Origin of the sequence: Xanthomonas sp. 3793 (assembly GCF_024806835.1) — a bacterium.
GTDB classification, from domain to species: domain Bacteria; phylum Pseudomonadota; class Gammaproteobacteria; order Xanthomonadales; family Xanthomonadaceae; genus Xanthomonas; species Xanthomonas arboricola_F.
Map to the genome: position 1 here is coordinate 515966 of NZ_JANTYU010000003.1, position 57671 is coordinate 573636.

Below are 57671 nucleotides of genomic sequence, written 5' to 3' on the forward strand. Positions count from 1 at the left end.
AGTGTTGAAGCATCGACGCCAGTCGATCGCCACTGGGTGCCGTGTCGCAACGCCATCGCATCCGCCTCCCCCCACCAACGCCGCGCCTGTGAGCGCGACACCATCAGGAATCGCACCATCATGGCTGCACACACCAATACCCAAGTTCGTCGCGACACGCGCCTACGCGCCGTGCAGGTGATCCGTTGCGAGTCGATCACTCCGCAGATGCGCCGCATCGTCTTCGGCGGCAGCGAGCTGGCCGGCTTTCAAAGCGAAGCGCCGGACGATCACGTCAAACTGTTCTTCCCCAATGCCGATGGCGCCTTCGTGCTGCCGACCATGACCGCGGAAGGGCCGCGCTATGCCGAAGGCGCACTGCCCTCGCCCGGGCGCGACTACACGCCGCGCGCCTTCGATCCACAGAGCGGCGAGCTGAGCATCGATTTCGTGCTGCATGGCGATGGCGTGGCATCCAGTTGGGCCGCACACGCCCGACCCGGCGACGCGCTGACGATCGGCGGCCCGCGCGGCTCGTTCCTGGTGGCCGACGACTACGACCATTACGTGCTGATCGGCGACGAGACCGCGCTGCCGGCAATCGGCCGCTGGCTGGAATCGATGCCGGCCGACCTGCACGCAGACGTCTTTATCGAAGTGGCCGATGCCGACGAGCGGCAGGAGCTGATCAGCGCCGCCGATGTGGACGTGTACTGGCTGGAGCGTAATGGCTTCGATGCCGCCAGCAGCACCTTGCTGGAAGACAGCCTGCGCGACTACGAGCCACACGACGGCGACACCTTTTACTGGATCGGCGCCGAATCGATGCGTGCGCGGGCAATGCGCAAGTTCGTGGAAGAGCACCTGGGCGTGGACAAGGAATCGATCCGCGCAAAGGGGTACTGGAAAGCGCATCTGGCTGCGGAGTGAGGTCAAGCACTCCTGCCTCTGCCGATCAGTGGAGAGTGGCGAACAAACTACGTCGCATCTGACGAACGCCCAACCTTCGGAGTCGGAAACCTCGACCTGTAAGACCACTGGGCTGGCTTGCGAGACGGTCTGTGCTGTTACTTCTGCCGTACCAGCGCGTTCAAAGCGCGGTAAGGCGCATGCACATCAGTGATGACTGGAAACGGTCCTGCACCTGGGTTTGCTGCATCACCTCGAGCCGAACGCATCGTCAATAAGAAGCGCGTACCTACGACACAGCCCGCGCCGCAATACTTTCCAGATCAATTGGCTATCTCGTTTGAAATCGATGCAACCAAGCATCAGGAGGCATCCATTGCGAAGATAAATTCGATTATAAGGTGTCCCAGATGCTCATTAACATGAGCCGAGCACCCAACAACAAACACTGTAGGCTTGAAGCGATGCTTGACGAGCCAGACGCCTGAGCTTCATGAAAGAGACACCGACGGTATCGATCGTCTGATCTAAAGTTAACTGCAGAGGTCAGCCCGGACTTGCTATGCGCTCATGCAACACGGATGACACCTCGCACGCTGCATACTATTCCTCGGCGACAGGTCGCAATATCGATAATGCATCGATACGCAGTCGTCACCGGCTCAGGCTGTTCCAAAGGATCCGGCCATGAAGTGAGGGCTTGATACGTACGAACACGCATAGAAAGTGGCATGAGGTACAACGAACGCCGGATGACCCGATCATCATCAGTGCAGACTTACGTTCGGATGACGACGTTGAACAAGCGAACACAGCAACTATTGACACCCATAAATTCGCTTGTTAGAACGCAAACTCAAGGATTTCTAAATCTTTATCTGATCGGTGCACTATCACCCGATGGACCTGCTCAATCGAGAGGCTTCCCATGAAAGATATGAAGACAGATGAACGTCGCCGTTTTTTGATGGGAGCAGTTGCCATCGCGCTTTTGGCAGCCTCGCCTATCGCTGCTTACTCGGCTCAGCGAGCAAACACCACCGCCCTTCAACAGGCAACGCCGAGGAAACAGATATTAGAAGTGAAGGTTCGAGGTGATCTGAGCGGAAGGGAAATCGACCTTCAGCTAAGCCCAGGCGAAATCTCGCCAGTCCTGATTCTACCCGACAATAGAAAATACCGCGTCAAAGCCTCCATCATCCGTACGGACCACCTATTTGGTGACATCTACGCACTGGTGCTGGCAGATGCAAATGGAAGGACGCTTGCAGAAATGAATATTGCGGGAAACACGACCGCGACCTTCAGCGATCACCGCGTTCAGATATATCTACTTCCAATCGAGCAAGCCGCCTGATCAGGGATGATGCTCTCAAGGGTTTAGCTGCTTGAAATTTTCTCGAAAAAGTTAGGGCCCGCCAATGGCGGGCCCTAATGTGAGCCATTGCTTGATTACTTCGCAGCAGCGTCGCCGGCCTTGGCCTGCAGGGCCTCGGTGGTGATGCGGATCTTGACCTCGTCGCTGACGTTCGGGGCGTACTGGCCGACGCCGAAGTCGCTGCGCTTGATTGTGGTGGTGGCATCGAAACCGGCCGCCGGCACCTTCTTCATCGGGTGCTCGCCGGCACCGTTGAGGGTGACGTCCAGCACGACAGGCTTGGTCTGATCCTTGATGGTCAGGTCACCGGTGACGGTCAGCTTGTTGGTGCCAGCCGCTTCGACCTTGGTGCTCTTGAAGGTGGCGGTCGGGAACTTGGCCGCATCGAAGAAGTCGCCGCTCTTCAGGTGCTCGTCGAACTTGGCGGTGAAGCTGTTCAAGCCGGACAGCGGCAGGGTGACCTGCACGGTGGACTTGGTCACGTCGGCCGCGTCGTACACCAGGGTGCCGTCGACATTGCCGAAATGCGCGCTCGGGTTGGAGAAGCCGAAGTGGCTCCACTGCGCGATCACGTCGGTGTGGCTCGGATCCAGGGTGTAGGTGCCGGAGGCCACTTCCACGGCCGGAGCGGTCGAGGCGGCAGGCGTCGCAGCCGGGGCCGGGGTGGTGGCAGCGGCATCGGCCGGCGCAGTGGCGGCCGGGGTTTCGGCGGCCGGCGTGGCGGCGTTATCGGCCGGCTTGGAGCAGGCGGCGATGGCCAGGGTCAGGGCGAGCGGCAGCAGCAGTTTGTGGGTGGTCTTCATTGAAACTCCTTGAGATGAGGGACCGCATTGGATCAACGCGGATGGAACGGACGCAGACGGACGAGGACTGCAGGAAACTGTAGAACGGCAAACCTATCTTGCACGGCAGTGGTCAGAAGGCGAAGGACGGCTGGCCCGGAATGCGCAGTGGACACATGGCATCGGCCGCCTCCTGGCATCGGCCGCGCTCACTGATGGGTGGGCGCAATCGCTTGATCGACGACACACAGCAATACAGCACTACATGGAGCGATCGGTATTGGGCGGCAACCATGACGACGTGCCATGAGCGCAGGCAGACACGCCGAGGCAGTGATGTCGCAGCGGAGACGCCACACGCGGCGCTACTCACTGCAGAGCATTACTCAAAGCGCGCCGCTTCATCGAAGCTCAGGCGCGGCGAGCGCGGGAACAGCCCGGCCGGGTCGCCGTAGCCAAGATTGATCAGGAAGTTGGACTTGATCGGCGTGCCGGCGAAGAACGCTTCATCCACCTTGGCATTGTCGAAACCCGACATCGGGCCGGCATCCAGGCCCAGCGCGCGCGCGGCCAGGATCAGATAGGCGCCCTGCAGCGAGCCGTTACGAAATGCGCCACTCACGCGCATCTCGCGCGCACCGTCGAACCAGCTCTTGGCATCGGCATGCGGGAACAGGTACGGCAGCTTTTCGTGGAAGTCTTCGTCGTGCGCCACGATCACCGTGACCGGCGCGGCCAGCGTCTTGGCCGCATTGCCTTCGGACAGCGCCGGCTTGAGCTTCTGCTTGCCCTGCGCCGTGGTCACGAACACGAACCGCCCCGGCGAACCGTTGGCCGCCGTCGGGCCCCACTTCAACAGGTCGTAAAGCTCGCGCAACTGCGCCTGGCTGACCGGCTTGTCGAGAAAGGCGTTTTGGGTGCGGGCGGTACGGAACAGCTGATCCAGTGCGGCAGTGTTGAGCGAATCGGACATGAGCACTCCAGAAGAAGGGATGGCGCGACGGTAAGCTGTGGCGCCGGCACCAGTGTGAAGACCCGCAGTGTAGAGTGGCGCGATTGCCGCCACACGCGTTCAATCTGAAACAAATCTATGTCGGATCTGAAACGATGGCGGTAACCTGGGCGCTGAGCGACGGCCGCGCCGGCAATGCACGCCAGGCCGAGGCACTGGCGCGGGCATTGCGCCCGGGGGTCTTCCAGCCAATCCATCTGCACCCGCAGCCGCCCTGGCGTTGGGCGGCGCCGCGTGTGCTGCCCGGCGCGCAGGCTGCTTTCGGTGCCGCATTCGCCCGGCAACTGCAGCAGCCGCCCGCCCTGGCCATCGGTTGCGGCCGCCAGGCGGCGCTGGCCACCCGGCTGCTGCGCGCCCGCGGCAGCCGTAGCGTGCAGATCCTGGACCCACGCCTGGATGCCCGCCACTGGGACCTGCTGATCGTGCCGGAGCACGATGCGTTGCGGGGCGAGAACGTGCTCACCCTGCTCGGCAGCCTGCACCCGGTGGACGATGCCTGGCTGGCGGACGGGCGTGCCGCGTTCCCGGCTCTGGGCCGCCTGCCCGGCCCACGGCTGGCGCTGCTGGTCGGCGGACCCACCATGCAGGTGCCATGGACAGCGCAGGATCTGGCCGCGCTGTGCACGCCGTTGCGCGCGCAACTGCGCGCGCTCGGCGGCAGCCTGCTGGTCACCGTCTCGCGGCGCACGCCAGCGGACGCAATCGCCCCACTGCGGACGGCCTGCAACGGCGTGCCACACCTGCTGTGGTGCGACGAACGCGACGGCCCCAATCCCTACGCCGGCCTGCTGGGGTGGGCCGATGCCATCGTGGCGACCGCCGACTCGGTCAACCTGTTGTCGGAGGCCTGCGCCACGCGCGTGCCGGTGACGGCCGCATTCGGCGACCGCGCCAGCGGGCGCGTCGGCCGCCATGTGCAGGCGCTGCGGCACCGTCAGCGGCTGCGTGCAGGCGATGAAGTTTTAGGTGCCGCGGCCGATATCCTGCCGGTGCGCGAAACCGAGCGCATCGCCCTGCAGGTGCGCGCGCGCCTGTCGCCGTGAATCACGCGCCCGACGATGGCGCCCGACACAAGGATGCTGCGATCGATGAAGCCACCAAGGAGCAAACACGCCATCGGACGGGCGGTCACGCTGGCACTGCTGGCCGCCTTGCCGTTGGCCGCAGCCGCAACGCCTGCGTGCGTGCCGCGCTACCCCACGCCGCAGGCCACCGCTGCGATGTTCGACATGGCCAGCGACACCGCGCAGGCGCTGGATGCATTGCCCGATGCGCAGGTCGTACTGTTGGCGCGCGGCGGCCAGGACCTGAGCCGTTATGGCCTGAAACATAGCCACCTGGCATTTGCGCTGCGCGACGAGGATGGTCTGTGGCGCGTGCGGCACCTGCTCAATCGCTGCAAGAGCGACGCGTCCCAGCTGTATGTGGAAGGCCTGAGCAATTTTGTCGGCGAAAGCGCATTGAGCAGCGACCTGCGCGTAGGCATCCCGACCCGCGCAGTGCAGCAACGGCTGCACGATCTGCTGAGCGGTAGCGGCAACATCGCCCACCGGCTGCATGAAACGCGCTACAGCATCGTGGCGTATCCGTTCTCCACCGAATACCAGAATTCCAACCAATGGGTGCTGGAAGTGCTGGCGGTCGCGTTGGCGGCGCAAGCGCAACCGCCGGAGCTGATTGACGACCGCCGCAAGGCGCAAGCCTGGTTGCGTGCCGCGCGCTACCACCCCAGCATCCTGCATCTGGATCTGCGCCAGCGCCTGGGCGCGCGCTTCGTCGCCGCCAATGCCGCAACCTCGGACCACCCCGCCGGTGAGCGGGTGTCCGGCGATTATTCGGTGGTCACGGTCGAATCAATCTTCGACTTCCTGCATCAACGCGACGCCGTCCTGCAGGAACTGTCCATCGCTCGCGTCGTCGACACAGCTGGAGAAACGCCATGATGCACGCCCGTTCCTGTCTCGCTGCGGGGGCATGCCTGTTCGCTGCCCTGGCCGTGCCCTGCGCGCACGCCGGCGAAGCGACCACACCCGGTGAAAAATCCGAGTTCTATTCTGCGCTGGCGTTGGCCACGCCGGTGCTGGCCGCGTCCGCTGTGGTGGGATCGGTCTTTGCCCCACCGGTTGCAGCATATAACGCATTGGCCGAGTCACGTCGCGAGACACGCGCGCACAAGCTGCCGGCAATGCGCGTGGAGGCCGTCGATACCCTGCCCGAAGGCGCACGCCAGGTGCGCCTGCAGGATCCGCAACAGGCCGAAACCACTGCGGTACTGCAATGGCCGGCACGCCAGGACGACCCCGCCGCAGGCTTCCACGTCGGCGAGGTGGTGACGTTCCAGCCCAGCCCCGCCGGCAGTGGCTGGACCGTGCATGCGCCGCAGGGCCAGGCCCTGGCCTTCCTGCCGACCGGCGATGCAGTGGTCAACAGCAGCAGTCGCGTCTGGTGAGTTCAGTGAGCCGCCGGGGCGGCGCGACCAAGGCACCGTAACGCCGCCCTGGTCGCAGCATCACGATTGCGGCCGATCGCGCCATCGACCTGCGGCGACGGGCAAACCACGCCATCGCACCGGGCCCGCTTGTGCGCTTGCCCCAACCACTGCACCTCCAGCGCTCGCATCCATCTATCGCGCTCGTACACTAGCGACCTGCGCGCGTTGCCGATCGCCAGCGACACCCGCGCCCTCCGTTCTGTTTGCACCGTATCGCTGCCATGTCCTCCGCGCCCCCTGCCCCGTTTGCTCCACTTACCGCCCGCGCACTGAGCTGGGCGGTGTTGGCGATGGGCGCGGTGGTGCTGCTGTCCAACATCCTGGTGCAGTACCCGATCAACGACTGGCTGACCTGGGGCGCGTTCTCGTATCCATTGGCGTTTTTGGTCAGCAACCTGATCAATCGCCGCTTTGGCCCGCGTGCGGCGCGCACGGTGGCCTGGTGCGGGTTCGCACTGGCGGTGGTGTTGTCGATCTGGCTGGCGACGCCGCGCATTGCGGCGGCCTCGTGCACGGCCTTCATCGCGGCGCAGCTGCTGGATATCACCGTGTTCGACCGGCTGCGCAACGGCAGCTGGTGGCGCGCGCCCATCGTGGCCACCACCTGCAGCGCCACGCTGGATACCGCGCTTTTCTGGAGCATCGCCTTTGCCGGTGCATCGCTGCCGTGGCTGAGCTGGGCTGCAGGCGATCTGGCGGTGAAGCTGGGCATGGGCGTGTTCCTGCTCGGGCCGTTCCGCGCGTTGCTGTGGCGTAGCGCACCTCGGGCGAACAGCTGAATCACCGTTGGGTCATCGCAGCGTTGCACACACAGGTCTGTGCGCTGCAGACGATCGGTCGGCGCCATCGGCACGCCGTCGGCGCACACCGCCTGCATGGCGGCCAGGCCGCGTCACGTCGCGGTGTGCGCGGCACCTCACACGACTCATGAAACACCCGCATGAAGGCATGCGCGTGGCAGTAATGCTCTGGCGCAGCGCCTGACCTACATTGGGCCACCGCAAGGCGCACCACCGCGGCAGCAACGCCCACCGACTGCAGCAGGTGGGTACGCAAAACGCGCAGTAGACAACCAGTGGCGTGACCATGCAGACATCGCGGCGGACCGCTTGCACACGGTGATGCAGCGCGGTCGTCGGCGACATCGCAATGGCCAATGCCGCAGCGCTGCCGGTGCCCGCACCGCGTCGCCCGTTCGCCGCACACCTCATCCCTTCATCCACCGGCAAATGCAACCGCAACGGCACACAGGTGCGGGCGGCGTGCACCTTCATGAGAGCCACACCATGCAACTGCGCATCCTCCTTTTGCTGCTCTTGCTCGTTTCATTCCCAACGCCAGGAGCAGACATGTCCAGCGGTGCCGATAACTTCTACACCAGCGATGCGGTGACCATGCAAAAGGTCACTTTCAAGAATCAGTACCGGATGACCGTGGCCGGCAACCTGTTCGTGCCCAAGGGTCTGGACACCAGCAAGCGGCATCCGGCCATTGTGGTCGGGCATCCGATGGGGGCGGTCAAGGAACAAAGCGCCAATCTCTACGCCACCAAACTTGCCGAGCAGGGCTTTGTGACGCTGTCGCTGGACCTGTCGTTCTGGGGCGAAAGCGAGGGGCAGCCGCGCAATGCGGTGTCGCCGGACATCTATGCGGAAGACTTCAGCGCGGCGGTGGATTTCCTGGAAACGCAGGCGTTTGTCGATCGCGAGCAGATCGGCGCGCTGGGTATCTGCGGCAGCGGCAGCTTCGTGATCAGCGCGGCCAAGATCGACCCGCGCATGCGCGCGATCGCAACGGTGAGCATGTACGACATGGGCGCGGCCAACCGCAATGGCCTGCGTCACGGGCTCAGCCTGGCGCAGCGCAAGCAGATCATCGCTGCGGCCGCCAAACAACGCACTGCCGAATTCAGCGGCGGGCCGGTGGAGTACGCCGGCGGCACGGTCCTGGCGCTGACGCCGCAGTCCACGCCGATCGAGCGCGAGTTCTACGATTTCTATCGGACACCGCGCGGACGGTACACGCCCAAGGGGCAGTCGCCCGAACACACCACCCGCCCGATGCTGACCAGCAACGTCAAGTTCATGAACTTCTACCCGTTCAACGACATCGAGAGCATTTCGCCGCGCGCGATGCTGTTCATTACCGGCGAGAAAGCGCATTCGCGCGAGTTCAGCGAAGAGGCCTACCGTCTGGCCGGCCAACCCAGGCAACTGGTGATCGTGCCGGGTGCAGGACATGTGGACCTGTACGACCGCGTGGATCTGATTCCATTCGACGCGCTCACCGCGTTCTTCCGCGACCACCTGCAGTAATCCACGAGGACAGCGCCGATGCCGATCCTTCGCTCCAGCGCCTGTCTGCGCACCCTGGTGCTGGGGTGCGCCGTCCTGGTCGCCGCCTGCCCGGCTGCAACGCCACCGGCGGCGACCGCCCCACCGACACCGGAGCGTACGATGCGTATCGCCCTCACCATCGGCAACGAAGTCGTCGAAGCCGAACTGGTCGATCACTCGGCCACGCGCGACCTGCTGGCGCGGCTGCCGATGACCGTGTCTTTCGAAGACTTCCATGCCAGCGAGAAGATCAGCTACCTGCCGAATAAACTCGACCTGAGCGCCGTTGGCCCTGCCGGCCCGGCGCAGGTGGGCGACCTGATGTATTACGTGCCGTGGGGCAACCTGGCGGTGTTCTACCGCGGCTATACGCCATCGCGCGATCTGGTGCGCCTGGGGCGGATCGTGTCCAACCCGCAGGCGCTGACACGCTCGGCCGGCTTCACCGCGACCATCGCGCGTGCGCAGCCTGCGGCTGCGGCATCGCCACCGCACTGACGCGGCCGATCACAACCGGCTCGCCGCTGCGCTGCGCATGGCGTGCTGCCATCACCTGCACACATCATGCAATGCCTCACGCACGCGGTTCGTCCCTGCCGCGCGGGAACGCCAGGCCTTGCGCCTGCGCGATCGCGAAGATGCTGCCGGTGGCCTGCTGGATGGCGGCGGTAGGCGTGATCAGGCGCGGGCGCCGGTCCAGCGTGCAGGCCAGCCCGGCCTCCACCAGCGTGGCATGTGCGTCGTGCAGTGTTTGCGCGGCAGTGCCGGGCAGCCACTGCGCCTGCACCAGTGCATCGATCAAGGCTGGTGTGTCGCAGACCTGTAGCAGCGGCGGATGCTGCGCCGCCTGGCCCAGCACACCGGCCTGCAGCAGGAATTCCAGATCCACCAGGCCGCCGGCGCCCTGCTTGAGATCCAGCCGGCCGGCATCGCTGCGATCGAGTTCGGCGCGCATGCGTGCGCGCATCTTGCGCACGTCTTCGTGCAGCAGCGCAGTGTCGCGCACGCGCGCCAGCGTCTGGCGACGCACCTGTGTAAAGGCCTCGCACAACGACGCGTCGCCCGCGACCGCGCGTGCGCGCACCAGCGCCTGATGCTCCCAGGTCCACGCGCGCTCGCGCTGATACTCGCGGTAGCTGGCCAGCGACGACACCAGCGCCCCCTTGCCGCCATCCGGGCGCAGCCGCACATCGATGTCGTACAGGCGGCCGGCGCCGGTTTCGGCCGCGAGCAACGCCATCACCTTCTGCGCAAAGCGTGCGAACCAGCGCCCGGCCTCCAACGGCCGTTTGCCGTCCGAGCTTTCCACCGCGCGCGGATGATCGTAGAGAAACACCAGGTCCAGATCCGAGCCGAAGCCCAGTTCCAACCCACCCAGGCTGCCGTAGCCGATGATGGCGAATGTGCCGCCGGGCACCTGCCCGTGCGCGGCAACCAGCTCCACGCGCGCCAGCTGCAGGACGGTCTGCACCACCGCCTCGGCAAGCCAGGCCAGTTGCCGGGTGCTGTCCACCGCAAGCTGGCGGCCGTCGAGCGTGGCCAGCGCGATGCGGAAGCTCAGCGCCAGCCGGCGCTCGTTGAGTTCGCGCAGTGCCGCTTCGGTATCGTCGATCTGCAGCGTGTCGGCACACGCCGCCTGCAGGGCCGCGCGATCCGGCAATGGCCCGCTGATGCGGGTGTCGAGCAGCTCGTCCAGCAGCAGCGGGTACGCGGCCAGGCGCTCGGCCAGCAGCGCGCTGCGCGAAAGCACATCGACCAGGCGCGCGAGCGCGCTGGGTTGTTCGTCCAGCAGCGCCAGATAGCTGGTGCGACGCAAGGTGGCCTGCAACAGGCCCAGCATGCGTCGCACGGCCGCATCGGGCTGGCTGGCGCGCGTGGCCGCGTGCAGCAGCGCCGGCATCACCCGATCCAGCCGCGCACGCGCGGTGTCGGACAGCGCACGCACGCCGGACGACTGCGCAAAATCGCTCAGCACCTGATGCGCGTTGCCGGGATCGTGCAAGCCGATGCCCCGCAACGGCGCCGCATCGCCCTCGGGCAATGCGCGCCAGTAATCGGCCAGCGCATCCGGCGCGCTGGCACGCACGCGCGGCGCCAGCAACTCGGCAAATTCCGCCGCCACCCGGCTGCGATGTGGGGCCAGCGCGTCCAGCAGCGCCGGCCAGTCCGCATGGCCCAGGCCCAACGCAATCCGCTCGCGGTCCAGCGGCGCCTGCGGCAAGGCATGGGTCTGGGCATCGCGCAGCATCTGCAGGCGGTTTTCCAGACGCCGCAAGAAGCGATACGCCTCGGTCAAGGCCGCACCGTTGTCCGCTTCGATCTGGCCTGCGGCCACCAGCGCCTGCAACGCGGGCAACAGGCGTCGTTCGCGCAGCGCGGGCTCGCGTCCGGCGCGGATCAGTTGCAGCGATTGCGCAAGAAATTCGATCTCGCGAATGCCGCCGGGCCCGCGCTTGATGTCGTCCAGCCGGTCGTGCCGCGCCACTTCGGCAGTGATGGCGGCCTTCATTTCGCGCAGGCCGTCCAGTGCGGTGAAATCCAGGTAGCGCCGGTAGACGAACGGCCGCAGCGTCTCCAGCCACGCCTCGCCGGCGGCGATGTCGCCTGCCACCGCGCGCGCCTTGAGCCAGGCATAGCGCTCCCAATCGCGGCCCTCGCGCTGGAAGTACTGGTCCATGCCGGTGAACGACAACGCCACGCGGCCGGCGGTGCCGAATGGCCGCAGGCGCAGATCCACGCGGTGACTGAACCCGTCGGCGGTGGTCTCGTCGAGCAGCTTGGCCAGTTGCTGGCCCAAGCGCGCGAAATATTCCTCGGCCGCCAGCGGGCGCGCGCCGTCGGACTGCCCGCCCTGCGGGTAGGCATAGACCAGATCCACATCCGAGGAGAAATTCAGCTCGCCGCCGCCGAGTTTGCCCAGCCCGAACACCACCAGCCGCTGCACGCTGCCGTCGTCGGCCATCACCTGCCCGTGGCGGCTGTCGAACTGCTGCTCCAGCGCCTGCAGTGCACATTGCAGGCAGGTTTCCGCCAACCGGGTCGCACCGGCAAGCGTGTCGTCCACGCTGTCCAGCCCCAGCACGTCGCGCCACACCAGGCGGGTGGATTCGGCGGCGCGGTAGCGCCGTAACTGCGCCGCCCAGGCCTGTGGCTGCGCCGGGTCCAGCGTCGGTACCGGCAGCGGCGGCGGATCGGCCTGGGCCAGGTGCTGCAGCAAGGCGGGCTGACGCGCCAGGGTTTCCAGCGCGAAGTCGCTGACCAGCGCCACCTGTTCGAGCGCTGACGCAAGATCGCCGCCAGGCCAGGGTTGCTCGGCCGGGACGGCCTGGCGGACACGCGCCACGGCCCGCTCGATCAGAGCGGTGAGCGCAGGAGAAGCGGAGGAAATGGGTAGCGACATGCGCCGATTCTGGCATCCCGCCACGACAGTGGCATGTAGGCGCGCCCGATCTCCCGACAACCGCAGGCTGCTGCTCCCGTTTGTACGATGCGCGATGCACGCCAGGCCCCGCGAGTGGCTGTACGCCACAGCGTCGATCGCAGCCGCGATCGGGACGACGCCGTGTCTGGGCACCAGACCGCAGGCCGCAGCGCAGGCGCAGCCCCGGCGTCGAGGTTGCAGCGCAGCGCGCTGATGCTGGCGATGCACCCGACGCACTCGGCAAGCGCCAGCAGGTCAGCACGAGGACTGCAGGCTGTCGATCGTCAGCGGACTTTCAATCCACCGTGAGCAGGCAAACCGACAGGCGGCGCATATTGCGTGTCCGTTGCGACAGGCGCGCGATTTCCAAGCGTTGAACATCCCGCTGACGGAGCCCTGACGATGGCCGTGCTGCACTGCGGTTTTCGCACGAGGCTCCGCCATGTCACCCACGCTGCTGCCCGCCGCACTGCTGCCATCCCAGGTTGCGTTGAACAACGACGGCACCGATCTGGCGTTGCCACCCAGCCTGCCGTTCCTGCACCTGTGGACCGGGCCGGATGGCGTCAGCCAGCTCACTCCTTCGCAGTTGCCGGGTTTCGGTAGCAAGAGCGTGGGTGGCGGTGCAGCGCCACAGTGGCTGCGGCCGTTCCCGGGTGAGGTGCTTGGCATCCAGTTTGCGGTGCTGCCGGTGGGCTGGGTCGGCGACTGGCACGAGAGCCCGCATCCGCAGTGGGTGATTCCGCTGCGTGGCCGCTGGTTCATCGAAACCGGCGACGGCACGCGGGTGGAAATGGGCCCTGGCGATATCCATTTCGGCCAGGACCAGGGCACCACCGATGCGCGTGGCCACCGTTCCGGCCAGCTCGGCGATGCGCCGTGCTTTCAGATGCTGGTGCAGTTTGCGCAGTCACCCGGCGCGGCGGTGGCGCATCCGTTCGGTCACGAGGCGCCGCGTTGATGCACAGCCATTGCCGCGTGCGGCCGCCCGGCCCGCCGCAGCCAACCCGGTGCGCACCGCCGACGACGCAGCACCCCGCCCTGGCCGCGCGGCTGGGCAACGCGCACCTGCACACGCTGTATGACCAGGCGACCTGGAGCGAAGGCCCGGTGTGGTGGGAGGCGCAGCGCACGCTGGTGTGGAGCGACGTGGTGGGCCGCCGCGTGCTCGGGTGGCGCGAGGACGGCGCAGTGGACGTGTTGCTGGACGCCACGGCCTTTACCAACGGCAATGCGGTGGATGCGCAACAGCGGCTGGTGCATTGCGAGCATGGCCGCCGCGCGATCACCCGCAGCGATGCGGATGGACGGGCGCATCTACTGGTCGGCCGCTTCCAGGGCAAGCGGCTGAATTCGCCGAACGATCTGATCGTCGCGCGCGATGGCGCGATCTGGTTCACCGACCCACCGTTCGGCCTGCTCAAGCCCAGCCAGGGCTGCCCCGGCCCGCAGGAGCTGGGCCATCACGGCCTCTACCGGCTGCCGCCCGATGGTGGCGCGCTGCATTGTATGGCCCGGCTGGATCACCCCAACGGGCTGGCGTTTTCGCCCGACGAACGCGTGCTGTACGTGTCGCAAACCCCGGAAACCGGCTCTGGCGAGCAGGAAATCATTGCAATGGACTGGCGCGATGGTGCACTGCACGATCCACGCCGCTTTGCAGTGGTGCCCGAGGGCCTGCCAGATGGCCTGTGCGTAGACCGGCAAGGCTGGCTATGGAGCAGTTCCGGCGCCGGCGTGTGCGTTTTCGATCCGGAGGGCCGCCTGCTGGGGCTGGTGCCGACCCCGCATACCGCATCCAATTGCAGTTTCGACCAGGATCACCAGCGCTTGTTCATCACCGGCGGCAGCGCGCTGTGGCTGCTGGAACTGGCATAAATCCACTGGTTTGCAGGGCTGTACACGCTTGACCGGCCAAACGTCAGGCAATAAAAAAGCCCGCTTGCAGCGAACTGCCAGCGGGCTTTGCTCCCTCCCCCACGTCGGGATGCAGGAGCATAGTGCGCGCCCCGAATCCGACTTGCACGCTGCACTGCAAAACAACACCAGACGGTACAGAACTGGTCCAGTTTTCTTCACGCAGCGCTGGCGTGGACGGCGCTCAGCGGATCAGGTCCGGCTGCGCCCGATACCACTCCGGCGCGCGCCGCAGGTGCCACTCGGGGCTGTCGTTGCGCAGGCCGATCGCCGCACTCAAGACACCCCAGCGTGCGAGCAGGCTGCCGCTGCGCTGCGTGCCCTGCAGGCGCAATCGCGCATCGATCTGAAAACGCTCGTTGCTTGCCTGCAGTCGATCGACGATGACGGTGTTGCCCTGCCACTGCACACGGCCGGTCACCTGCGCCTGCCCTGCATCCACCAGGCGCAGCATCCAGTCGGGAATGGAGCGGTCGCGCGCGTACAGCGCCATCAGGAACGCCAGGTCGCGCACCTGGATGCGCACGCGCCCATCCACGCCGATCGGCTGACGCCACTGCATGCGGGTGTCGTCCAGCACGATGCGCGCCCACCAGCCATCGCGGCGTTGGCCGTCCGGACCGGTGAAACCCACATTGCGCAGTTGCACCGTGCTTGCATCGAGGCGAAAGTTTTCTGCGCGCAGATCGCCACGTTGCAGACGCAGATCGGCATCCACGTCGCCGCGCAACGCGAGCCCTGCGAACTGCAGGCGCGCCGCGCGCGCACCGATACGCAAGCCGCCCTTGCCGATACGCCCGCCGGGTTCGATCTGCAGATCGCCGCTGAGCACACCGTTGCCGCCATCGAACCGCAGCTGCTGTTGCGGCAGATAGCGGTTGTACGCGCGCAGGTCCGGCACACGCGCGTTGGCGAAGGTCAGATGCGCCCGCGTGGCATCGCGCAAGGTGGTGAGGTTGCGTGCGTCGGCGCGCGTCTGCAGATCCAGGCGCAGATCGCGGCCTTGCACGAACGGACGCGTGGGCGCGTCGCTGTGCGCGATCGAAAACTGCTGCATCTGCAGCGCAAGCGCGGGCAGCAGCTGACCGTCTGCATCGGCGTCCACGCGCAGATCGGCACTGGCCTGACCGTCGATGGCATGCCCCATCACGCCGACATGCGCGCGCACATGCGGCACCTGCAGACGGCTGCCTGCACCGAGCTGGCCGCGCGTAATGCGCAGGTCCGCATCGACCAGGCCATCGCCGTCCAGGGTGAGCCAGTCGACATCCGGAAACAGCGCAGGAATCCAGCTGAGCGAGGCCAGTTGCCAATGCAGCCTTGCATGCCCGGAGGTGCGCGGTAGCAGGTGGCGCAGCGATGTCAGCGGCAACTGCCGGCCCTGCACGCGCAGGTCGGCGTCCAGTGTCAGCCCCGCATCGGCAGGCTCGGGCATGCTCACGGTCAGACGCATGTTGTCGTCCACCTGCAACTGCGCCGCCACCTCGCCCAGCAACGCGGCAGGCGTGCGCGTACTGTCGTGCAGGGGCGCGCGCCAGTGCAGCTGGCTGCCGGGTTGCAATGCACCGCGCGTCCAGCGCAACTCGCCATCTGCGCGCCCCTTGCCCGGCCGCGTGACCACCGTGTGCCGGCCCTGCGCAGTGCGGGTAACGTCCAGCGCCGCGGTGTCGCCGTGCAGGGCCACCAGCGCATCGGTCAGCTGCAGCAGGGCCAGCCCCCGCGCCTGGTCGGGGACATGCCGCGCAATGCTCGCTTCCAGGCGCAGCTGCCCGTTGCGCAGCACCTCGCTCTTGCCCCAGTGCACGCGCGCGTTGTCGAACGCGGCGTGCGACGGAAACAGCTCCATCGGCCCGCCACGCAACTGCTTGAACAGGCCGAGCTGCAACTGGCCGTCACCTTCGATCCGCAGTTGACGCAGCGACAGCGCGTGGACCTGCGCGGCCTCGATGCGGTCGAACTGCAGTGTCCAGGCGGGTGTGGCAGGTGCTGGGTTTGCAGGGGTATTGGCGGCTGGCGGATCGCGTGCCTGGTCTGACGACGATGTTGCTGTTGGTGTTGGTGTTGGCTTCACACGTTCTGCGGCTGCCGCTGTTGGTGCTGTGGAAGGCGCAGCTGTCGCGCGCGTTGCATGCGCTGCGACTTGTTCGCTTGGATCGGTTGCGGGTGCAGGCGATGTTGCGCCCGGCGTAGTGGTTGCAGGCTGCGCACCGACCACGGCAGCGGCGGGAGGCGTGGCCACGGCATCCGCCATGGAGGTTGCCGACTGCAGACCGGCACGCACACCGTACACCTGCAGTTCCGGCACCAGCAGTTGCCGATGCAGCAAGGGCAACATCCGTATCTGCCCGCTCATGCGCTCCGCGCTGACGTTCCAGCGGTTGCGCGTGGAGCGGCCGTGCAGGTCGACATTCCACAACATCACCCGTCCCGGCCACCAGGTCAGCCCGGGGCCCCACTGCATGGCGAAGGTGTCCGGCTTGCGGTTGAGCGCTGCCGGCCCCAGCGGGGTGTTGAGCAGCAGATTGCCGAGCAGCAGGTAGCCGACATACAGCGCGATCACTGCCGCTAATGGCCAACGCAGCGTGCGAGGCAATGCGCGCCAACGGGCGCGAACGGGCATCGTCATGACGGCAGGCTCCTTCAGGGACCGCGCAGGCGGCGCGGCGCAGTGTGCCAAGCGGGCCGTGAGCGCGGTGCGTATCGGGGCATGTTGCCGCGCCTGCAAGGGGCGAAGGCGATGACGTCCGCGCGGCGTGGCACGTGGCGGGGATGCCAGGGGCCGAACGCCCCACGCCATGCCTCGGCATGGCAAGCGGATGATTTAGAGCGGCTACGAAAACGTAGCGAGCGGTGGTCACGTGGGTGTGGACGGTGCGCTCAGCATCGGAGTGCGCGTGGTAGATGCCGCACCGAGCACCCCCTGCGCCCACCTAGCGGTGGGCACAGTCTGTTTGTCAGCTGCTCTTGGCAGGTTGCCAGCACGTACCGGGCAGTGGTCTGTTGGAGATGCACGGCGCACGGCGGATGCAGTGGGTGCGTGGGCCATGCCGATTCGGACACTGGCCGCGCCCGTCGGAGGCTGTGCGATGGTTTTGTCAGCCGCTTCCAGCCGTCTGATGCATCGGCAGCGCCGCCCGCAACCCGCGCCGACACTGCATCGCACCGATTCGCGTCTCATCCATCACCGCGTCCGCCATCGCGAACCCACCAAGCGCTTAGTTGCGCTTGGACACCGGCGGCAGCAGACCCGGCTGCTCGTCGTACCACTCGCGTGCGCCGGCAAGATGCCACTGGCGCTGTTTGCCATCGATTTCGATGCCGGCGCCGAGCACGCCCCAGCGCAGATACAGGTTGCCACGGCGCGCGTCGTCGTCCAGGGCCAGACGCGCGCGCAACGACAGACGTGTATTTTCCGCCTGCAGGTCGTCGACCGTCAGCTGTTGCTTGCGCCAGCGCACCCGCCCGGTGGCATCGAGCTCGCCCGAATCCAGCAGGCCCACCACCCAGCGCGGATAGTCGGCCCGCTGTGCGAACACCGACAGCAACGGCGCGGCATCGCGCATGCGCAGCGCGGCGTCGGCATCCAGCTGGAACGGCGCACTGGCCTGGATGGTGCCGGCCCCGACCTGCAGCTCGCCCCACCAATTGGCGTCGGCAGTGTCATCGCCCACGCGCATGTTGCGCAAACGCACGCGTGTGCCGCTGAGGTCGAAGAACTTGGTCTTGAAGTCGGCGCGTTGCAGCTGCGCCTGCAATTCGGCATCGCCGCGCATCTGCATCCCGGCCAGCGCCAGATGCGCGCCCTGCCCACGCAGATGCGCATGCCCGCTGCCGACATCGCCGGAGGCGTTGAGCGCGACATCGCCGGTCAGGCTGCCGCTGCCGCCGAGCAGGCGCACCGCTTTGCCGGAGAGATAGCGGTTGTAGACCGTCAGGTCGGGCACCTTCGCATCGCTGAAACGCAGCTGCGCCTTGAGCGTGTCGCGCAGGCGCGCCAGTTCGGCATCGCCATGCATGGCCAGCTGCAGGTCGCGGCCATCCAGCAGGATCTGCCTGGGCGCATCGCGCGGTGCGGCGCGGAACGTGGGAATGCTCACATCCAGATGCGCCTGCGGGGTGGCGGCATCGTCGATGCGACCGCGCGCCCTGGCGATCCCGGTCAGGCGCGTGTCGAACACCTGTGCCGCCGCCTCCACGCGCGGGATCTCCAGGCTGCTGCCGTTGGTCAGCCGGCCTTGCGCCAGGCGCAGATCGGCCTCCACCAGGCCACCGCCTTCCAGCTGAAACCACGGCTTGCGCACGAACAGCTCGGCGATCCAGTTCAAGGATTCGAACTTCCAGCGCCCCTGCACCTGGCCCGACAACCGCGGCAGGAGCAGCGCCGGCTCCTGGAAGGGAATGCTGCGGCCGGCAACGCGCAGATCGGCGTGCAGTTCGCTGCCGGTGTCTGCATCGCGCGGCAACCGCGCCTGTACGCGGATGTCCTGCGCCACATCCAGCTGCAGCGCCAGCATGCCGCGGTCGGTGGCGCCGACGCCGGCCAGCAATGGCAGCCGCCACACCGCATGGCTGCCCGGCTGCAGTGCGCCGCGATCCAGCGTGATGTCGGCCTCCACACGCGCCGCCGATGGACCGCTACGGATATCCACGTGCGGTGCCCCGGTATCGATCTTCAACGCCACCGTACCGGCCTTCAACTGCAGCCGCGCATGGGTGATGCCGAGCTTGCGCAGGCCGGGCGCTTCATCGCGGTAGTGGCGCGGAAACTGGAACTGCGCATCCAGCTGCGCGCCATTGAAGACCTGCACGCCATCGAAGCTGACCACCGCATCGCGGAAGCCCGCCTCGGACGCAAACAGCTCCGATGGCCCGCCCTTGAGCTGTTTCAGAAAGCCCACCGTGCCGTGGCCGTTGCCGGCGATCAGCAGTTTGCCCAGCCGCGCACTGCGGATGCTGTTGCTGCTGATCGCATCGAAGCGCAGCGTCCAGCCCTGATCGCCGCGTGGTGGTGGCGGAATGGGGGTGTCGGAGGTTTCCACTTCCGCGCTCAGGCCGGTGGCGTGCAGCCACGGCAGACGGACCTCGCGCCGAAACAAGGCCAGCAACGCGACGCGCGCATGCGCACGATCGGCGTGGAAGACATACACGGTGCGGTTGGCCTGCCCGCGCATGCGCACGTTCCAGGCCATCACCTCGCCCGGGAACAGCGTCAGCGCCGGGCCGGTCTGCATGGTGAACTTGTGCGGCTGCCGGTTGGTGGTGGCGTCGAACAACGGCGTGTTGAGGAATACATTGCCGGCAACCAGATACAGCGCGTACAGCGCCAACAGCACAAGCACCGCAAGCCGCCACGGTCGGGGCCAGCGCTGAAAGCGTTCGCGAAGAGAGGGCATGGGCGCAAGCAGAGAAGAGTCTGCCGTCACTATCGCGGGTGCGCCGACGGCGAGGCGTGAACGCTGAGCGCGCGCGATACCGTGGAGGCGTTGTCAGGTGCACGATGGAGCGCGCGCAGCAGCATCTGCGCGTGCTCCCAGGCAGGGGCGCGCCGGCCGTGTTCGGCTGGCGATGTACGCCGTGCTTCCCGACGGTGTGGTCAATGGACGTGGACGCCGCTGCCCATTGCAGCAGGGTCGCCTGCGGCAAGATGCCGGGCGCGGCCATGGTGGGCGTGCCGGTTTCCGCTATGCCCGGCATGTCCAGCCTCCCCATCCTGCAGGCGCCGCTGCGCGAAAGACGGGTGTCTGCGCCGGCGGAGCAGCCACGCCGACTCAACCGGGCCAGACCGTGGCGATGAGTGGCTTCACCGGCCCGGGCGCCCCGAGGCGGAGCCGATGGCGATGGCGATGGCGATGGCGCAGCGTATCGAAGCGGCGCACCTGCGCAAGCTGCTGGCTGCGTTGTCACGCATGCGGCGATCTCCGCAGTGAAGCACCGCTGCGGCGTCGATTAACTCTTTCGAAACTTCATGTCTGCCGACGCCACGCATCGACATGCGCGGGCCATGCGCGCGGGGGATAACGTTCCTACTCGCTCGCCGGCGGTGCGCAACGACTCTCCCTCCTGGCCGCCACAGCGACGAGTCACCAGTGGGTGGTGTTGTTCAATCCGCCGGACCGGCTCCCTGCGCCGGTCCGGCGTTTTTTTGGCCGCTGGTGTGGCCGTTCAGGCGTTGGAGGATGGTGCTCCGCCGCACCATCGCCCCAGCCCTTTCCCACAGGCACAGGGGTTTTCGTTTCGCCAAAGAAAGACGCTTCACGATGGCGAGGCGGGCTGCCTTCATTCCGTCAGGAGCAGCAGCGCTCCTGACCTTCTCCCGCCGGAGAAGTGGCGCATCGCGCCGAAAGGATTCGGGCGACGCCTGGTGCCGCATCCGCAAGCCGCCCGACGCGCAATCCTGCCATCGGCCCGACAATGCCACCTCCCGGGCTCATGCAGCCTCGGCAACCCGCCGCGCACGACGTGCACGCACCGCTGTCGCCAGACGCTCCAACACCTGCACCGAAGCGTCCCAATCCAGGCAGCCGTCGGTGATGCTCTGGCCGTAGGTCAGCTCGCAACCGGGCACCAGCTCCTGGCGGCCGCCGACCAGATGGCTCTCGACCATCACCCCGACGATGCGCGTCTCGCCGCCTTCCAGTTGCAGCGCGATGTCATCGATCACCTTGGGCTGGTTGTCGGGATTCTTGCCGCTGTTGGCGTGGCTGGCGTCGATCATCAGGCGCGCCGGCAACCCGGATTTGTTGAGCACCTGGCTAGCCGCTTCCACACTGGCCGCATCGAAGTTGGGCACCTTGCCGCCGCGCAGGATCACATGGCAATCCGGATTGCCCGCAGTGGCAGCCACCGCGGTCTGGCCATCCTTGGTCACGGCCAGGAAATGGTGCGGATGCGAGGCCGCACCCACCGCATCCACCGCAATCTTGACGTCGCCACCGGTGCCGTTCTTGAAGCCCACCGGGCACGACAGGCCCGAGGCCATTTCGCGGTGCACCTGGCTTTCGGTGGTGCGTGCGCCGATCGCGCCCCAGGCCACCAGGTCGGCGATGTATTGCGGCGAAATGATGTCGAGAAATTCCACACCCGCCGGCAAGCCGAGGTTGTTGATGTCGCGCAGCAGGCCGCGCGCCACCCGCAGCCCCTTGTTGATCTGGAAGCTGCCATCCAGGTCCGGATCGTTGATCAGGCCCTTCCAGCCGATGGTGGTACGCGGCTTTTCGAAGTACACCCGCATCACGATCTCCAGCGCGTCGCCGAACTGCTCGCGCAATGGGCGCAGCCGCTGCGCATACTCCATCGCCGCGACCGGGTCGTGGATCGAGCAGGGCCCGATCACCACCGCCAGGCGGTCGTCGCGCCCATGCAGGATGGCGTGCAGGGCGGCGCGCGAGTTGGTCACGGTCTCGGAGGCGCGCTCGTCGCAGGGCAGCAGCGACAGCAGCTGCGAAGGCGGTGCGAGGGCTTCGATCTTGCGGATACGCAGGTCATCGGTCACGGGCGGCATAACGTTGTCTCGGGTCGGCAGTGCATAGGGAAGCCAGGCAAGGCGGCAACAAAAAAGCCGCCAGTGTGCGCTGGCGGCTTTTCGGGAATGCTGCTGAAGATTTCTTCAGGGTGAGCGCAATCCGTCCTCCGCCAGCGGCATCGGAAAACCGTAGTACCAAAAATAAAACTGGCTGCGGGGTGCGTTCATGGGATGCATTGATACCACGCGTATTTGCGCGTTGCCACTGTTTCATCGGCAACGGACCATGCGCGTGGAAGCAATCGTCGGGTGGCGCGGCAAGCAGTCGTACGCATGGCAGCAGCGGTTGATCAGGGCAACGGGGCGCAATCCGATCGATGCTGACGTGCCGACTTCCTTACCTGCAGCAGCAGTATCACGGGGTATTGCCGCGCGTGCCCGGCGCGGTGCGATCAAGGCGCTGGCGTGGAGGTCTACCCTCCTGAAAGCGGATGCAATCGATGCAGGCGCGCCTTTACCCCGGCACACCACGCGGTGTTTCAGGCCCGCTCTTCGCGGCAAGCGGCTGCGCACACCGCGTCCGGGCGTTGTGACATGAACGATGCCGCACTGCGACGCTCGTCGTTTCTCGAGCGTCGCTGGGGCCGTCCCGCTCTGTGCAGGATTGCGCTCCGGACACTCTCCGGCCCAGGAACACCGAAAGTATCGTTTCACCACCAATGCCTGATGTCTCTCTGAATTGTGCAATTTCCCATACAAGTCATGTACTTGTTACGCGATCAAACCTGATATATCGTTTCATAAATCGTTTCACTCGTGGTTTGCATGCCCCAGCCCGAAGCAGTAGAACGCCTGGTCACCACGCTGCGCGTCAACGGCCCGTTGCGCGGCGCCGATCTTGCCGCGCGATTGGGCGTGAGCAAGGCAACACTTTCTCGCCTGGTTGCCGCCGCAGGAACTGCGGTGCGGCGCTACGGCAGCGCGCGCGCCACCAGTTATGCCGCCGCGGGCGAGGTGCGGGGCGCGCGCGCCTGGCCGCTCTACCGCATCGACAGCCATGCCCGCGTTGTGGCGCTGGGCCAGCTGCATGCACTCCATCACGACCACTTCTTCGTGGAGCTGCTGCAGGAAAACCCGGTGCTCCTGCATCCGCCGATGCAGCTGGGCGTGTTCGAGTCGCTGCCCTGGTTTCTGGATGACCAACGCCCGCAGGGATTTCTGGGGCGCAATCTGGCACGCCGCGTCTCCGGGTCGTTGCGGCTACCTGAAAATCTCATGCTGTGGTCGCCCAGTGACACACTCGTCGCGCTGCTGTCCGATGGTCACGACCAGCTCGGCGACCTGCTCGTGGGCGAGCATGCGCTGGCTCGCGCGCTGTCGTCGATCGACCAGCCTGAGTGCATCGACATCGAGGCGCGCCTGCACGCATATCTCCAGCATGCCGATGCCGCCCTGCGCGGCGAGGACGTCGGCTCGTCCGCTGCAGGCGAGCAACCGAAGTTCACTGCCGTGCTGCGCGAACATGGCGCGTATCGTCCGGTCATTGTGAAGTTCTCCGACCGGATCGATCAGCCGGCCGGGCGGCGCTGGGCGGACCTGCTGCAGATGGAGCACCTTGCGAGCAACGTGCTACTTGCCGGTGGCATCGCAGCCGCAACGACGCAGCGGCTGCAGGCCGGCGAGCGCGTCTTTCTCGAATCCACGCGCTTCGATCGCACCCCGACGCTGGGCCGCCACGGTTTTGTCTCGTTGATGGCGATCTTTACCACGTTCTATGGGCAGTCGGAGGTCGGCACGTGGCGCGCGCTTGCGCCACTGCTCAAGCGCGATGGTTGGCTGAGTGCGGACGATGCAGAGCGTCTTGAGGTGATCAGCTGGTTCGGCGTGCTCATCGGCAACACCGACATGCATCTGGGCAATGCAGCGCTGATTCTTGCCGACACCTTGCCGCTGCGGCTTGCGCCGGTGTACGACATGTTGCCGATGGCGCTGCGGCCGGCATCCAGTGGCGAAATCGTGCCACGGGATATCGAGATTCCACCACCCACGGTCGGTCAATTCGCACAATGGCGACGCGCCGCGGAGATGGCCGAACAGTTCTGGCAGCGGTCCATGGACGACGTGGCCTTGAGCGATCCGATGCGCGGCATCGCCACGCGTGCGTTGGCAAGCTTGCGCCGAACCGCATCGCGTCTTGCCTGACATCGCGTCTTGCCTGGTGTTACGCCGCGCCGATATGTATCACCGCAACACCCCACTGCACGCCACGGCGATGAGGCCATGGCGTGCAGTGGGGCAAACGTCACTCAAAACGTAAACACATACTCCGCCGCCACTTCGCGGCCGATCGGGTTGAACAAGGTGGTGTTGTAGAACCCGTAGCCGTAGAAGCGCTCCTTGTTCTCGTAGCCCACTTCGTTGAACACATTGTTGACGTAGAAGTTGACCTTGGCGTGGTCGGTGATCTTGTAGCCGGTGCTCAGGTTCCAGTAGATCGCCGGGCCCACGCGGCCGAAATAGCGCTTGCTGGTCTGGCCCAGATTCACGTTGCCGGTGTCGGTGACCAGGCATTCGTCCGAAGCGCTGGGCTGGTAGCCGTCGTCGAAGCGGGCGCAGGTGCCCCAGTTGACCGCGCGCATCGAGCCGAGCCGGCGGAAGTACACCGTCCAGTCCCAGGCGCCGCCGTTGTCCCAGTGCACGCTGCCGCGCACGCGGCTGCGCACGCGTTCGTCGCGACGGTTCTCGTCGCTGTCGGTGCGGTAGATCTGTTCGCGGTAGGCGATCAGGGTGTTGTAATCCAGCGACAGCTGGAAGTTGCCCCAGCCGGCGGTGGCAAGGCGATACTTCAGCGAGGCATCGATGCCGGAGGTTTCCATCTGCGCCAGGTTGATCGGGCCGCGCTCGATGCTGGCGATGGTGCCATCGGCATTGCGCACCACGCGCGAGGTGATGGTGTCGCAATAGCCGGCACCGCCCGGATTGTTCCAGGCACCGCCGCTGATGGTGGTGCCGGTGCGGCAGCCGGCTTCGGCCGACAGGATCTCGTCGCGGTCCAGATCCTTGATCATTTCCTCCAGCTGGATGCGGTAGTAATCCACGCTCAGCGACAGCCCTTGCGCGATGTCCCACACCACCCCGCCAGTGAACGAGCGGCCGGTTTCCGAGCGCAGATCCGGGGTGCCGCGCCGATTCACATCCACGGTGTAATAGATGTTGTTGTTTTCGTCGTTGCAGCCGCCGGTCTGATACGCGCCAGAGGTGATGCAGCGGTACTGGTCGATCACGGTCTGGTTGGTGGAGCTGGGTTCGCCGAGCACGTAGTGCATGTCCGGCGCGCGGAAGCTGGTGGCCAGTGTGCTGCGCAACAACAGGCTCTCGACCGGGCGCCATTCCAGACCCGCGCTCCAGGTGGTATCGCTTTGCGTGCCGACATCGGTCGCAATCGCGGCCGAAGAGCGGTAATTGCCGTAGCGATCGTAGCGACCGGCGACATTGGCGCTCAACGTCGAAAGCAACGGGATCTGGAATTCAAGACCGGCCGAGCTGCGCAGGCGTTCGCCGCCGCCGCTATCGACCACGTCCACCGGGTAGCACTCGTTGGCGCACGGGTCCGGCGACAGTTGATAACCCTGCTTTGCCACTTCGGCCACGGTGGCGAAACGGATCGGCCCGGCCCAGCCCTGCACCAGATCGCCGCTGAGGCTGAAACTGGCCTGATTCACCCACGAATACGCCGAGTTATGCGATTTGGCGACCAGCTGGTCGTACTGGTTCGACGACAGCGGCGCATACAGCCGTGCTTCGTTGATCGCATAAATCGGCGAGCCATCGGCAGCGGTGCCGGTGGGGCTGCCGAGGAAGTACTCGGTGGCGCGCGCGGTATCCACGGTGCGGATGTATTCGTCCACGGTGTAGCGCGAGCGGCCCACGCTCAGCTCCCAATCGAAGCGATCGGCCCAGACCCCGCGCAAGCCGGCGCTCAGATCCCAGGACTGTTCCTTGTTGTAGTTGGCCAGCCGGTCCCAGCCGCCGGCTTCGCGCCGGGTGAGCTGACGGATCAGGTTCAACGAGCGTCCGGTGGCCGCGTCCTGGAACGGGCCCAGGTAGGCGTATGGCGGGTCGTAGGTCCAGCGCCCGATGCTGCGGTTGGCCGACAGCGTGGCCCAGGCCTCGGTGGCCTCGCCGAACTTCCAGGTGCCGTAGAGATACGCCGAATAATCTTCGCTGCCGGTGACCAGGCCCCAATCGCCGTAATCGCGCGCCACGCCGCAATAGTTGCCGGCATTGGTCAGCGCGCCGCTGTTCTGGTCGTAGCTCAGCCGCGGCGCATCGACGAACTCGCCGCCGAAGCGCGCGCAGGTGCCCGCAGGCGGCGCCAGACGCTCGTTGGTGTTGGCATCGACCAGGCTCAGGCCGGTGAACGGGTTGAATCCGTACAGGCGGTTCTGGCCGGTCCAGTTGGAATAGGACATGTCGTCCGAGTCGTCCATCTGCGGGCGATCGCGGCCGCTCAAGGGGTCGCGCCGGGTGGCCTGCAGGGCGTAGGTCACGCTCCAGTTTTCGCCGGTGCGCCCGCCCGCCCACGACACATCGAAACTGTCGCGCCCGCCTTCGGTGGCGGTGCCGCCACGCAGGCGCAGCTGGTCGCCCTGGTAGTCGCGTTTGAGGATCACGTTGACCACGCCGGCCACCGCGTCCGAGCCATAGATCGCCGAGGCGCCGCCGGTGAGGATCTCGATGCGCTCCACCGCCGCAGACGGGATGTTGCTGTAGTTGGAAAAGTTGCTTTCGCCGCCGTACGGCAGCGGGTAATCGGCCACGCGGTGGCCGTTGACCAGCAGCAGGGTGCGCCCGGGCCCCAGGTCGCGCAGATTGATAGGCGAGGCATTGGGCGTGTGCGAGCCCCATTGCGTATCGGCTTCCACCGAGCCCTGCTGGTTCATGCTGTTGAGCACGTCGTAGACGGTGGCAAACCCCTCCTGCTGGATCTGCTGCGCGGAGATGGTGACCACCGGCTGCGCGCCTTCGACCTGCGCGCGCTTGATGCGCGAGCCGGTGACACTGACCGCATCCAGGGTGGAGGTGGCGCGCGGTGTGTCCGGCTCGGTTTGCTGGGCCATGAGCGGCGGCGCAGCGGCGGCCGTCAGTGCAAGGGACACGGAAATCGACAAGGCAAGACGATGACTGCGGCAGTTCATAAGATCCCCGGGAGAAGCCGGACGCGGCCGGCGTGGCAGTGCACTGCAACGACGTCTGCCAGCGATGCACGCACCGCCGCCCCTTGTCCGATGGCCCCCCGACCACGCGGCGCAAACGCCTGCCCAGCGACGCTAGAACTGCGATGACATCGGTGTCAACACCTTGTCATGCAAGTGTGATTGACGTCGCGATCTGCATGGTTTTGCGATGTCGCACACGGTTGGGGCCGCGAGCCGGTTGCGCGGGCGTCGCATCGCCCTGCGTAGGAGCGCACCCGGGCGCGACCGGAGCGTTATCGGTGAAGCCTCTTCGCGCCCAGGTGCGCTCCTACGAGGTCGTGGGGGTCTGCTTGGTCATGCGCGACCAACGGCGAACGTGCATCTGCCACACGCTCCGGTGCAGATCATCCATCGACGACCGCCTCTTGCGGCATCCACGACCGCCCACAAAAAACCCCGCCTTTCGGCGGGGTCCTTTTGTGTTGCAACAGCCGAAGTGGCGTGGATCAGAAATCCATGCCGCCCATGCCGCCCATGCCACCGCCGGCCGGCATCGCCGGCTCGTCCTTCTTCGGTGCATCGGCCACCATGGCTTCGGTGGTGATCATCAGGCCGGCGATCGAGGCTGCGTTCTGCAGCGCCGAACGGGTGACCTTGGTCGGATCCAGGATGCCGAACTCGACCATGTCGCCGAACTCGCCGTTGGCCGCGTTGTAGCCGTAGTTGCCGGTGCCTTCCTTGACCTTGTTCAGGATCACGGACGGCTCTTCGCCGGCATTGGCCACGATTTCGCGCAGCGGGGCTTCCATCGCGCGCAGGGCGATCTGGATGCCGTGGGTCTGGTCTTCGTTGGCACCGGTCAGGTTGCCGACGGCCACCAGCGCACGCACCAGGGCCACGCCGCCGCCCGGGACCACGCCTTCTTCGACGGCTGCACGGGTGGCGTGCAGGGCGTCTTCGACGCGGGCCTTCTTTTCCTTCATTTCGATCTCGGTCGAGGCGCCGACCTTGATCACGGCAACGCCGCCGGCCAGCTTGGCCACACGTTCCTGCAGCTTCTCGCGGTCGTAATCGGACGAGGTGTCTTCGATCTGGGTCTTGATCTGGCCGACGCGCGACTCGATCGCGGCCGAATCGCCAGCACCGTCGATGATGGTGGTGTTCTCCTTGGAGACCTGCACCTTCTTCGCGCGGCCGAGATCCTTGATCGTGGCCTTCTCCAGCGCCAGGCCCACTTCCTCGGAGATCACGGTGCCGCCGGTCAGCACGGCCATGTCTTCCAGCATCGCCTTGCGACGGTCGCCGAAGCCCGGTGCCTTGACGGCCACGACCTTGACGATGCCACGGATGGTGTTGACCACCAGGGTCGCCAGCGCCTCGCCTTCGACTTCTTCGGCGACGATCAGCAGCGGCTTGCCGGCCTTGGCCACGCCTTCCAGCACGGGCAGCAGGTCACGCACGTTGGAGATCTTCTTGTCGTGCAGCAGGATGAACGGGTCGTCCAGGTCGGCCGACTGGCTCTGCTGGTTGTTGATGAAGTACGGGGACAGGTAGCCGCGATCGAACTGCATGCCCTCGACCACGTCCAGCTCGTTTTCCAGGCCCGAGCCTTCTTCAACGGTGATCACGCCTTCCTTGCCGACCTTCTGCATCGCTTCGGCAATGATGTTGCCGATCGATTCGTCCGAGTTGGCCGAGATGGTGCCGACCTGGGCAATCGCCTTGTCGTCGGTGGTGGGCTTGGAGATGTTCTTCAGCTCGATGACGGCGGCCTTGACGGCCTGGTCGATACCGCGCTTGAGGTCCATCGGGTTCATGCCGGCGGCCACGGCCTTGGCGCCTTCGCGGATCAGGGCCTGTGCCAGCACGGTGGCGGTGGTGGTGCCGTCGCCGGCGTTGTCGTTGGTCTTGGAAGCGACTTCCTTGACCATCTGCGCGCCCATGTTCTCGAACTTGTCAGCCAGTTCGATTTCCTTGGCGACGGAGACGCCGTCCTTGGTGATGGTCGGCGCGCCGAAGCTCTTCTCGAGCACGACGTTGCGGCCCTTCGGGCCCAGGGTTGCCTTGACGGCATTGGCAAGCACGTTGACGCCACGGACCATGCGGGTACGCGCGTCTTCACCGAAACGAATGTCTTTAGCAGCCATTTGTTGTAACTCCGGAATTTGGGATTGGGGATTGGGGATTGGCTAGAGCGGGGTTCGGGGGAGATGCGGGATCAGCTGCGCCAAGCGCAGTGGCCAATCCCGAATCCCCACTCCCGACTCCCGCCGGCAACGGCTATCAGCCGATGACCGCCAGGATGTCGTCTTCGCGCAGCACCTTGTACTCGACGCCTTCGGACTTGTAGCTGCTGCCGGCGTACTGGCCGTAGATGACCTTGTCGCCGACCTTGACCACCGGCGCGCGCAGGCTGCCGTTGTCCAGGGGCTTGCCGGCGCCGATGGCGACGACTTCACCCTTGGTGGACTTTTCCTTGGCGGAGTCCGGAATCACGATGCCGCCGGCGGAAACTTCGTCGGCTTCGATCGGCTTGACTACAACGCGGTCGTGAAGCGGCTTGATGCTCATAGAGAAAGACCCTCTTAAGTGATTGATTGGTCTGGAAATTATCGGCGATGTTAGCACTCGCATATGACGACTGCCAGCACAGCGCGCGGAAAAAACCCGACAGAGCGGGTGCGGGCCAGAGATTGTGCTGGGCGGGCGGGTTTCAAGGGCCGGGCGCAAACTTTTTTCTTCGGCAGGTCTGATTCGCAGGCCAGGCAGCGACAACGGAGGCCCAGTAAACCGTCATCGGGCGGGCCTGGGGCGGCGCGCAGACAGGCCGCGCGCGTAGCCGTCGCTAGCTCACCCCCTGGCCGCCGCTCCACCCGCCCCGCCATGCGGGCCAGGCGGCACGCGTTCTAAAAATGGAACCAGGTTCCACCGTTTGTCATGCGCAGACTCTACAGTCGGACCCGCATTCCCCGATCACAAGGAGCTGTCGATGAGGTTGCCGTTCCGTAGTCTTCCGCTGGCCTGCGCCATTGTCCTGGCCGTCCCCGCCGCCCACGCCGCGGTGTTCATCAACGAACTGCATTACGACGACGCGGGCGCCTCCGGCGATACCGGCGAAGGCGTGGAAGTGGTGGCCACCGCCGGCGAGTCGCTGAGCGGCTACCGGATCTATCTGTACAACGGCAGCGCGCCCAGTGCGGCGACGGTCTATGCCAACACGGCGGTCCCGGCCGGCAGCCTGCTCAGCTGCGGCAGCCAGGTGCGCGTGGCCACGGTGAGCTACGCCAGCAACGGCGTGCAGAACGGGCCCAACGACGGCGTGGCGCTGGTCGACCCCAACGGCCAGTTGGTGCAGTTCCTCAGTTATGAAGGCGCCATCACCGCCAGCGGCGGGCCCGCCGCCGGCATCACCAGCCAGAACCTGCCGGTCAGCGAGAGCAACAGCAGCGCGGTCGGCAGTTCGCTGCAACTCACCGGCACCGGCAGCAGCGCGGCCAACTTCAGCTGGGCCGGCTCGTCGGCACAGACCTTCGGCGCCTGCAACCGCGGCCAGACCTTCAACGGCAGCGGCGGTGGCGGCGAAACCGGCGCTGCACCATCGATCACCAGCACCACTCCAACCCAGGGCGCGACCGGCTTCCCCGCCGCGGGCGATCTGAGCGTGGGCTTCAGCGAGGCGGTGACGCTGAGCGGCGGCGCCTTTGCGCTGAGCTGCGCCAGCTCCGGCACGGTGGCCTTGAGCTACCCGAGCAGCGGCACCCGCTTCACCCTGTCCACCAACACCGCCCTGGTCGGTGGCGAGCGTTGCACCCTGGCGATCACGGCCAGCGCCATCCGCGATGCCAGCGGGCTGAGCCCGGCGGCCAATCAGTCGATCGCCTTCACCGTGGCGACCGCCAGCGGCGGCGGTACCGGCTACTACTCGCGGGTCAACACCACCAGCCCCAGCCAGCTGCGCTGCTCGCTCAATGCGACCATCCGCGGCCACACGGTCTATCCCTACAGCGGAACCGGCACCAACACCTGGACCATCCTGGAGATGGCCGACGAGGACCCCAACAACAGCGGCCGGATCCTGGACGCCTACCGCAACCGCAGCTACGCCAAGGGCAGCGACCGGGCCGGCACCGGTAGCGGGCTGACCTACAACCGCGAGCACACCTGGCCCAACTCGCTGGGTTTCGGCAGCGCCACCGGCGATCGCGGCCTGCCGTATGCGCCCTACACCGACACCCACATGCTGTACCTGACCGACACCACCTTCAACGCCGACCGCGGCAACAAGCCCTACGCCACCTGCACCAGCAGCTGCGGCGAGCGGGTGACCGAGGTCAACGACGGCAGTGGCGGCGGCAGCGGGCGCTATCCGGGCAATTCCAACTGGGTGCGCACGCCGGACGGCAACAGCGGCACGTTCGAGGTGTGGGGCAAGCGCAAGGGCGACATGGCACGCGCGGTGATGTACATGGCGATCCGCTACGAAGGCGGCGTTGATGCGACCACCGGCCAGTCCGAACCGGATCTGGAACTCACCGACGACCGCAGCAAGATCGTGCAGACCTCGGCCTCGCCGGCCTACATGGGCCTGCTGTCCACGCTGCTGGCCTGGCACCAGGCCGACCCGCCGGACGATGCAGAACGCGCGCGCAACCAGGTGATCTTCAGCTTCCAGGGCAACCGCAACCCGTTCGTCGACCACCCCGAATGGGCCACCGCCGGCCTATTCACCTCGGCCAAACCGGCCAGCTGCCAGCTGGCCAACTGAGCCGCACCGGCCCGACGCGCGCTGCGTCGGGCCGGCGTGGCTGGACCGCTGTTCCGCGCGTGCCAGGAAGGTCGGCGTGCTGAGGCGTCGGGCGCCAGCGGCGATGGCCGGCAGCATGTCGCCAATCGCCGCGAGGCTGCCGCCTGGCGTTGCACGCAAACCGATGGCGCATGCGAGGCGACGACCACCGTCAGCACCAGGCGGTGATGCCCCCCCTGGCCCGGGATCGCGATGCCGGGCCAGGGAAACTGGTCCCTCCAATCCACATTGTCCGCAGGAGCGGGGCCTTGTTGCTGATCGTGGGCCAGCCTCGCTTTGCACGACCCTGATGTTGGCGCGGAGCGCGGTCCAGGCACGCATCGGACAGCGGTGCATCCGGCGCCGGCAAGTTACCCGGCGTACTACGCTCATCGGCGTGCGCACAGACGCCGTTCTAGAAGCCCGGCACGCCTGTTCGGCTCACAAAGACGTGGGCAGCGCTACGCACGGCCCGCCGGCGGCGCCAATCCCGCGAAGTTGACGCCCTGTTCCGGAATGCGCAGTCGCTCCCCCCGCAGACAGGGGATTACACTGCCAGACCGAATGAATGCCTCTTCCCTCCATTTGTTGTTCAGCACCTGCCCGGATGCGGACAGCGCCGACCGTATCGCGCACGCCTTGCTCGACGAACGCCTGGCCGCCTGCGTCACCCAGTTGCCGGGCGCGCAATCGCTATACCGCTGGAACGGGGCGATCGAGCGCAGTACCGAAGTGCAGCTGCTGATCAAGACCTGGGAGGATCGCCTGCCGGACGCCATCGCGCGGCTGCGGGCACTGCATCCCTATGAACTGCCGGAGGCGGTCGCGGTCCAAGCCAGCGCCGGGCTGCCGGCGTATCTCGATTGGGTCCGGGCCGATACCCGCTAAGGAATCCTGACGTCCATGAAGTTTCTGTCCCGCTGGATCGCCCGCTGCGCACGGTTGTCCGCCCCTGTCATCGCCGCCTCGCTCGCACTGGCGGCGCCCGCCGCGCAGGCGGTCAGCGAGGCCGACCTGCTGCCGGTGGACCAGGCCTTCGCGCTCAGCGCCCAGGCCGACAGCCGCGACAGCATCGGCCTGAGCTGGAAAATCGCGCCGGGCTATTACCTGTATCGGCACCGCATCAGCGTCAAATCCGGACAAGGCTTTGCTGCCGGCGAACTGGCGCTGCCGGAAGGCCAGAGCAAGCACGACGAGTTCTTCGGCCAGGTGCAGACCTACCGCAAACAACTGCAGACCACCCTGGCCGGCAGGGCCGATCCGGCACTGAAAACCGCGGTGCTGCAGGTGCAATACCAGGGCTGCGCCGATGCCGGGGTGTGCTACCCGCCGCAGCGCCGCGAGATCCGGGTGAGCCTGCCCGGCGCACCGACGGCCACCACCGCCACGCCACGCGAAAACCTGGGCGCCCTGGTGCCGCGCGCCGCGCCTGGCCCGCGCCTGTTCGGGGCGCCCGGCCAGGGGGCCGGCGTGGATGCGCTACCGCTGCCGGCCGAGCAGGCCTTCACCTTCGAGGCCATCGTGGGCGATGGCAACAGCCTGCTGCTGCGCTTCACCCCGGCACCGGGCTACTACCTCTACCGCGACCGCACCTCGCTGGCGGTGGAAGGCAGCGGCGGCGTGCGCACCGGGCTGCCGCGCTGGCCGCAGGGCAAGACCCATCGCGACGAACATTTCGGCGATGTGGTGGTGTATTTCGACCAGGCCGAAGTCACCCTGCCGCTGCTGCGCGAGCATCCCGACCCGGCGCGGGTGACCCTGGTGGCCACCTTCCAGGGCTGCCAGACCGACGGCATCTGCTACCCGCCGATGACCCGCCGCGTGGCGCTGGACCTGCCCACCGGCACGGTGTCGCCACAGAACCAGGCACAAGCCGCCCCATTGATGATCTCGCCGCTGGCCGCCGGGCAGGCGCCTCCCGAGCCCGCCCCGGCAACGGCGCCGGACGCCAAGACGCAACCCGCGCCGACAGCGGCGGCCGACAACCCGCAGCGCACCCAGCCGCCACACACCGACAAGGGCCTGCTGGCGATGCTGGCGCTGGCCCTGCTCGGCGGGCTGGTGTTGAACCTGATGCCGTGCGTGCTGCCGATCCTGTCGCTGAAGGTGCTGGGCCTGGCCCATAGCGGCGAGAGCCGCAGCCACGCGCGCAGCCATGCCATCTGGTATTCGCTGGGCGTGCTGGTGTCCTTCGCCGCCATCGGCGGGCTGGTGATCGCCCTGCGTGCGGCCGGCCAGGCGGCCGGCTGGGGCTTCCAGCTGCAGCAGCCGTGGTTTGTGGCGGCACTGGCCTATCTGATGTTCGCGGTGGGCCTGAGCCTGTCGGGCGTGTTCACGCTGGGCAGCAACCTGGGTGGCATCGGCCAGTCGCTGGCCGCGCGCAACGGGCCGCTGGGCGACTTTTTCACCGGCGTGCTGGCCTGTGTGGTCGCCAGCCCCTGCATCGCCCCGTTCATGGGCACCGCCCTGGCCTATGCGTTCACCGCACCTGCGCTGCTGGCGATGCTGGTGTTCCTGGCACTGGGCCTGGGCCTGGCGCTGCCCTTCCTGCTGATCGGCTTCATCCCGTCGCTGGCGCGGCGCCTGCCCACGCCCGGCGCCTGGATGGAAACGCTCAAGCAGGTGCTGGCGTTCCCGATGTATCTCACCGCGATCTGGCTGCTGTGGGTGCTGGGCAAGCAGCGCGGCGTGGATGCGCTGGCCCTGATGCTGGTCGGCGCCACCCTGCTGGCGCTGGGCCTGTGGTGTTTCGAGCGCAGCCGCTGGACCAGCAACCGCGCCGGCCTGCGCCTGGCCGCAGCGATGCTGGTGCTGGCCATCGTGCCGGTGGTGGGCGTCACCCGCCTGCGCCTGCCGGCCGCCACCGCCGCCAGCGAAGGTGTGGTCGCGTTCTCGCCGCAGCTGCTGGACCGCCTGCGCGCCGACAACCGCGTGGTGTTCGTCAACATGACCGCCGACTGGTGCGTGACCTGCAAGGCCAACGAAAAGAACGTGCTGGGCAGCGCCGACTTCCGCGACGCGCTGCGCCGTGTCGATGCGGTCTACATGAAGGGCGACTGGACCAATGTCGACCCGGCCATCAGCACCTTCCTCGACCAGCACCAGGCGGTCGGCGTGCCGCTGTACGTGGTCTATGGCCCCGGCGCCCCGCCGGCGATCCTGCCCACGGTGCTGACCAGCGCGATCACCGAGGATGCATTGCTGCGCGCGGCGCGGTGAGCGGCCTCTTCGACGCCCCGATGCATGCGTCTGGCGAGCGCTGCACAAGCGTGCAGATTGTGTCCGCAAGGTGATCTGAAAAACTTGCGCGCCTTGCTGTCGCCGGCAGCCTGCCCCGCTCACCGGCGCACGGCCGACGCCGCAAGATGCCGACGACCATCATCCGTCGCGATCGAGCCCGGAAAAGATTAACTCGGCCGCATCCGGTTATTTTTATTTTTGTATAAAGTCGCGGCGGCGCGAACGGATGTTTCTCGGCGCGCATTTCTCAACATTACTCACTGCGCGGTCGCAGCGCGAGATTCGACTTTATGCTGTCGCCCCCTTTCGGCGATGGCAACATAATGGCCCCCACGTCCACCTTTTTCGGCGCAGCCTTGTTTCTTGCCGGCATTGCAGGTGCCGATGCAGCACCTGCGACACCCGGCATTGCGGCTACTCCACCCGCTGCGGCCAGCGCAGACCCGTATCTGTGGCTGGAAGATGTCACCGGCACAAGAGCGCTCGACTGGGTAAAGCAACAAGATGCACGTACCGAGAAACAACTGGCCGACACCGCCGAATTCAAGCAGCTGGAAACACGGATTCGTGAAGTCATGGACTCGGATGCGAAGATTCCCGACGTGCAGAAGATCGGTGACAGCTACTACAACTTCTGGCAGGACAGAGAGCACAAGCGCGGCATATGGCGACGGACTTCGCCGGCCGAATATCGCAAGCCCGCACCCAAGTGGGAAACCGTGCTGGATCTGGACGCCCTCAACCAGAGCGAGGGCAAGGATTGGGCATGGCAGCACGAGGACATCGACTGTCTGCGTCCGGCCTATCGCCGCTGCCTGATCACGCTGTCGCGCGGCGGTGCCGATGCCGACGTCACCCGCGAGTTCGACCTGGTCGACAAGCACTGGGTGCAGGACGGCTTCGTCCGGCCCGAAGCCAAGGGCGAGCTCTCCTGGATCGACCAGGACACCGTCTATGTCAGTACCGATTTCGGTGCTGGCACCACGACCGATTCGGGCTACGCGCGCGTGGTCAAACAATGGAAACGCGGCACCGCCCTGGACACCGCCACGACCGTCTACGAGGGCAGCCCGCAGGATATGCGCGTGAGGGCCTTCCATGACGACACCCCGGGCTTCGAGCGGGACATCGTGATTCGCGAGCTGGGCATCCGCAACAAGCGCTGGTATCTGCGCGACAGTAGCGGACACCTGGCCCAGATCGAGGTGCCGGACTCGGCGACCAAGCAGTTGCATCGCCAATGGCTGACGCTGGAGCTGCGCGAGCCGTGGAGCGTCGGCGGCAAGACCTATGCAGCCGGCACGCTGCTGGCCACCCGTTTCGACGATTTCATGGCGGGCAAGCGCGCCTTCGAGGTGGTCTTCCAGCCCACCGACACCGCCTCGCTCAGCAGTGCCGTCTGGACCCGCTCGCACCTGGTGCTCAACATCCTGGATGACGTCAAAACGCGGCTGAGCGTGCTGACGCCCGGTGCGCAGAGCTGGAAGCGCAGCGCGTTCGTCGGTGCACCCAGTTTCGGCGCCGCAGAGATCAAGGCGTTGGACGACCTCGACAGCGATGCGGTGTGGCTCACCGTCGCCGACGACCTCACTCCGCCCACGCTGTCGCTGGCGCAGATCGGCAAGCAACCGCAGCGCCTGAAAGCGTTGCCGGCGTTCTTCGATGCCAGCCGGTTCCTCATCGAGCAACACTTCGTGACCAGCAAGGACGGCACCCGCGTCCCGTATTTCCTGGTCCGTCCGAAGGCGCTGGCATTCGATGGCAGCGCACCGACCCAACTCTATGGCTATGGCGGTTTCGAGATCCCGATGCTGCCGTACTACTCCGGCGTCATGGGACGAGCGTGGCTGGAGAAGGGCGGGGTCTTCGCGCTGTCCAACATGCGTGGCGGCGGCGAGTACGGCCCGCGCTGGCACCAGGCCGCACTCAAGCAGAACCGGCACAAGGCCTACGAGGACATGGCCGCCATCGCGCAGGACCTGATCGCACGCAAGGTCACCTCGGCCAGGCATCTGGCCGTGCGCGGCGGCAGCAACGGCGGATTGATGGCCGGCAACATGCTGACCCAGTATCCGCAGCTGTTCGGGGCGGTAGTGATCGAAGCGCCGCTGCTGGACATGCGCCGCTATAACCACCTGCTAGCCGGCGCGTCATGGATGGACGAGTACGGCAACCCGGACACTGCGGACTGGTCGTTCATCCAGACCTTTTCCCCATATCACCTGTTCGATCCGAACAAGACCTATCCGCCCACGATCTTCCTGACCTCCACCCGCGACGATCGCGTCCACCCCGGGCACGCACGCAAGATGGCCGCCAAGATGCTGGATGCAGGCAAGGACGCGGTGTTCTACGAAAGCATGGAGGGCGGCCACGCCAACCCTGGCGACAATGCCCAGGCTGCGCACCGTGCTGCGCTGATGTACACCTTCCTGTGGCGACACCTCGGAGGCGACACCGCGGCAACCGAGGGCAGGTAGGCCATCGGCGGCGGGGCGCATCGCTGCACCGACGCTTGTCTGCGCGGGCATCCGGGGCGGCAACGGCGCCCATCGTGCGCGGTGGGTGCGCGCGGCCAGCGTGGGTGCCGCTCACTGCGGCAGGCCGCTCCGGCGGCGCAACCTGACCGATGGCGCCTCGCCCCCGCTGGCGGGAACGGCCGAACTTGCTGCCACGGGCACAGAACCACGACGCGCGGCAGTGGAAGATGCGCAGACCGGTCCCTGCGCCGCGCGGCACCACCACCGATGCCGGTGCCGGGGGCCACTGGCGGGGCTGGTGGGCAGCGGCCGTGACGATGCGGCCTGGCACTGCAGGCTGCCGCAACAGGGCCGCCTGGGTAGATGCCCTCCGCACCTGACTGCGCCGACAATCGCCGCAAGAATTCAAACGATTGTTTAAAACAGCTATAACTTCTGCTATCTGGACAGCATCGCCCACATCGCGCAGACTTCCGGCCTTTCCGCTCCGCTGGATCCCATGGCCCACCTGCTGCTGTTGCACGGCCCCAACCTCAACCTGCTCGGCACCCGCGAGCCGGAGGTCTACGGGCGCACCACGCTGGCGCAGATCGATGCTGCCCTGGTGGACCGCGCGCAGGCAGCCGGGCACACGCTCAGCAGCCTGCAGTCCAATGCCGAGCACGTGCTGGTGGAGCGCATCCACGCCGCCCGCGAGGACGGCACCGCCTACATCCTGATCAACCCGGCGGCCTTCACCCATACCTCGGTGGCGCTGCGCGACGCGCTGCTGGGCGTGGGCCTGCCGTTCGTGGAGATCCACCTGTCCAACCCGCATGCGCGCGAGCCGTTCCGCCATCACAGCTATCTCAGCGACAAGGCCGACGGGGTGATCTGCGGCTTCGGCGCAGACAGCTACCGGCTGGCGCTGGAAGCGGCGATCGCGCGCCTGGAGCGCGACGCATGACAGGTGCCCTCCCCCCATCGGCCACCGCGCCGAGGGTCTGACCCCATTCCGTCGGCATCCGCCGGCACTCTCCACCGATTCACCACAAGAGGCCCTTATGGATCTCCGCAAAATCAAGAAGCTGATCGACCTGCTCGAAGAATCCAATCTCGCCGAAATCGAGATCAAGGAAGGCGAAGAAAGCGTGCGCCTGGCGCGCGTTCCCAAGGGCACCCAGGTGATGAGCGCGCCGGTGCAGCAGTACGCACCGGCCCCCGCCGCCGCGCCGCAAGCGGCCTCCATGCCGATGCAGTCGCCCACCGAGGCTTCCACCGGGGGCGCCAAGCAGGCCGCTGCGTTGCCGGAAGGCCATGTGTTGCGCGCGCCGATGGTCGGCACGTTCTACACCTCGCCCTCCCCCGACAAGCCGGCATTCGTCGCCGTGGGCCAGGCGGTCAAGGCCGGCGACACCCTGGCGATCATCGAGGCGATGAAGATGTTCAACCCGATCGAAGCCGACGTTTCCGGCACCATCGTGGCCATCCTCGGCGAAACCGGCCAGCCGGTGGAATTCGATCAGCCGTTGTTTGTGATTGGCTGAAGCGCCGGGATTCGGGAGTCGTGATTCGGGATTCGCAAGAGCGACCGCATGAGCGCCTGACGGTGTGGCGCGATGCGATGTCGCTTGTCGAAGCGATCTACCGCCTGAGCCACGATTTTCCCGATTCCGAACGTTTTGGACTGACAGCACAGATGCGGCGCGCGGCGATCAGCATTCCGTCCAACATTGCCGAAGGTGCTGCACGGCGCTCCACCGCCGAATACCTGCGTTATCTCTCGATGGCACGGGGCTCGCTGGCGGAGCTGGACACGCAACTGCAGATTGCAACACGCCTGCAGTTCGCATCGCCCGGTGCGGCAACTGTCGATCTGCTGAATCGCACGTTTGCCAGGCTCAATGCGTTGATCCGCACGCTGGAACAAGCGCGACATTTGCGCGAACCCAGCGCCCTGTACGACTCCCCAATCCCGAATCCCGAATCCCATGCTCGATAAAGTCGTCATCGCCAACCGAGGCGAAATCGCGCTGCGCATCCTGCGCGCGTGCCATACGCTCGGCATCCGCACGGTCGCGGTGCATTCCACGGTCGACCGCAACCTCAAGCACGTGGCCATGGCCGACGAGTCGGTCTGTATCGGCCCGGCCGCCTCCAGCGACAGCTACCTCAATATCCCGGCGTTGATCGCCGCGGCCGAGGTGACCGATGCGCAGGCCATCCATCCCGGCTACGGTTTTCTCTCGGAAAACGCCGACTTCGCCGAGCGGGTGGAAGAATCCGGCTTCATCTTCATCGGCCCCAAGGCCGACACCATCCGCCTGATGGGCGACAAGGTCGAGGCGATCCGCGCGATGAAGGCCGCCGGCGTGCCGTGCGTGCCCGGCTCGGGCGGCCCGCTGGGCGATGACATCGTCGCCAACACCAAGGTGGCGCGCGAGATCGGCTACCCGGTGATCATCAAGGCCGCCGGCGGCGGCGGCGGGCGCGGCATGCGCGTGGTGCATTCGGAAGCGGCGTTGAAGGCTGCGATCGAAACCACCAAGTCCGAAGCCAAGGCCGCTTTCAGCAACGATCAGGTCTACATGGAGAAGTTCCTGGAAAATCCGCGCCACGTGGAAATCCAGGTGCTGGCCGACGGCCAGGGCGGTGCGATCCATCTGGGCGAACGCGATTGCTCGATGCAGCGCCGCCACCAGAAAGTGGTGGAAGAAGCGCCGGCCCCGGGCATCACCGAGGAGCTGCGCAACGAGATCGGCAAGGTCTGCGTGGATGCCTGCATCCGCATCGGCTACCGCGGCGCCGGCACCTTCGAGTTCCTGTTCGAAGGCGGGCGCTTTTACTTCATCGAAATGAACACCCGTATCCAGGTGGAACACCCGGTCACCGAACGCATCACCGGCATCGACCTGGTGTGCGAACAGTTGCGCATCGCCGCCGGCCACAAGCTCAGCATCAAGCAGAGCGACATCGTGCTGCGCGGGCATGCGATCGAGTGCCGCATCAATGCCGAAGACCCGGAAACCTTCATGCCCAACCCGGGCCTGATCACCGCCTTCCATCCGCCGGGCGGCCCGGGCGTGCGGGTGGATACGCACATCTATGCCGGCTACAAGGTGCCGCCGAACTACGACTCGATGATCGGCAAGCTGATCGTGCACGGCCCCGACCGCGAGACCGCGATCGCGCGCATGCGTGTGGCGCTGAGCGAGATGGTGGTGGACGGCATCAAGACCAATATCCCGCTGCAGCAGCGCATCATGCGCGACAAGGGCTTCCAGGCCGGTGGGCAGAACATCCATTACCTGGAAAAGCGCCTGGCCGAGCGCAAGAACAAGTCGATCGCGCTGACCTGATCGCACTGGTCATTGCACCACGCAACAAGCCCGGGAAACCGGGCTTGTTGCGTTGTTTCCCGGTGCATCGCGACGACACCCCCGCACCGGCGCCCATGCGGCCAGCCGACCGATGCGTAGGAGCGCACCCGGCCGCGACCGCGCCTTATCGGTGGAACCCCACCGCGCCCAGGTGCGCTCCTACGCGAGCCGGGGGCCTACGGAATTAGGAGTGATCGCACTGGCCATTGCACCATGCGACAAGCACGGGACACCGGGCTTGTCGCATGGCTTGCCGGTGCATCGCCTCGGCAGTGCGCCGCGCAGGCCAGGCACGCGGCTGGATCACAGCCGGCACCAGCAAACTATGCGGCCAGCCGCCCGATGCGTAGGAGCGCACCCGGGCGCGACCGCGCTTTGTCGGTAGAACCCCGTCGCGCCCAGGTGCGCTCCTACCGGAGCCGGGTGCTACCGGATCCGCTGCGCAGATCGTCAGTCGTGCGCGCGGATGCGCAGCACACTCGCATCAGGGCGCGATGCGCTGCATCGCTCAACGCCGCGGCGCAGGCACCTGCTGGCTGCCCGGCACCGGCACGATGCCGCTAGACGAGGCCGGGTCGACCACCATCATGGTTTCGGTGGAGCCGTCCGGCCAGACCACCTGAAACATCGAGCCGGCCGACAAGGTGGAAAACGGCATCGCGCTGCTGGCGCGGTACACCGCGGCCACCTCGCTGGCGCCATGCCGTCGCTGCTGCTCGTCGGCACCGACCGTGGTCGATCTGATCGACAGCGGCTGGTAACGGTGATCGGCGGTATCGATCATCACGATGCCCACCGCCGCGGCCGAATACGCCACGAACAACGCCACCCAGAACCAGAACTTGGCGCCATGCGCCAACCGACGGTAATTCATGACTGCGCTCCCGGATCGGACACCAACCTATCGACCATCTCATCCACGCTGTCTGCTCCCTGCCGCGGCACCGCGGCGTCGAATACGAACGACACAAAATCCTGCGCGCCCTCGCGCGAGCAGATGCCCGCGTTGGCGCAATAACTGGTGACCAGCGTGCTGTCGGCGCTGCAGTCCAGGCCCAGGCGGCACGCCGCCACCTGCCAGGCGAGTTCGGCGAACTGATCGCCGGCCACATACCCGTCCAGACTGTCATCGCCGCTGGCGCGCGCGCCCATCGCCGGCGCCAGGGCCAGGTAAGCCTCCGGGTCGCGCGAAGCCAGCACACGGCGCACCAGCGCGCGCTTGTAAGTGGGCGTTGCCTGCAGCGGTTCGCCCAGGGCCAGCAACGCGGCCTCGGCAGCCAGGCTGCCGCCGCGCGCGGCGCTTAGCCGTTGTTGCGCGACCAGGCGCGGGCCCAGCCCATCGCTGGGGGCAAAGCCGGCGCAGCGCTGCGCCACCCGATCGCGTGCAGCGTGCATCGCCGCCACGCCCGGGGTCTGGTGCGTGGCGATCCACGCGCTGTCGGCGGCATAGCCGGCCGGGCTGGACGCATACGGCGCGCAGTAATCATAGACCCGGCTCAGGCGCCAGCCGGCCTGCGCATCGCCGGCACGTACCTGCTGCTGCAGTTGCTGCGCATAGCGATACAGATCCCGCTGTACATCCACCGCATCGCGATAGCTCAGTTGCAGCGCGTTGCCGCGTTCGGAAGATGGGGGCCGCGCCGGTGGTGCCGCAGGCTGGTGCACGGCGCCGGTGCTGGCGGGCACGGCAGTGGCGCGCGCTGCCGGCTGCGCACGCAGGTGCCACCACGCTGCCGTCGCGAGCGCGACGGGAGCGAGCAACAGCCAGAGATGGCGGGCACGGACAAGCGGCATCACAGCGGCAACCCAGCTGCGGAAGACGCCCGCAGCAACGGCGCGGAGTCTAGCACCCGGCCGTACACGCGGCGGCCGGCAAGCGAGCGCCGCCGCTACGCGCAGCGCGCGTGGGCGATGCCTGCAGTGCCGGCGCAGATCGGGCAATAGGCGACCGCGCGATCAGCAGACAGGCGCGGCCTTTGCCGGGAGTGGGCATGTAGCGCGCGAATGCCGCTGGCCAGTGCAGTGCCATCGATCATTGTCGATACGGCGTTCGCCCCCGCCTGGCAATCGCTGCTACGTCTTTTCAGCGCTGATGTGCGCAGCGTCCTTCGCCTGGGCGCTGCGTGTGCCTGATCGCATCGCATCGCGGGTGTGGGTGTGGGTGTGGGTGTGGGTGTGGGTGTGGGTGTGGGTGTGGGTGTGGGTGCGGGTGCGGGTGCGGGTGCGGGTGCGGGTGCGGGTGCGGGTGCGGGTGCGGGTGCGGGTGCGGGTGCGGGTGCGGGTGCGGGTGCGGGTGAAGCGTAGCCAGTGCATGTGGGGACGTCGCACTGCCGGCAAGCTCGCGGATGTCTGCCTGGCAGAAGCAATACACGGCAGTCTGCGCATGAGCACTCTTATCGCAATGCGCCTATCGCTTGTGCGATAGGCGCCCGGTCGCATCGCACTCTGGCTCCTGTATCCGGCGTAGGCCTTGCATGTGGAGACAGCGCGATGCCGGAACGCTTGCGGAGCTCTGCCTGACAGACAGAATGGGTGTGCGTCGACGCGCGAGCGCTCCAGTGCGAGGCACCTGTTGCGTGCGTGCCTCGTGTGTCCGGCGGCTTCGCGCTCCGCGTCTGGATGCAACGCGCGTCTGTCTCGTAGACGCGTCTGGCGCATCGGCGCGCGATCCCGTCCCGGCATCTTCCACCACGCCATGCACCCGGCAGGGCGCAATGCCTCAGCCCGCCGCCGCGAATGGTCTACGATGCACGCCTTGATGATTGCCGACTGCCACGATGCCGTTTCTTGAACTGACCCTGCCCTGCTCCGATACCACCCAGCCCCGCTTCCAGAACGCGCTGGAGGACGTCGGCGCGCTGGCGGTGACCCTGCTCGATGCCGATGCCGATACCAGCAACGAGCGCGCCATTCTGGAGCCTGGCGTGGGCGAAATGCCGTTATGGAATTCGCTGGTGCTGACTGCGCTGTTCGATGGCGAGAGCGACGCGCTGGCAGTGCTTGCGGCGCTGGAAGCGTTCGACCCGGAGCTGGACTGGAGCCAGGTGGCACTGCGCATGGTCGAGGACAGCAACTGGGAACGCGCCTGGATGGATCTGTTCAAGCCGATGCAGTTCGGCGCGCGCACCTTCATCGTGCCGTGGAATCACGACCTGCCCGAAGCGGCCGACACGCCGCAGGCCGCCGTGGTGCGGCTGGATCCGGGCCTGGCGTTCGGGTCGGGGACGCACCAGACCACCGCGCTGTGCCTGCGCTGGCTGGACAGCCTGGCCGGCAGCGGCGAGCTGCAGGGCCGCAGCGTGCTCGACTTCGGCTGCGGCTCGGGCATTCTGGCCGTCGCCGCGCTGAAGCTGGGCGCCGCCAGCGCCGTGGGGGTGGACAACGACCCGCAGGCGCTGCTGGCGACGGCCGACAATGCCGAGCGCAACGCCGTGGCCGCGCAGCTGGCGGTGTATCTGCCGCAGGACGAGCCGGTGCAGACTTATCCGGTGGTGGTCGCCAACATCCTGGCCTCGGCACTGGATGCGTTGGCCGACACCCTGGCCGCACGCGTGGCGCCGGGCGGCCGCATTGCCCTGTCGGGCATCCTGCACGGCCAGGAGGACGAGTTGCTGCAACGCTACGCGCCCTGGTTCGACCAGCTGCGTTGCGAGCGCGACGAAGACTGGATGCGCATCGACGGCGTCCGCCGCAGCTGATCGCCGGCTCGCTCACCGCTGCGGGCGGCTGGCGCGGATCTGCGCGGTGGTCACCGCATCGGCCACGCTGATCGCACGCAGGCGGGTCACCGCCTGCCAGCCGGCACGCTGTAACGCCACACTGCGCCAGCGCCCGGCCTGCCGGGCCGCACCCACACGCAAGCCCAGCTCGGCCAGCAACAGCGCCACCCAGGCGCCCGCCGACCACGCCTGCACGCCGGCCAGCGCCACGCCTGCAGCCAGAACTGCAAGCGTCGCCCCGATCCCCAGCAAGGGCCAATGCCGATAGCGCAGCGCCCAGCCGCGCGGCGCCAGCGCGGCTGACCAATGCATGCCCTCGGCAATGGCATCCCACTCCTGATTGCGTCGCCAGACCTGGTAGCAGGGCGCTCCACGAAAGTGCGCGACCGCCGGATCCAGCGGCGAATCGGCCGGCCACGGTGCGTTCGGCGGCGGTGTCTGGCCAGGCCGCTGGCCGGGGTTTGGAGTGACAGGCTCGACCATGAACATCCTCCTTGAGTTCGCTGTGATCACATCCTCGACGCCATTGCGACAGTATCGCAAACATATGTCGATATGAAAGTTATACGAACTATCCCAAAGCGCCGCTAGGGCTATATCTCCCGGCCCTGTCCGCCTCCCGATCCGGTGCCGTGTGAGCAAGCTGTACGAACGAGTACGCGAAGCCCGCAGCTTCACCAAGCTGACCCAGGAAGCCCTGGCCGGCGAGCTGGGCGTCACCCGCAGCGCAGTGGCGCAGTGGGAAATGGCCGAGGGCACCGCGCCGTCGGTGGAGAACCTGATCGGTCTGGCCAAGCGCAGCGGCATGGCGTTCGAATACCTGGCCACTGGCCGCGGCGACCGCGTGTTCGGCCCGCCGGTGTCGACCATTGCCGAGGAACCGGCCCAGTACCGTCGCCTGGACGATCAGCAACGCGTGCTGCTGGCCCGCTTCGACACCCTGGCGCCACGTCAGCGCAGCGGGCTGCTGGATCTGCTGCTGGCCGAGGGCAAGACGCGGCGCAGGCGGTGAGTTCGGGATTCGGGATTCGGGATTCGGGATTCGGGATTCGGGATTCGGGATTCGGGAGTCGGGAGTCGGGAGTCGGGATTCGGGATTCGGGGGTCGGGAGTCGAAGCCACGTGTTTGCTGCGGCGTCGTGTGAGCTGCGGCGGTGTTGGCGGTTGTCGTGGGCAAACCGCGACTTTCCGTGCACCTGCTCCTGTGTTGGCGTCGCCGTATCGCCGCCAGGGCGCTGGGCCGGCGTGCGCGGGTGGAGCACGTCGCTGTCCCACGACGTTCGCCCATCGCCGTAGCCGTGGTTGAATAGCGGTCTTCCCGCTGCACGCCTGCCGATGTCAGAGACTCCGCCACCGCGCCGCCCCCTGGCCACCTTTCTGCGCGCAACGCCGCCGCCTGCACCGACGTTGATTCAACCGCCCGTGGTGCCGGCCACTGCGCCAGCGGAGCAGGTGGTGCCGATGCCCGCGGCCGGGCTGCCCGCTGCTCCCGTATCGCAACCGGTGCCTGCGCCCGAGGTCGCTGCAGCAGACGTGCCGGTCGTGCGTGCGCCGCTTACCGCGCCGGCACAGACCCCGTCGCCCGCTGATGCAGACGGCAGCGCCCATCCAGACCAAGCCGGGCTGCAGGAAACCACCGCGCGTGGACGCGTGGCGCCGCAGCTGGCGCTCGAGCAGGACGCGGCAGGCGAGGCACCAGACGACACCATGACCAGCACCGCGCCCCATGCCGCGCCCGACGCCGCAGACCGGCAGGAGAGCGAGGCTGTCGATGCGGGCAACCTCGACGCGTCCAGCGTCGCGCTCGCAGCCGACGCGCAGCACGACCACGTCGTCGGGCAGGCGCGCGCCCACGCAACGCCAGTGCATCCCTTGCCCACGCCTGCCGTGGCAGCGCCCACCTTCGCGCGCCGAGGGCTCGGCCGCCCACGACTGCGTGCCAGCGGGCGGCAGTGGGCGCTGCTGCTCGGCCTGGCCGGGTTGCTGGGCCTGCAGATCGTCATCGCCGACCGTGCGCATCTGGCCGGCGACGCGCGCTGGCGGCCGCTGGTGGCCAGCGCCTGCGCGGTGGTGCGCTGTACGCTGCCGGCGTGGCGCGAGCCGGCCACGCTGACCCTGCTCAATCGCGACGTGCGCCCGCTGCCCGGCGTGTCCGGCGTGCTGGAGATCCAGGCCAGCTTCCGCAACGATGCGCGCTGGGCGCAGGCCTGGCCCTGGTTGCAGCTGTCGCTGTCCGATGCCGATGGACGGGTGATCGGCACCCGGGTGCTGTCGCCGCAGGAATATCTGGGTAAGGCGCCGGCCGAGCACGACACGCTGGCGCCGGGTCAGGCCGTGCAGGTGGCGTTTCGCGTCCGCGAACCGGCCGCCAGCACCGCCGCCTTCAGTTTCGACTTCCGCTAAGCGGACACAACCTCGCCCGCTCGCTACATGGGCGTGGCGAGCGATGAGGTCACGCGCTAGACTCACTCCCCCTCGCCGGCCACGCGCCCCGGCCTCGTGACACTGGGAACTTCCTTTGAACGCAGCCCCCTCTCGTCCTGACACCAGTCGTGGCGCCCCGAAGTCGCCGCTGCGCGAACACGTGGCGCAGTCCGTTCGCCGTTACCTGCGCGATCTGGACGGCAGCGACGCGGACGATGTCTACGAGATCGTGCTGCGCGAAATGGAGATCCCGTTGTTCGTCGAAGTGCTCAATCACTGCGAAGGCAACCAGAGCCGCGCTGCGGCGATGCTCGGCATTCACCGCGCCACCTTGCGCAAGAAATTGAAAGAGTACGGGCTGACGTAAGACGGGATTCGGGAATCGGGATTGGGGAATCGTTGGAGCGTGGGTGTGCTGCGGGCTGGTAGTGCGCTGGGCTGGCACGCTTGGTGAGGTGACGCGGCCGTTAGTCGATGCTTGCAGCGCATTGTGGAATGTTCTGCGTGTTGATGCCCGGTAGGGCTGCCTGATGCGCCCCCCGCTGCCACGCCTCTGGGCAGAACCTGCTTAGTCCCCAGCGTGGCCCGCATCGCGGGCCGACCTCATCTGATCGGGCCAACCGCCGCCTAGCCGGCGGTTGGCCGTAGCCTCGATCGGCAATGCCGACCGCCTGGGCGAGTTAATTGCTCAGTTCGGCAATTGCGTTATCGCTGCATGATCCGCTGCGAAGGCCGGGTCGCTGCCATGGTCCAGCACGATGGTGTCGAACGGGTCGTCGAATTTTTCCACCACGTTCCTGTCGTCGTCGACCTGATAGGCGGTGTCGGCCTCGACGCCCTCCTCGCCGGTCTTGGCGATGATGTTGGTATAGCGCTTGCCGTCCCAGCAGCGGAAGATCAGCACCGAGTCTTCGCCACCGGTGAGGGTGGATCCCAGGCTGCCGATCAACCGGCTGTTGGCGCCCGCGGTCAGGATGCTGTTCTTGCCGGCGGTCAACTTGCTGCGGTCGCCCGCCATCAGCGTGCAGTCGTCGCCGGCGGTGAGTTTGCTACGGTCGCCGGCCGTGAGGAAGCTGTTGCGACCTGCCAGCAACTTGCTGCGATCGCCAGCGGTCTGGGTGCTGTCGGCGCCGGCGATCAGCTTGCTGCGGTCGCCCGCTGTCTGGATGCTGCCCATGCCGGCGATCAACGTGCTGCGCGAACCGGCCGTCTGCGAACTGAGCTTGCCGGCAATCAGCATGCTGCGATGGCCGGCGATCTGGGTACTTTCGTGTCCGGCGATCAACGAGCTTCCATAGCTGGCGATCTGGTTGCTGCCGTAGCCGGCGGTCAGATAGCTGCGCACGCCGCTGGTCAGGGTGCTGCCATACCCGGCGATCAGCGAGCTGTCCTGCCCGGCGGTCTCGGTGCTGCCGTAGCCGGCGGTCAACGAGCTATTGTCCTGCGCGGTCAGGGTGCTGCCATAACCTGCCGTCAGCGTACTGTCGCCACCGGCAGTCTGGCTGCTGCCGTAGCCGGCGATCAGCGTGCTGGAAAATCCGGCGATTTCGGTGCTGCCGTAGCCGGCGGTGAGCGAGCTGTTTTCCAGTGCGGTCAGCGTACTGCCGTAGCCGGCGGTCAGGGTGCTTTCGTAACCGGCGGTCTGGGTACTGCCATAGCCGGCGATCAGGGTGCTTTCGTAACCGGCGGTGGAATTGCTGCCGTAGCCGGCGGTCAGAATGCTGCCGTGTCCTGCGGTTTGGGTGCTGCCGTAGCCGGTGGTGAGCCAACTGATTTCCTGCGCCGTCTGGGTGCTGCCATAACCGGCGGTCAGGGTGCTTTCGTAGCCGGCGGTCTGCGTGCTGCCATAGCCGGCAATCAACGAACTCTGGAAGCTGGCGGTGGAGGTACTGCCGTAGCCGGTGATCAGCCAGCTGCTGCTTTGCGCGGTCTGGGTACTGCCGTAACCGGCCGTCAGGAAGCTGTCGTAACCGGCCGTCTGAGTGCTGCCATAACCGGCGATCAGCGAGCTGTCCGGGCCGGCCATGGAGGAACTGCCGTAGCCTGCGATCAGCGAGCTTCCCTCTTGCGCGGTCTGGGTGCTGCCATAGCCGGTGGTGAGAATGCTCTTGTAGCCAGCCGTCTGCGTACTGCCGTAACCGGCGATCAGCGAGCTGTCGTGCCCGGCGGTGGAGGTGCTGCCGTAGCCGGTGGTGAGCGTGCTGCGTTCCTGTGCGGTCTGTGTGCTGCCGTAGCCGGCGGTCAGGATGCTCTTGAAGCCGGCCGTCTGCGTACTGCCATAGCCGGCGATCAGCGAGCTGTCCGAGCCGGCCGTTGAGGAACTGCCGTAGCCGGCCGTGAGCAGGCTGCCCTCTTGCGCGGTCTGGGTACTGCCGTAGCCGGTGGTGAGGATGCTCTTGAAGCCGGCCGTCTGCGTGCTGCCGTAGCCGGCGATCAGCGAACTGTCCGAGCCGGCGGTGGAGGTACTGCCGTAGCCGGCGGTGAGATCGCTGCCTTTGCGCGCCGTCTGCGTGCTGCCGTAACCCGCCGTGAGCGAACTGTCGCCGCCGGAGGTCTGGGTGCTGCCGTAGCCGGCGATCAACGTGCTCTCGGCACCCGCCGTCGACGTGCTGCCATAGCCGGTAGTGAGATCGCTGCCCTTGCGCGCCGTCTGCGTGCTGCCATAGCCCGCCGTCAGCGAACTGTCGCCGCCGGAGGTCTGGGTGCTGCCGTAGCCGGCGATCAACGTGCTATCGGCACCCGCCGTCGAGGTGCTGCCGTAGCCGGTGGTCAGATCGCTGCCCTTGCGCGCGGTCTGCGTGCTGCCATAACCGGCCGTGAGCGAACTCTCTCCACCGGACGTCTGCGTGCTGCCATAGCCGGCGATCAGCGTGCTGTCGGCGCCGGCCGTAGAGGTGCTGCCATAGCCGGTGGTGAGATCGCTGCCTTTGCGTGCGGTCTGCGTACTGCCGTACCCGGCGGTCAGCGAGCTGTCGCCACCGGAGGTCTGCGTGCTGCCATAGCCAGCGATCAAGGTGCTGTCGGCACCGGCGGTGGAGGTACTGCCGTAGCCGGTGGTCAGATCGCTGCCGCTGCGCGCGGTCTGGGTGCTGCCGTAGCCGGCCGTCAACGAACTGGCGTTGCCCGAGGTCTGCGTGCTGCCGTAGCCGGCGATCAGCGTGCTCTCGCCACCGGCGGTCGAGGTGCTGCCGTAGCCGGTGGTCAGGTCGCTGCCGCTGCGTGCGGTCTGCGTGCTGCCATAACCGGCGGTCAGCGAGCTGTCGCCACCGGAGGTCTGCGTACTGCCGTAACCGGCGATCAGGGTGCTGTCGGCACCGGCGGTGGAGGTACTGCCGTAGCCGGTGGTCAGATCGCTGCCGCTGCGTGCAGTCTGCGTGCTGCCATAGCCGGCAGTGAGCGAACTGGCGTTGCCCGACGTCTGCGTACTGCCGTAGCCGGCGATCAATGAACTCTCCGCGCCTGCGGTTGCGGTGCTGCCATAACCAGCGGTCAGATCGCTGCCCTTGCGCGCGGTTTGGGTGCTGCCATAGCCGGCCGTGAGCGAACTGTCGCCTCCGGAGGTCTGCGTGCTGCCATAGCCGGCGATCAAGGTGCTGTCGGCACCGGCGGTGGAGGTACTGCCGTAGCCGGCGGTCAAATCGCTACCGGTGCGCGCGGTTTGCGTGCTGCCATAACCGGCGGTGAGCGAGCTGGCATTGCCCGATGTCTGCGTGCTGCCATAGCCGGCGATCAACGAGCTGTCGGCGCCGGCGGTTCCCGTGCTGCCATAACCGGCGGTCAGGTCACTGCCGTCCTGCGCGGTTTGCGTGCTGCCATAGCCGGCAGTGAGCGAGCTTTCGCCACCGGACGTTTGCGTGCTGCCATAGCCGGCGATCAGCGAGCTGTCCGTGCCCGCGGTGCCGGTGCTGCCGTAACCGGCGGTGAGGGCGCTACCGCCTTGCGCCGTCTGGGTACTGCCGTAACCGGCGGTCAGCGAACTGTCGCCGCCGGACGTCTGGGTGCTGCCATACCCGGCGATCAGCGAGCTGTCAGCCCCGGCGGTTTCGGTACTGCCATAGCCGGCGGTCAGATCGCTGCCGCTGCGCGCGGTCTGCGTGCTGCCGTAACCGGCCGTCAGCGTGCTTCCGCCGCCGGCGGTCTGCGAGCTGCCATAACCGGCCACGATGGTGCTGTCCGATCCGGCCACCCCGGTGCTGCCATAGCCGGCGATCAACTCGCTGCGGTTACCCGCCGTCTCGGTGCTTCCATAGCCTGCAATCAGCTGACTTTGATCGGCACCGGTGAGCGTGCTGCCATAGGTGGCGATCTCTCGCGTGCGCAGCGTGTCGTCTGGATGCGGCGGCATCTGCGCACCGCCGGCGGCGACCAACGGCGGCACGGGTGCGCCGGAATGGCCGCCCTGCTCCACTGCCGGCGCAATGAACTGCGCCTGCGCTGCCTTGGGAATGAATTCCGCGGCAATCATCGTCTCTGCAGGCAGCTCGGGCTGGGGCGGGGCATGCTGCGCGATGCCGGCGGCGATGCACTGCAAGGCGCCGGCACGGCCGCCGGCGTAGACCACCTCGGCCCTGGGGAACTTGATCATTCCCTCTTCGCCCAGCCAGATGATGTCGGCGGTATCCACAATGCAGACGACCCAATGCGCGTCGGCATGCATGTTCAGATGCGCATTGGTGCCCTGTCCCCACAACAGGCCGGTCAAGCCGTTTTCCTGTTTGATGCTGGGTTGCCAATGCCGGCATTCGACGATGCCTGCCTGTGGCCAGATCAGTCCGCAATGATCGGACATGTTGTTCGTGCAGGTGCGTAATGCCAGGACTTTTTCACGATTCATAAGGGTGATCTCATCTGGATATTCCAAACAGCTGCGCAAACCGGCGTGCATGTCCTGGCCGATGGAAAGGGTGCGAGGTCATCCAGCCGTCATGGCGAGACTGATCCACCCGTTGGCAAGGGCAGCGCCGGTAATGCAATGGAGTCATCGACGAACGCATTGAGGCGCACGCGCACTGCGGTGTCTTGCTTGAATCGCAGGGTCATGGACGGCCGTGACTGCAAGACGCAGCTGGCATGGATGGCAAGGCTGGCTCCTGCGCGGCAGCCGTTGCAGCAAGTAGCAACTGGACGCCTCGCCGAGAGCGTCGTTGCTGTTGAATCGGTTGAGCGAACACATCAGCGAGTCCAGATCGTCGGTCAGCCCCGCTGGACAACTTCCCCCGCAGCAGAAGACATGTTCGCATTACCGAAGACCAGGAGCAGGCCATGCATGCGGATATCGGATTTTTTTATCAATCTGCGACCGGCTACGGATTATGTTCGTCAGTGCGCCAGACGAGATTCAAACAATTTTGCGTACCCATCAGATACCGCAGCGAAAGAACACCCGGGTAAACACGAATCGCCATCACCGCGTGCAACTAAGACTCCCCCGCCTCTGGCAAGGCCAGGCGAGGATTTATAATGAGAAGTGGGTGATTTAATGTCCGTGATCCGTCGTCGCCTTCAGCTAGTGCACTGTCCGCAGTTTCTAACTTGACGATCATGGTCCGGAGCAGTAACTGCTGTCCGCTAACCCGTGCGGCAGGTCGCAGGCCACTGATCGGCTGCCTGCACCTTGCTGCCAGCAACCAGAACCTCTTGCGACTGACTAACCGGCGAATATTCCAACGCAGCGTCGAAGGAATCGATCGTTGCGACGACTCAGGTGACGCTCCAAGCCCTGGCGGCAGCTCCGCCGACCGCGTCGTCTTTACCAAACCGATGCGCCGCGCCGCTGCCAGCCCTGCGCCAAGGTTCGTCACACGCTTACGCCCAGCCGTAGCGGATCAGGTGGAAGAACACCGGGGCGGCGAAGCACACCGAGTCCAGCCGGTCCAGCACGCCGCCGTGGCCTTCGATCATGTGGCCCCAGTCCTTGATGCCGCGATCGCGCTTGATCGCCGACATCACCAGGCCGCCGAAGAACCCCATCAGGTTGGCCACCAGCGCCAGCCCGAAGGCATGCCATGGCGCGAACGGGGTGATCCACCACAGCGCCATGCCCAGCAGGCTGGCCGACAGCACGCCGCCGACGAAGCCTTCCACCGTTTTGGACGGCGACAGTTTCGGCGCGATCAGATGGCGGCCGGCCAATTTGCCCCAGACGTACTGCAAAACATCCGAGGACTGCACCACGATCACCAGGAAGGCGATCAACAACAGGTTGCGCCCGGCATACCCGGGGATTTCCAGATTCAGCAATGCGGGCACGTGCGAGATGCAGAACACGCTGATCATCAAGCCCCACTGCACCTTGGCAGTGCGCTCCAGATAACGCGTGGTATCGCCGCCGATGGTGGCCAGGATCGGCAACACCAAAAATGCATAGACCGGAATCAGCAGCGTGTACATGCCATACCAGCCGGTCCACACCAGCCCGTATTGCCACGGCAGCACGATGTAGAAGGCGGCCAACAAGGCGTAGTAATCGCCGCGCCGCGTCGGGGCGAGCGTGATGAACTCGCGCAGCGCAAACAACGACACCAAGGCGAACAGGCCGATCACCCCGGCGCGCCCGAACACGAATGCGATGCCGACCACCGCCGCCATCACCCACCAGGCGCGAATGCGCGCCACCAGGTTGTTCAGCACCGTGCTCGGGTGCGCGCGCGCGCGCCAACGCAGCGTTTCGGAAATCAGCGTGGCAATGATCAAGACCAGTGCGATGCCGCTGAACAACCACAACGTCTGCTGATGCATCGAAGACTGCTGCAACTGGCCACTGAAGACATAGGGATTCATGCGCGCGCCTCCAGTTGATCCGGCGACAACGCCAGCAGCGCCTCGCGCGCACGCGCCAGAAACGCGTCTTTGTCTTCGTCGGCATCCAGCCGCAACGGCGCGCCGAAGGTAGTGGTGCACAGCAACGGCAGCGGCAACCACTTGCCCTTGGGCATCACGCGTTTGAGGTTGTCGATCCACACCGGCACGAATTCCAGCTCCGGCCGTTGCCGCGCCAGGTGATACAGCCCGCTCTTGAACGGCAGCACGCCTTCGTCCGGGTTGCGCGTGCCCTCGGGAAACAGGATCAGCGAATCGCCGGCATCGATCGCATCGCACAGGCATTGGATCGGGTCGCGGGTGCGTTGCGCCGGGTTGCGTTCGATCAGCACGCCATTGAACACCGCGTGGATCAGATAGCGCCGCAGCGCGGTGCGTTGCCAGTAATCGGCTGCGGCCACCGGGCGCACTTCGTGTCGCAGGCTGGCCGGCAACGACGACCAGATCAGCACGAAATCGCCGTGGCTGGCGTGGTTGCCGTAATACACGCGGCGCTCGTTGGACGGCGCACAGCCGCGCCACAACGCGCGCGCGCCGGTCAAGGTACGGATGGCGCCGCTGCAGGCACGCGCAATCAAACGGGCAATCATGTCCACTCCAATGTGCGCACGATCATGCGCAGCCGCAGCACCACCGTCAGTAGCGCACCGGCGATCAACACCGCCAGCGCGCCGATCAATACCCATGCCGCGATGCGCGGCTGGCCCACCCACTGCCACGGCATCGCCAGCACGGTCGTCAGCGACAACCAGTGCATGCGCTGCACGCGTGCCATCGGCCCCTGCCGTGGCTCGGCGGTGCCACAGGCCAGGCCGAGCATGCGCACGTAGGCGGTGGCCACGCAGCACAACGCCGCTGCCCAACCCAGTTGCGCGGCCCACGGGATGCTGGCCTGCAGGCCGTAACCCAGCCCGACGCAGACCAGCACGTCCGACAGGCGGTCCGGCGCATCGTTGTAGACCTCGCCGGCGCGCGATACCAGCCGCGCCTGTCGCGCCAGCACGCCATCCAGGCGGTTGCACCACAGCCGCCCCTGTAGGCCGAGCAAGGCCAGCAGCAGCGGCGCGACGCCTTCGCGCGCCGGTGCGCTCAAGGCGATGTAGAACATCACCCCGGCCAGCGCCGCGAAGGCGATGCCGGCCCACGACACGCCGTTGGGCGTGGCGCCGCGTCCGCGCAAGGCGCGTGCCCAGCGCTGGCGTCGTTGCAACAGGGTCTGTCTGGGTTGCATCAGTCGCCTCCTCCACCGCAGCCACCACATCCACCGCCACCGTCTCCGCCGCTATCCCCACCGCCACTGTCGCCGCCACCGCCGCAACTGCTGCCGCTGCTGTCGGTATTGCCGGGCGTGGGCGCACGTAGCGTGTGATAGCTCACCCATGGCGTGCCCACCAACGCGACGGTGCCGTACAGCGCCACCGCTTCGCCGGGATCATTGCCGGTGCGCGCCGCATCGGGCCTGACCGTCGATCTGCGCTCGCGCAGGTGCGCATCGCCGGCCCCGCTGCGGCGTACCGGCACCAGCAAGAATCCCAGCAGCAGCATGCTGACCAGCACCATCAAGGCCAGCAGATAGCCCACCGGATAGCCCCCCTGCAGCCCGATCACCAGCTTGCAGGCGCCCAGGCCCCACAGCGCAGCCACGGGAAGGGCGCTTACCCCGCGCACCAGCAGCGCCGTGCGCCGATCCAGCAGCAACCCCTTGTCGATCAGGCGCTGCTGCACCGGTGCGGCCAGCGTGCGCAGCGACTGCCATGCCAGCACCGGATCCTCCCCATCGCGCACGCGTTGCAGTGCCGGCTGCAGCGCCACCGGCACTGCAACGCTGGGATCGCAACGTACCCACTTGCGCGCCTGCGCCTCCTCATCGCGCTGCAGATGCACCGCATCGCAGGCCAGCAAGCGGGCGAACAACAGATCGGCCACACGCCCGGCGCCACCGCTCAGACAGGCCAGTTCCAGCGCATCGACCGCATCCACCGGCCGCAGATGCACGCTGCCGCGCAGGCGGCGCCGCAACCACGCCGATGCCGACCAGGCCAGGCCGATCCCCACCGCAAACAGCGCCAGGAAGCTGCTGCCGCGCCAGTGCAGCGGCGAGGCGACCTCACCGTTGCCGGCAACCACGCCAATCACCAGCGTCGCAACGGCCCAGACCAGCACCGTGCCGATGCGTGCGCCGCGCTGCGCGTGCATCGGCTCGCCGCGCAGGGCACGCAGGCTGGCCTCGGCAGCGTGCTGCTGCGCAGGCGTGGCTGCAGGCTGCGGCGATGGTGCAGGCCAGACCTGCACCGGCGGCGGCCCGAAGTGTGTGCGGTAGCGCTCCAGGGTCTGTCGATACTGCGCCTGGAAACGCGCAGCGTCGTCGCTGCCACCGCGTCCGGGCTGATGATGCAGCGTGGTCTGCAACACCTGTGGGCAGAACTGCTGCCAATACTCGCGGGTGTCGGTGAGATGGGTGTGCCAGACCTGGTCGACCAAGGGGCTGGGCGTCACATCCCGGGTATCGGTGCACGCCAGAAAACAGAAGCGCCGGTATTCGTCTACCGCTTGCTGCGCCTGCCCCACACTGCAGCGGGCCTGCTTGGCGACGCGCCGCACGAAGGCCGGCAACGCATCGGCATCGCCGCCAAAACGATACGCCTGCAAGCGCTGCCACAACGCCTGCTGCGCCGCGGTGGCCTGCATGGGTTCGGGCTGACCGGGGCCATGCGCGTCGCTCATCCGGATACCCGCAGTGCCAATGCCGCGACCAACCACAGCAGCTGCGCCGCCACGCTCGCCAGTTGCCAGCGCAGCAAGCGGCGCATGCCGGCCCAGCGCGTCGACCAATCGCGTGTAGGCGGTAGCGTGGCGCGCAGGCCAATGGCATGCAGCGCCGTGTCGAGCTGTTGCGCAGCGTGGGTTTCGTCGCTGCCGCGCGCCATCTGCGCAATCACGCCCTCCAGCAGGTCGACATCCAGGCCCACGCGCAATGCCCAATAGCGCTGCATCAGCCCGGCCGCTGCGCTGAGCGCAAAACTCAGTTGTATCAACGGCGGCGCCTCGGCAACACCCAGCAAGGCGATGGCGGCCGCCAGCAGCAGCAACGAGAACCGGTCCAGTGGCGCGCCCTGGCGCAACACCGCACGCATGGCTGCCAAGGTCATCGGGGATGTGTTCATTGCAGACTCCGCTCGGCCGCGCTGTCGTTGTCTGGGTGAGTCATGCACGCAGCCACGATGGCGGCGCGATGCTGCGCACCCAGCACGATCCAGGCGCATGCGGTGCGCAGCCGCGCGATGGCCGCGTCCACATCGCTGCTGCGGCCACTGCGCACCAACCAGGTCGCGACGCTGGCGGCGCTGCGCGAGTAGCCCAGTGCGCAGCACACCAGCACCGGGCCGTGCACGCGCGCCGCCTCGATCGCGGCGGCGGCGGCGCGCAGCTGCACAGGCGCAGGTGCCACCAGATCCAGCATCGGCAACGCGCGGTCCTGCGCGCGTGCCGCGTACAGGGACAGCTCCGCACTCACGTCGACCACCGCGGCGAAGGCTGCGCGCTGGCCGGGCAGCGGAATGCGCCCCAACCACACACCATCGCAGACCGCGCGCGGCAACGGGTCGCGCCGCGTCCATAGCCGCGAGTTGCACCAGGCCGCCAGCAGATACGGCGCATACAACCAGCGCGCAGCCAGACTCAGCCCGCCATCGCTGCGCTTCTGGAATCCGGGCGCGCCAAGCGCTGCATAGTTCAGCGCGACCAGCCCCAGCGACAGGCTCACCCACAGCACCCATAACCCGGCGCCGCCACTGCACAGCGCCGCCGCGGCGCTGGCGACTGCGCCGAGCAGATACAACGCGGCCAAACGCCAACGCCGCCGATCGCGCGCCAGTTGCGCCTGCGCAAACGGTGCGGCGATACGCTCCGGCCACAGCCACACGCACAGCCACCCCGCCGCAAGCCCGGTGGGGATATCCAGG

Annotated in this window: 44 protein-coding genes and 2 pseudogenes (2 of these 46 running past the window's edge); 24 read left to right on the top strand and 22 right to left on the bottom strand. The window is 66.8% G+C overall.

Going from position 1 to position 57671, the window contains the following annotated elements:
- The 3 genes from FHY18_RS12560 to FHY18_RS12570 all read left to right on the top strand — a co-directional run.
- Position 1, top strand: a 1-nt sliver of a protein-coding gene (locus FHY18_RS12560) for a PadR family transcriptional regulator (RefSeq protein WP_259155628.1). 536 nt of this gene lie to the left of the window's left edge; a 1-nt sliver of its 537-nt coding sequence is all that appears in the window; its start codon lies beyond the left edge, outside the window; only part of the stop codon is in view: it crosses the left edge, with 1 base visible at position 1.
- Between the two features lie 119 nt (positions 2 to 120).
- The gene (locus tag FHY18_RS12565; RefSeq protein ID WP_259155632.1) at positions 121 to 909 is read left to right on the top strand and encodes a siderophore-interacting protein; all 789 of its coding nucleotides are present in this window, start codon (positions 121 to 123) and stop codon (positions 907 to 909) included.
- Positions 910 to 1816: 907 nt separating this feature from the next.
- Positions 1817 to 2245: a hypothetical protein gene (locus FHY18_RS12570; protein ID WP_259155634.1), complete on the top strand. Its 429-nt coding sequence runs from the start codon at positions 1817 to 1819 to the stop codon at positions 2243 to 2245.
- Positions 2246 to 2340: 95 nt separating this feature from the next.
- Here FHY18_RS12570 and FHY18_RS12575 read toward each other — a convergent pair whose 3' ends face one another.
- Positions 2341 to 3069 carry a YceI family protein gene (locus FHY18_RS12575; RefSeq protein ID WP_259155638.1) on the bottom strand — a complete coding sequence of 243 codons (729 nt, stop codon included), beginning with the start codon at positions 3067 to 3069 and terminating at the stop codon, positions 2341 to 2343.
- Between the two features lie 361 nt (positions 3070 to 3430).
- A complete protein-coding gene (locus FHY18_RS12580) occupies positions 3431 to 4021 on the bottom strand; it encodes a malonic semialdehyde reductase (protein WP_259155647.1) in 591 nt (196 codons plus the stop codon).
- A gap of 134 nt (positions 4022 to 4155) precedes the next feature.
- On the opposite strand from FHY18_RS12580, the gene FHY18_RS12585 reads away from it, so the two are divergent.
- From FHY18_RS12585 to FHY18_RS12610, 6 genes are all read left to right on the top strand, one after another.
- Positions 4156 to 5103, top strand: coding sequence for a mitochondrial fission ELM1 family protein (locus tag FHY18_RS12585; protein WP_259155652.1), 948 nt, complete (start codon positions 4156 to 4158; stop codon positions 5101 to 5103).
- A 45-nt stretch (positions 5104 to 5148) separates the two neighbouring features.
- On the top strand, positions 5149 to 6003 hold the full coding sequence (locus FHY18_RS12590) for a DUF2145 domain-containing protein (protein ID WP_259155653.1): 855 nt from the start codon (positions 5149 to 5151) through the stop codon (positions 6001 to 6003).
- Positions 6000 to 6509, top strand: coding sequence for a hypothetical protein (locus tag FHY18_RS12595; protein WP_259155654.1), 510 nt, complete (start codon positions 6000 to 6002; stop codon positions 6507 to 6509). Before FHY18_RS12590 ends, FHY18_RS12595 begins: the two co-directional genes overlap by 4 nt.
- 263 nt (positions 6510 to 6772) lie before the next feature.
- A complete protein-coding gene (locus FHY18_RS12600) occupies positions 6773 to 7330 on the top strand; it encodes a VUT family protein (protein ID WP_259155655.1) in 558 nt (185 codons plus the stop codon).
- A gap of 507 nt (positions 7331 to 7837) precedes the next feature.
- On the top strand, positions 7838 to 8866 hold the full coding sequence (locus FHY18_RS12605) for an alpha/beta hydrolase (protein WP_259155656.1): 1029 nt from the start codon (positions 7838 to 7840) through the stop codon (positions 8864 to 8866).
- Positions 8867 to 8884: 18 nt separating this feature from the next.
- Positions 8885 to 9385 carry a cyclophilin-like fold protein gene (locus FHY18_RS12610; protein WP_259155659.1) on the top strand — a complete coding sequence of 167 codons (501 nt, stop codon included), beginning with the start codon at positions 8885 to 8887 and terminating at the stop codon, positions 9383 to 9385.
- 76 nt (positions 9386 to 9461) lie between these two features.
- Here FHY18_RS12610 and glnE read toward each other — a convergent pair whose 3' ends face one another.
- A complete protein-coding gene (gene glnE / locus FHY18_RS12615) occupies positions 9462 to 12287 on the bottom strand; it encodes a bifunctional [glutamate--ammonia ligase]-adenylyl-L-tyrosine phosphorylase/[glutamate--ammonia-ligase] adenylyltransferase (RefSeq protein ID WP_259155661.1) in 2826 nt (941 codons plus the stop codon).
- Between the two features lie 463 nt (positions 12288 to 12750).
- On the opposite strand from glnE, the gene FHY18_RS12620 reads away from it, so the two are divergent.
- Positions 12751 to 13269, top strand: coding sequence for a hypothetical protein (locus tag FHY18_RS12620; protein WP_259155662.1), 519 nt, complete (start codon positions 12751 to 12753; stop codon positions 13267 to 13269).
- Complete coding sequence (locus tag FHY18_RS12625) at positions 13269 to 14186, top strand: SMP-30/gluconolactonase/LRE family protein (RefSeq protein WP_259155665.1); 918 nt, start codon at positions 13269 to 13271, stop codon at positions 14184 to 14186. The genes FHY18_RS12620 and FHY18_RS12625 overlap by 1 nt, the downstream gene beginning before the upstream one ends.
- A gap of 223 nt (positions 14187 to 14409) precedes the next feature.
- Here the strand turns inward: FHY18_RS12625 and FHY18_RS12630 are convergent, their stop codons facing one another.
- From FHY18_RS12630 to FHY18_RS12640, 3 genes are all read right to left on the bottom strand, one after another.
- On the bottom strand, positions 14410 to 16851 hold the full coding sequence (locus FHY18_RS12630; protein ID WP_259155668.1) for a hypothetical protein: 2442 nt from the start codon (positions 16849 to 16851) through the stop codon (positions 14410 to 14412).
- A gap of 589 nt (positions 16852 to 17440) precedes the next feature.
- Positions 17441 to 19618, bottom strand: a complete 2178-nt coding sequence (locus tag FHY18_RS12635; RefSeq protein WP_259155669.1) for a hypothetical protein — start codon at positions 19616 to 19618, stop codon at positions 17441 to 17443.
- Between the two features lie 1034 nt (positions 19619 to 20652).
- Positions 20653 to 21726, bottom strand: coding sequence for a 3-deoxy-7-phosphoheptulonate synthase (locus tag FHY18_RS12640; protein ID WP_259155671.1), 1074 nt, complete (start codon positions 21724 to 21726; stop codon positions 20653 to 20655).
- A 777-nt stretch (positions 21727 to 22503) separates the two neighbouring features.
- Between FHY18_RS12640 and yjjJ the strand changes: the two genes are divergently transcribed.
- Positions 22504 to 23889 (top strand): type II toxin-antitoxin system HipA family toxin YjjJ, encoded by a 1386-nt coding sequence (gene yjjJ, locus FHY18_RS12645; protein ID WP_259155673.1) that lies wholly within the window; start codon positions 22504 to 22506, stop codon positions 23887 to 23889.
- Positions 23890 to 23993: 104 nt separating this feature from the next.
- Here the strand turns inward: yjjJ and FHY18_RS12650 are convergent, their stop codons facing one another.
- The 3 genes from FHY18_RS12650 to FHY18_RS12660 all read right to left on the bottom strand — a co-directional run bounded on the left by FHY18_RS12650 (position 23994) and on the right by FHY18_RS12660 (position 29456).
- On the bottom strand, positions 23994 to 26807 hold the full coding sequence (locus tag FHY18_RS12650) for a TonB-dependent receptor (protein WP_259155674.1): 2814 nt from the start codon (positions 26805 to 26807) through the stop codon (positions 23994 to 23996).
- Between the two features lie 584 nt (positions 26808 to 27391).
- Positions 27392 to 29032 carry a chaperonin GroEL gene (groL, locus tag FHY18_RS12655; protein WP_039421754.1) on the bottom strand — a complete coding sequence of 547 codons (1641 nt, stop codon included), beginning with the start codon at positions 29030 to 29032 and terminating at the stop codon, positions 27392 to 27394.
- 136 nt (positions 29033 to 29168) lie between these two features.
- Positions 29169 to 29456, bottom strand: coding sequence for a co-chaperone GroES (locus FHY18_RS12660; protein ID WP_003483210.1), 288 nt, complete (start codon positions 29454 to 29456; stop codon positions 29169 to 29171).
- 418 nt (positions 29457 to 29874) lie between these two features.
- Here FHY18_RS12660 and FHY18_RS12665 point away from each other — a divergent pair, with 418 nt between their 5' ends.
- The 8 genes and pseudogenes from FHY18_RS12665 (at position 29875) to accC (ending at position 40726) form a co-directional block, all read left to right on the top strand.
- A complete protein-coding gene (locus FHY18_RS12665) occupies positions 29875 to 31650 on the top strand; it encodes an endonuclease (RefSeq protein ID WP_259155713.1) in 1776 nt (591 codons plus the stop codon).
- A gap of 582 nt (positions 31651 to 32232) precedes the next feature.
- A complete protein-coding gene (gene cutA / locus FHY18_RS12670; RefSeq protein WP_259155714.1) occupies positions 32233 to 32556 on the top strand; it encodes a divalent-cation tolerance protein CutA in 324 nt (107 codons plus the stop codon).
- Positions 32557 to 32571: 15 nt separating this feature from the next.
- A complete protein-coding gene (locus tag FHY18_RS12675; RefSeq protein WP_259155715.1) occupies positions 32572 to 34887 on the top strand; it encodes a protein-disulfide reductase DsbD in 2316 nt (771 codons plus the stop codon).
- A 449-nt stretch (positions 34888 to 35336) separates the two neighbouring features.
- A pseudogene (locus tag FHY18_RS12680) lies at positions 35337 to 37388 on the top strand (prolyl oligopeptidase family serine peptidase); the annotation flags it as partial.
- Between the two features lie 499 nt (positions 37389 to 37887).
- Positions 37888 to 38334, top strand: coding sequence for a type II 3-dehydroquinate dehydratase (aroQ, locus tag FHY18_RS12685; protein WP_046964208.1), 447 nt, complete (start codon positions 37888 to 37890; stop codon positions 38332 to 38334).
- Positions 38335 to 38431: 97 nt separating this feature from the next.
- Positions 38432 to 38914, top strand: coding sequence for an acetyl-CoA carboxylase biotin carboxyl carrier protein (gene accB, locus FHY18_RS12690; RefSeq protein ID WP_259155718.1), 483 nt, complete (start codon positions 38432 to 38434; stop codon positions 38912 to 38914).
- A 20-nt stretch (positions 38915 to 38934) separates the two neighbouring features.
- Entirely contained in the window at positions 38935 to 39369 is a 435-nt protein-coding gene (locus FHY18_RS12695) for a four helix bundle protein (protein ID WP_259155720.1), read from the top strand.
- Positions 39359 to 40726: an acetyl-CoA carboxylase biotin carboxylase subunit gene (gene accC / locus FHY18_RS12700; RefSeq protein WP_046964211.1), complete on the top strand. Its 1368-nt coding sequence runs from the start codon at positions 39359 to 39361 to the stop codon at positions 40724 to 40726. Before FHY18_RS12695 ends, accC begins: the two co-directional genes overlap by 11 nt.
- A 529-nt stretch (positions 40727 to 41255) precedes the next feature.
- On the opposite strand, the gene FHY18_RS12705 is transcribed toward accC, so the two are convergent.
- The 3 genes from FHY18_RS12705 to FHY18_RS12715 form a co-directional block, all read right to left on the bottom strand.
- Positions 41256 to 41621 carry a hypothetical protein gene (locus FHY18_RS12705; protein WP_259155723.1) on the bottom strand — a complete coding sequence of 122 codons (366 nt, stop codon included), beginning with the start codon at positions 41619 to 41621 and terminating at the stop codon, positions 41256 to 41258.
- Entirely contained in the window at positions 41618 to 42541 is a 924-nt protein-coding gene (locus FHY18_RS12710) for a hypothetical protein (protein ID WP_259155725.1), read from the bottom strand. Before FHY18_RS12710 ends, FHY18_RS12705 begins: the two co-directional genes overlap by 4 nt.
- Positions 42542 to 42820: 279 nt before the next feature.
- Positions 42821 to 43075, bottom strand: a complete 255-nt coding sequence (locus tag FHY18_RS12715) for a hypothetical protein (RefSeq protein WP_259155726.1) — start codon at positions 43073 to 43075, stop codon at positions 42821 to 42823.
- A 449-nt stretch (positions 43076 to 43524) separates the two neighbouring features.
- On the opposite strand from FHY18_RS12715, the gene prmA reads away from it, so the two are divergent.
- On the top strand, positions 43525 to 44445 hold the full coding sequence (prmA, locus tag FHY18_RS12720; RefSeq protein ID WP_259155727.1) for a 50S ribosomal protein L11 methyltransferase: 921 nt from the start codon (positions 43525 to 43527) through the stop codon (positions 44443 to 44445).
- A 12-nt stretch (positions 44446 to 44457) separates the two neighbouring features.
- Here the strand turns inward: prmA and FHY18_RS12725 are convergent, their stop codons facing one another.
- Positions 44458 to 44955, bottom strand: a complete 498-nt coding sequence (locus FHY18_RS12725) for a hypothetical protein (protein WP_259155728.1) — start codon at positions 44953 to 44955, stop codon at positions 44458 to 44460.
- A gap of 145 nt (positions 44956 to 45100) precedes the next feature.
- Between FHY18_RS12725 and FHY18_RS12730 the strand changes: the two genes are divergently transcribed.
- The 3 genes from FHY18_RS12730 (at position 45101) to fis (ending at position 47257) form a co-directional block, all read left to right on the top strand.
- The gene (locus FHY18_RS12730; RefSeq protein WP_046964217.1) at positions 45101 to 45478 is read left to right on the top strand and encodes a helix-turn-helix domain-containing protein; all 378 of its coding nucleotides are present in this window, start codon (positions 45101 to 45103) and stop codon (positions 45476 to 45478) included.
- A 323-nt stretch (positions 45479 to 45801) separates the two neighbouring features.
- Positions 45802 to 46869, top strand: a complete 1068-nt coding sequence (locus tag FHY18_RS12735) for a DUF3426 domain-containing protein (protein WP_259155733.1) — start codon at positions 45802 to 45804, stop codon at positions 46867 to 46869.
- 115 nt (positions 46870 to 46984) lie between these two features.
- Positions 46985 to 47257 (top strand): DNA-binding transcriptional regulator Fis, encoded by a 273-nt coding sequence (gene fis / locus FHY18_RS12740; protein ID WP_002804983.1) that lies wholly within the window; start codon positions 46985 to 46987, stop codon positions 47255 to 47257.
- Between the two features lie 321 nt (positions 47258 to 47578).
- Here fis and FHY18_RS12745 read toward each other — a convergent pair whose 3' ends face one another.
- The 9 genes and pseudogenes from FHY18_RS12745 to FHY18_RS12785 all read right to left on the bottom strand — a co-directional run.
- A complete protein-coding gene (locus FHY18_RS12745) occupies positions 47579 to 49615 on the bottom strand; it encodes a hypothetical protein (protein WP_259155980.1) in 2037 nt (678 codons plus the stop codon).
- A 4-nt stretch (positions 49616 to 49619) separates the two neighbouring features.
- On the bottom strand, positions 49620 to 50336 hold the full coding sequence (locus FHY18_RS22070; RefSeq protein WP_259155981.1) for a hypothetical protein: 717 nt from the start codon (positions 50334 to 50336) through the stop codon (positions 49620 to 49622).
- A 569-nt stretch (positions 50337 to 50905) separates the two neighbouring features.
- Positions 50906 to 51775, bottom strand: a pseudogene (locus FHY18_RS22075) (Ice nucleation protein); the annotation flags it as partial.
- Between the two features lie 920 nt (positions 51776 to 52695).
- Positions 52696 to 53670 carry a phosphatidate cytidylyltransferase gene (locus FHY18_RS12760; protein ID WP_259155742.1) on the bottom strand — a complete coding sequence of 325 codons (975 nt, stop codon included), beginning with the start codon at positions 53668 to 53670 and terminating at the stop codon, positions 52696 to 52698.
- The gene (locus FHY18_RS12765; protein ID WP_259155743.1) at positions 53667 to 54299 is read right to left on the bottom strand and encodes a lysophospholipid acyltransferase family protein; all 633 of its coding nucleotides are present in this window, start codon (positions 54297 to 54299) and stop codon (positions 53667 to 53669) included. Before FHY18_RS12765 ends, FHY18_RS12760 begins: the two co-directional genes overlap by 4 nt.
- The gene (locus tag FHY18_RS12770) at positions 54296 to 54940 is read right to left on the bottom strand and encodes a CDP-alcohol phosphatidyltransferase family protein (protein WP_259155746.1); all 645 of its coding nucleotides are present in this window, start codon (positions 54938 to 54940) and stop codon (positions 54296 to 54298) included. The genes FHY18_RS12765 and FHY18_RS12770 overlap by 4 nt, the downstream gene beginning before the upstream one ends.
- Positions 54940 to 56433, bottom strand: a complete 1494-nt coding sequence (locus tag FHY18_RS12775) for a TIGR04222 domain-containing membrane protein (RefSeq protein WP_259155747.1) — start codon at positions 56431 to 56433, stop codon at positions 54940 to 54942. Before FHY18_RS12775 ends, FHY18_RS12770 begins: the two co-directional genes overlap by 1 nt.
- A complete protein-coding gene (locus FHY18_RS12780) occupies positions 56430 to 56873 on the bottom strand; it encodes a hypothetical protein (RefSeq protein WP_259155749.1) in 444 nt (147 codons plus the stop codon). The genes FHY18_RS12775 and FHY18_RS12780 overlap by 4 nt, the downstream gene beginning before the upstream one ends.
- Positions 56870 to 57671, bottom strand: partial view of a phosphatase PAP2/dual specificity phosphatase family protein gene (locus FHY18_RS12785; protein ID WP_259155751.1) — the 3' portion only. It continues 536 nt past the right edge of the window; only the last 802 of its 1338 coding nucleotides appear in the window; the start codon falls outside the window, past its right edge — the gene reads right to left on this strand; it ends in the stop codon at positions 56870 to 56872. Before FHY18_RS12785 ends, FHY18_RS12780 begins: the two co-directional genes overlap by 4 nt.

Excerpts from the sequence above, each read along its gene's own strand:
- FHY18_RS12565 (WP_259155632.1), top strand. The coding sequence starts at position 121 with ATGGCTGCACACACCAATACCCAAGTTCGTCGCGACACGCGCCTACGC.
- FHY18_RS12570 (WP_259155634.1), top strand. The coding sequence starts at position 1,817 with ATGAAAGATATGAAGACAGATGAACGTCGCCGTTTTTTGATGGGAGCA.
- FHY18_RS12575 (WP_259155638.1), bottom strand. The coding sequence starts at position 3,069 with ATGAAGACCACCCACAAACTGCTGCTGCCGCTCGCCCTGACCCTGGCC.
- FHY18_RS12580 (WP_259155647.1), bottom strand. The coding sequence starts at position 4,021 with ATGTCCGATTCGCTCAACACTGCCGCACTGGATCAGCTGTTCCGTACC.
- FHY18_RS12585 (WP_259155652.1), top strand. The coding sequence starts at position 4,156 with ATGGCGGTAACCTGGGCGCTGAGCGACGGCCGCGCCGGCAATGCACGC.
- FHY18_RS12590 (WP_259155653.1), top strand. The coding sequence starts at position 5,149 with ATGAAGCCACCAAGGAGCAAACACGCCATCGGACGGGCGGTCACGCTG.
- FHY18_RS12595 (WP_259155654.1), top strand. The coding sequence starts at position 6,000 with ATGATGCACGCCCGTTCCTGTCTCGCTGCGGGGGCATGCCTGTTCGCT.
- FHY18_RS12600 (WP_259155655.1), top strand. The coding sequence starts at position 6,773 with ATGTCCTCCGCGCCCCCTGCCCCGTTTGCTCCACTTACCGCCCGCGCA.
- FHY18_RS12605 (WP_259155656.1), top strand. The coding sequence starts at position 7,838 with ATGCAACTGCGCATCCTCCTTTTGCTGCTCTTGCTCGTTTCATTCCCA.
- FHY18_RS12610 (WP_259155659.1), top strand. The coding sequence starts at position 8,885 with ATGCCGATCCTTCGCTCCAGCGCCTGTCTGCGCACCCTGGTGCTGGGG.
- glnE (WP_259155661.1), bottom strand. The coding sequence starts at position 12,287 with ATGTCGCTACCCATTTCCTCCGCTTCTCCTGCGCTCACCGCTCTGATC.
- FHY18_RS12620 (WP_259155662.1), top strand. The coding sequence starts at position 12,751 with ATGTCACCCACGCTGCTGCCCGCCGCACTGCTGCCATCCCAGGTTGCG.
- FHY18_RS12625 (WP_259155665.1), top strand. The coding sequence starts at position 13,269 with ATGCACAGCCATTGCCGCGTGCGGCCGCCCGGCCCGCCGCAGCCAACC.
- FHY18_RS12630 (WP_259155668.1), bottom strand. The coding sequence starts at position 16,851 with ATGACGATGCCCGTTCGCGCCCGTTGGCGCGCATTGCCTCGCACGCTG.
- FHY18_RS12635 (WP_259155669.1), bottom strand. The coding sequence starts at position 19,618 with ATGCCCTCTCTTCGCGAACGCTTTCAGCGCTGGCCCCGACCGTGGCGG.
- FHY18_RS12640 (WP_259155671.1), bottom strand. The coding sequence starts at position 21,726 with ATGCCGCCCGTGACCGATGACCTGCGTATCCGCAAGATCGAAGCCCTC.
- FHY18_RS12650 (WP_259155674.1), bottom strand. The coding sequence starts at position 26,807 with ATGGCCCAGCAAACCGAGCCGGACACACCGCGCGCCACCTCCACCCTG.
- groL (WP_039421754.1), bottom strand. The coding sequence starts at position 29,032 with ATGGCTGCTAAAGACATTCGTTTCGGTGAAGACGCGCGTACCCGCATG.
- FHY18_RS12660 (WP_003483210.1), bottom strand. The coding sequence starts at position 29,456 with ATGAGCATCAAGCCGCTTCACGACCGCGTTGTAGTCAAGCCGATCGAA.
- FHY18_RS12665 (WP_259155713.1), top strand. The coding sequence starts at position 29,875 with ATGAGGTTGCCGTTCCGTAGTCTTCCGCTGGCCTGCGCCATTGTCCTG.
- cutA (WP_259155714.1), top strand. The coding sequence starts at position 32,233 with ATGAATGCCTCTTCCCTCCATTTGTTGTTCAGCACCTGCCCGGATGCG.
- FHY18_RS12675 (WP_259155715.1), top strand. The coding sequence starts at position 32,572 with ATGAAGTTTCTGTCCCGCTGGATCGCCCGCTGCGCACGGTTGTCCGCC.
- aroQ (WP_046964208.1), top strand. The coding sequence starts at position 37,888 with ATGGCCCACCTGCTGCTGTTGCACGGCCCCAACCTCAACCTGCTCGGC.
- accB (WP_259155718.1), top strand. The coding sequence starts at position 38,432 with ATGGATCTCCGCAAAATCAAGAAGCTGATCGACCTGCTCGAAGAATCC.
- accC (WP_046964211.1), top strand. The coding sequence starts at position 39,359 with ATGCTCGATAAAGTCGTCATCGCCAACCGAGGCGAAATCGCGCTGCGC.
- FHY18_RS12705 (WP_259155723.1), bottom strand. The coding sequence starts at position 41,621 with ATGAATTACCGTCGGTTGGCGCATGGCGCCAAGTTCTGGTTCTGGGTG.
- FHY18_RS12710 (WP_259155725.1), bottom strand. The coding sequence starts at position 42,541 with ATGCCGCTTGTCCGTGCCCGCCATCTCTGGCTGTTGCTCGCTCCCGTC.
- prmA (WP_259155727.1), top strand. The coding sequence starts at position 43,525 with ATGCCGTTTCTTGAACTGACCCTGCCCTGCTCCGATACCACCCAGCCC.
- FHY18_RS12725 (WP_259155728.1), bottom strand. The coding sequence starts at position 44,955 with ATGTTCATGGTCGAGCCTGTCACTCCAAACCCCGGCCAGCGGCCTGGC.
- FHY18_RS12735 (WP_259155733.1), top strand. The coding sequence starts at position 45,802 with ATGTCAGAGACTCCGCCACCGCGCCGCCCCCTGGCCACCTTTCTGCGC.
- FHY18_RS12760 (WP_259155742.1), bottom strand. The coding sequence starts at position 53,670 with ATGAATCCCTATGTCTTCAGTGGCCAGTTGCAGCAGTCTTCGATGCAT.
- FHY18_RS12765 (WP_259155743.1), bottom strand. The coding sequence starts at position 54,299 with ATGATTGCCCGTTTGATTGCGCGTGCCTGCAGCGGCGCCATCCGTACC.
- FHY18_RS12770 (WP_259155746.1), bottom strand. The coding sequence starts at position 54,940 with ATGCAACCCAGACAGACCCTGTTGCAACGACGCCAGCGCTGGGCACGC.
- FHY18_RS12775 (WP_259155747.1), bottom strand. The coding sequence starts at position 56,433 with ATGAGCGACGCGCATGGCCCCGGTCAGCCCGAACCCATGCAGGCCACC.
- FHY18_RS12780 (WP_259155749.1), bottom strand. The coding sequence starts at position 56,873 with ATGAACACATCCCCGATGACCTTGGCAGCCATGCGTGCGGTGTTGCGC.